Origin of the sequence: Longispora fulva (assembly GCF_015751905.1) — a bacterium.
Classification (GTDB): domain Bacteria; phylum Actinomycetota; class Actinomycetes; order Mycobacteriales; family Micromonosporaceae; genus Longispora; species Longispora fulva.
On record NZ_JADOUF010000001.1, the window covers coordinates 4,574,567 to 4,629,326 of the forward strand.

Consider the following 54,760-nt stretch of genomic DNA (forward strand, 5'->3'; position numbering starts at 1 on the left):
CCGAGGCCGCCACCCTGCGGCTGCAGGTCAGCCTGGCCGGGGCCCCGGTCGCCGACATCGGGCTCGGCCTGCTGTCGGCGACCGCCACCGCGCCCGGCGCCCAGGACGGCCAGCCGACGCCCGGCGGGCCGGGCGAGACCGGCTACCCGCACCCGACCGGCACGCCCACGTCCGGCCGGCCGTCGACCACCGGCCCGGCCGGCTCGCCGTCGCCGACGCCGGTGGTGCTGACGTCCGGCGGCGGGGGGCTGCCCGTGACCGGCGTGCGGATCCTCGGGTACGCCGCCGGGGGCCTCGCCCTCGCCGGTGGCGGGCTGCTGCTCCTGTGGCTCGCGCGGCGCCGGCGAGGGGGTTTCACGGCCTAGTACCCGGAAAAATCGGGTGAGGTCCGGCGGACATCGTGTCCGCCGGGCCACCTCGCGTCCCCCCTAGGGTTCTGCTCGACTGATCCGTTTTCGATAGGGGGAAGCCATGCCTGAGCTGCGCCCGGCAGGGCTCATAGGCTCGGTGGAACGGGCTCTCGGGGTTCTCGAGGCCATTGCGGAATGTGGAGACGGCGCCAACGCCAAGACCGTAGCCCGCAGGGCCGAACTGCCCTTACCCAGCGCGTACCGGATGCTCGGCACCCTGCACTACCACGGTTACCTGATCCGCAACGACGACGGCAGCTACGGGCTCGGCGAACAACTCGCGACCCTCTACGAACACTGGTACCGCAAGCTCGACCTCGACCCGGCCGTCCGGCTGATCCTCCGCGACGTGCACAAGCGGGCCGGCGCCCCCGCCTACTTCGGCCGGCTCCGCGACGGGGCCGTCACCGTGGTCGACGCCGTCGACAGCACCGAGACGCCCCGCGCACCCTTCACCACGGCCCGGCTGCGGTCCGTCGGCGAACGCAGCGCCCTCGGCCGGGCCCTGCTCAGCGCCGTCACCGACGAGGAACGCCGCGAGTTCCTCCGCGACCGCGCCCCGGACCCCCGGCTCGCGCACCTGCTGGCCACCGCGCGCCGGACCGGGGTGGCCTACGACGTCGGCGAGTTCCTGCCCCCGCACGCCGGCGTCGCCGTGCCCGTCCGGTCCCCCGACGGCCACCTGCACGGCGCTCTGGCGGTCACGGTCCCCGTCGCCGGGTACGCCGACCGGCGCGCCGACGTCGAACGCACCCTGCGGCACTGCGCCCTGACCCTCGTCAAACTTCTGGCCGTCGAGTAGGGACAGTCATTCACCAACTGAACATGACTTATCAGCACAACGTCAGATACCGGTAAAGTTTGAGAATGACCAACCCCGACCGCCTACGCGCGGCCCGTGAGGGGCTCGTCACCCGACTGGCCACGGTCGGTCCACTGTGGGTGCTCGACGACGTCGAGGCGGGCGTGGTGACCCTGCGCCAGTCCGCGGGCTCCGACCGGCAGGTGACGGTGCGGGCCCTCGGGGGGAGCGTGCGCGGGTTCTCCTACCAGGTGCGGCTCCTGGTCCGGCAGGCCGACGGGAGTTGGGCGGTGTCGGTCGGGCCGAAGTCGTTCACGTATCCCGGGCACGCGATCTGGTTCGCGACCACCCTGCTGAAAAGCTACGGGTGAACCTGGGCCGCGGCCGGGTCAGCGGCGGGTCCGGCGGCGCGGGCGGGTGAACGTCTGGGTGCGGACCAGCACCGGGAGGCCGAGGGCCACCAGGTCGTCGGCCAGCGCGCGTGGGTCGACCTCCAGCCGGGACCCGGACCGCTCCGGGCCGCGCCCGACGTCCACCTCCACCGAGACGCCGGCCGCGCGGGGCTCCCGGCCGTCCTGCACGTGCTCCACCAGCACGATGCCGTGCAGCCGGGCCACGGGCACCAGCTCCGACCGGCCGAGCCGGACCACCAGCACCTCGGTGGGCGCGGTCGGGGGCGTGAGTTCCAGGCGGCAGATCTGGCGGGCGCCGATCAGAGTGAGGATCAGAAAGTACCCGAAGAGGATCAGGCCCAGGACGAACAGGGCGTCGGCCGAACCACCCGGGTGGCCGGGGACCAGCCGGAACAGCGCGGCGATCGCGGCCACGGGCAGGGCGGCGCACACGCCGGCCGTCAGGGTGCCGACGAGGAGATGGCGGGCCAGGGCCCCGGACGTGCCGCCACCGGGGCGCAGCACGAGGTCCACGCCGTCAACCCGGTGTCGCAGGACCATCGCCCCACAGTAACGCGGCCACTACCCGCAATCTCTCAAGGGGACGGCGGCAGGTCGGCCCGGGAGGCCACGCCCAATTTGCGGATCGCCGCCGCCACGTGCTGCTCCACCGTGCGGGGCGACAGGAACAGCACGTCGGCGATCTCGCGGTTGGTCTGGCCGGCGGCGGCGAGGACGGCGACCTCGCGCTCCCGGGGGGACAGCAGGCGGCCGTAGCCGGGGCGGCCGCCGCGCTGGACGGGCACGACACCGTGCACCCGCAGCGTGTGCCGGCACCGTGCCGCGTCCCAGCCGGCCCCGAGCAGCGCGAACCGCTCGGCTGCCGCGCCCAGCTCCGCGAGCCCCTCCGCGAGGGTCGGAGCCGCCGACCCGGGCCGGATGACGGCCGGCGACCCAGGCTGGGTGGCGGCCCTCCGGTCGGGGTCGGTGCTGGCCGGGGTCCTGCGGGTGGCCTCCGTGACGCGGACCCGGGCGGCGGCCTCGGCGGACAGGGCGGCCTCGTAGGGGCGGGGCAGGGCCCCGTAGGCCTCCTCGGCGGCGGCGAAGTCCCCCCGGCAGTACGCGAGGGCCGCCCGGGCGATCGGGGCGTCGGCCCCCTCGATCCCGGCGGCGAACTCCGCCACGAGCCCGTCGGCCGGCCGGCCGGCCCTGGTCAACGCCGCCACCGCCCAGGGCACCAGCTCCGCGCCCCACGTCCAGATCCCCTTCGCCCGGATCCGGTCCACCGCCTCCTCGGCGAGCCGGGCCGCGCCGGCCACGTCGTCGGTGGCGTGCAGCAGGCGGATCCGGGCCCCGGCTGCGGCGGCCACGACGGGTACGAACGCCTCCGACGCCCAGCCCAGCCCCGACGCGTGCAGCCGGGCCTCCGCCTGGTGCCGGTCGCCCCTGGCCAGGGCGAGCAGGCCGAGGACCAGGTTGCCCTCCGAGGCCCACATGGGCTCCTCCGCCGCGTCCACGTACGCGCCGGCCCGGTCCGCGAGCCCCGGCCAGTGGCCCCTGGCCCAGTCCAGCCGGAACCTGGTCCCACCGGACGCCGTGTCGTACGGGCCGACGGCCAGCCGGCCGCCCTCGTGCAGGAAACTCTCGGCCGCCCGGTAGTGCCCGAGCCAGGTCGCCGCGTCCGCGAGGTTGCACAGGCCCCGGGACACCTGCTGCCGGCGGCCGGGCGCGTCCGCCAGCACCGCGAGGCGCTCGGCCGCCGGCCACGCCGCCGGATCGCCGACGGCCATCAGCAGGGTGGCCTGGTTGGCGAGGATCGCGGTCCGCACCGCCGGGTCCTCGTCCGCGCACCGGGCCGCCCGGTAGAGGTAGTCGCGGTGCGCCGCCAGGTCGCCGGGCGGCAGGTACGGGAACCCGAGCGCGGCGAGGGCCCGCGCCGTCAGCGGCGGCTCGCCGGGGGTCTCCTTGAGCGCCTGGTCTAGGACCCAGCGGCCCTCGCCCTCGTGGCCGGCCCGGTCGATGAGCACGGCCCCCAGGTCCGCGCCCAGCTCCACCCGGGCGCGGGCCGGCAGCCGGGGGTCGGCGACCATCCGGCGCAGCAGGTCCAGGTCCGCCCCGGAGCGCTCGGCCAGCAGGTCGCGGAGCAGCCCGACGGCCACCTCCAGGTCGCCGGCCGCCAGGCAGCCCTCGGCGGCCTCCTCGGCGTAGCGGAGCCAGTCGGCCGGGCGGCCGCCGAGGCGACTGTGCCGGGCGAGGGCGGCCGGCACCCCGCTGTCGCGCAGCGCCGCCACGGCACGCAGGTGCATCCGGCGCCGAACCGGGCCGGGGACCAGGGCGTAGCCGGCCTGGGCGGCGAGCGGGGACCGGTACCCGTAACGGTGGTGGGGGTGTTCGACCAGGATCCCGGCCCGCAGCGCCCCCAGCAGCCCGTCGGCGCCCGCGACGGCGGCCAGGGTCTCCTCGGGCACCGGGTCGTGCAGGACTGCCGCGGCGTGGGCCGTGGCGAGGGCCGGGCCGCGCGACCGGGCCAGCCGGGCCCCGACCAGCGCCGCCAGGGCGGGGGTCTCCCCGCACCGGAGCAGCTCGGCGATCACTCCGGCGACGCCGCCGCTGGCCGTGACCAGCACCGCGGCGTTCGGGTCCCAGCGGGCCACGTCGGCGGCGGTCAGCGGGGGTAGTCGGACCGTGGTCCTCGGCAGGGGGGTGGTCAGGGGACCCAGGGGCGCGCCGGGGACCGCGAGCTCCTCCGGGCGGTAGGTGACGACCAGGCGCAGCGGGTGGGGCGGCCGGGCCAGGACCCAGCGGAGCAGGTCGCGGGAGTCGGGGTCGAGCCACTGGGCGTCCTCGACCACGACGAGCCCGGCCAGCAGGGGCCGCAGCCGCCGCATCACGCCGAGCCGGCCCGGGGCGGTGCCGGACCCGGTGTGCCCACCGAGGCCCGCCGCGACGTCGTCGGACACCGTGGCGAACGGGGCCCACGGCACCGGGCGTTCCAGCGGCGGGCAGGTCAGGGTCAGATCCGGGGAGTCGCCGAGCCACTCGCGCAGCAGCCGGGACGTGCCGGCGCCCGCCTCGCCCTCGACGAACACGACCCAGGACTCAGCCGACGTCGCCGCCCGCAGAGTGGCGAGGACGCCGTCGCGGCCGACGAACGGAGTCGTAGTCATGGATGCGTCCACCTTGCCACAGAGGTTGTTCACGTGCCCCCTACGGATGGCCACCCGGATCACCGAACCGGGAGCATCTACCCAGGTAGGTGTCGCACACCCGCCTCGGGCGCCTCCCGCACCCGGCCCCGCGACGCGCTGGCGGCCGGAACCCTCGGCGAGTGGGCGAGCACGGTGCCCTCGCCGCACTCCGCGGCGGCGAGGGCATCCGTCGCGTTCGCGCGCGCCCCGTAACCGACCCCGCATTGACCGCCCGTTGAGGGACGCGCGCCATTCTCAGGGAGTCGCGAACAAGCACTTTTCGTCACTCGGACACGACGTACAGTGAAAGTGTCGTCCTGTGGGGACTGTGCGGAATCACGGCGCTACAGGCCCTCTGGCTTGCGAATATGCGTCTACCAGGAGACTTGTAGATCTTCGCGCGGCAGTGAAAGGATTTGTTCAAGAACGAATCAGGACGGGCGACGTGGTTGGTCGCCGGGACGCCCGTCCCGATTCTCACCAGAAGAACTGGAGCCACCCGTGGAGCAGCGTCCGTTCAACGCCTCCCCTGTCTATCACGGGGATTCACGCCCCGCCACGTGGCCGGTCGGCAAATGGCAGGTCGTCCGTACCCGGCTGCCGCGCGACGCCGCAGGGCGCGAGCTGGTGCTGGAGTGCACCGAGCTGCGGGACCGGGGGCAGGCGCTGGCCATGTTCGACCGGTGGCGGGACGACCCGGCCGTCGCGGCCGGCGAGCAGCGGATCAAGGTGGTCGAACTCGAGTCGTGAGCCGTTGGGGGCCCACGACCCGAGCGTCCGTCAGCCGAGCAGGAGCATCGGCCGTTCGACCCGGTCGGCGACGTAACGCAGGTAGCCGCCGGCCACCCCGCCGTCGCACACCCGGTGGTCGAAGGTGAGACCCATCTGGGTCACCTTGCGTACCGCGAGCTGGCCGTCCACCACCCACGGCTTGTCGATGATCCGGCCCACGCCGAGCATCGCCGCCTCCGGGTGGTTGATGATCGGCGTGGAGCCGTCGACGCCGTAGCCGCCGTAGTTGTTCAGCGTGAACGTGCCGCCGGTCATGTCCGCCAGGCCCAGCCGGCCGGCCCGGGCCAGCTCGACGAGGCGGACGATCTCGTCGGCCAGCTCCACCGTGGACAGCAGGTGCGCGTCCCGGATCACGGGCACGACGAGGCCGCGCTCGGTCTGGGCGGCGAAGCCCAGGTTCACGTACGGCAGCCGGACGATCTCGTCGCCGTCGACCTGGGCGTTGAGCTGCGGGTAGCGCAGCAGGCCGGCGACGGTGATCCGGGCGAGCAGGGCGAGGACGCCGACCCTGTGGTCCGGGTAGCCGGCCGCCAGCTCGTTCTTCGCGCTCATCAGGCCGGTGGCGTCCACGTCCACCCAGGTGGTGGCGTCGGGGATCTCGCGGCGGCTGCGGGACAGCCGGTCGGCCATCGCCTTGAGCTGGCCCTTGATGGGGACCCGCTCGTCGAGAAGACCGATCCGACGGGTACCGGCGGCCACGGCGCCGGCCGGCACGGCGACCCGGGGCACGGAGGTCGCGGCGACGGTCGCCGGAGTCCTGGCCGCCTCGATGGCCGACTCGACGTCCCGTCGGGTGACGATGCCGCCGAGGCCCGAGCCGGTGAGGGCTGCCACGTCGACGGCGTTGTCGGCGGCCAGCCGGCGGACGATGGGCGAGATGACGAGCGGGGCCCGCTTCTCGGCGACCTTCTCGGTAACGGCGGTGCCGGTTCCGGTTCCGTTGACTGTGGTGCCCGCGCCGAGGCGGCGGCGACGGCGGCCGGTCATCTCGGCGGTGCCGTAGCCGACGAGGACGTTGCCGGAGCCCTTGGACTCGGCCGGCGCCTTGGCCCCGGCCATTTCCTCGTCCCGATAGGTGTCCGGGGCAACGCGACCGTCGGGGGAGCCGATCGTGATCAGCGGCTTGCCCACGTCCACGACCGACCCGGCCGCGCCGTGCAGCTCCAGCACCGTCCCGGCGTAGGGGCACGGCACGTCCACGGCCGCCTTCGCCGTCTCGACCACGACCACGATCTGGTCGATCCCGACGGTGTCGCCGACCGCGACCCGCCATTCGAGGATCTCGGCCTCGGTCAGGCCCTCCCCCAGGTCGGGGAGATGGAAGACGGAAGTCATCGCGACCCCACAAACGGCACGTCGTCCCACTGCAACCGGGCGATGGTGTCCAGCACCCGGTCGACCCCGGGCAGGTGGTGGTGCTCCAGCTTCGGCGGCGGGTACGGGATGTCGTAGCCGGCGACCCGCAGCACCGGGGCCGCGAGGGCGTGGAAGCAGCGCTCCTGCACCCGGGCCGCCATCTCGGCCCCGACCCCGGCGAAGCCGGACGCCTCGGTGACCACGACGCACCGGCCGGTCTTGCGCACGGAGGCGTCGACGGTCGCGTCGTCGTACGGGTTGATGGTGCGCAGGTCCACCACCTCGACGCTCCAGCCGTCCTCGACGGCGGCGTCGGCGGCGGCGAGGGCGACCGGCATCGCGGGACCGTAGGCGAGCAGGGTCACGTCGGTGCCCTCGCGGCGCACGACGGCCTGGCCGAACGGGGCGGTCGCGACCGGCAGGGACACCTCGTCCTTGGACCAGTACAGCTTCTTCGGCTCGAGGAAGATGACCGGGTCGGGGTCGTTGATGGCCTCACGCAGCAGCGAGTACGCGTCGGCCACCGTGGACGGGGCGACGACCTTCAGGCCGGGGGTGTGCGCGTAGTACGCCTCGGAGGAGTCGCAATGGTGCTCGACGCCGCCGATGCCGCCCGCGTACGGGACCCGGATGACGAGCGGCAGGGTGATCGCGCCCCGCGTCCGGTTCCGCATCTTGGCCACGTGCGACAGGATCTGCTCGAACGCCGGGTACGCGAACGCGTCGAACTGCAGCTCCACCACCGGCCGGAACCCGGCCATGGCCATGCCGATCGCGAAGCCCATGATGCCGGCCTCGGCGAGCGGGGTGTCGAAGCAGCGGTCCTCGCCGAAGTCGCGGGTCAGCCCGTCGGTGATCCGGAAGACGCCGCCGAGCGCGCCGACGTCCTCGCCGAACACGACCACCCGGTCGTCGTCCTTGAGCGCGTCGCGCAGGGCGGTGTTGAGGGCCTGGGCCATGGTGGTCGGCGAGGCGGCCGGCGCGGCCACGGCGGAGGAGCTCATTCGGCGGCCAGTTCTTCGAGGAGCTGCGCGCGCTGGGCGACGAGCTGCGGGGTGGGCGTGGCGTAGACGTGCTCGAACAGGTCGGTCGGGGTGAGGGTCGGGTCGGCGTTCATCCGCTCGCGCAGGTTCGCGGCGTACACCTCGGCCTCGTTCTTGAACTGCTCTTCGAGGGTGTCGTCGAGCGCGCCGAGCGCGCGCAGGTGGGCGGCGAGCCGGGCGACCGGGTCCTTGGTGCGCCACTCCTCGACCTCGCCGGCCTCCCGGTAGCGGGTGGCGTCGTCGGCGTTGGTGTGCGCGTCGATCCGGTAGGTGTGGGCCTCGACCAGGAACGGACCGTTGCCGGACCGGCCGTGCTCGACGGCGGCGAGCATCACGGCGAGCACGGCGACCGGGTCGTTGCCGTCGACCCGCTCGGAGCGGATGCCGTAGCCGACGCCCTTGTAGGCCAGCGACGGGGCCTTGGTCTGCTTGGCGAGCGGGACGCTGATCGCGTAGCCGTTGTTCTGCACCAGGAAGACGACGGGCGCGGCGAACACGGCGGCGAAGTTGAGCGCCTCGTGGAAGTCGCCCTCGCTGGTCGCACCGTCGCCGATGAAGGCGAGCGCGACGTTGTCGGTGCCCTTGCGCTTCTCGCCGTAGGCGACGCCGGCCGCGTGGACGGTCTGGGTGGCAAGGGGGGTGCACTGCGGGGCGGTGCGCCAGGCGGCGGCGTCGTAGCCGCAGTGCCAGTCGCCGCGCAGCAGGGTCAGCGCCTCGACCGGGTCGATGCCCCGGGTCGCCAGGGCGACGGACTCGCGGTAGGTGGGGAACATCCAGTCGTCGGCGCGCAGGGCGAGCACGGCCCCGACCTGGCAGGCCTCCTGGCCGTGGCTGGACGGGTAGACGGCGAGCCGGCCCTGCTTGGTCAGCGCGGTGCACTGCTGGTCGAACCGACGACCGACAACCATCTTCCGGTACGCCTGCAGGAGCAGCTCCGGAGCCGGCTCGCTGTAGCCGTGGTGCTCGTCGACGCGGGCGCCGTGCTCGTCCAGGAAGCGGATGGGGCGCTCGGCGGGCAGGAGCGCGCTGGCGGCCTTGGCTTCGGGGCTGGTCTTGGCGACCGCCCTGGCTCCGGGCGACTTACCGCGTGTCGACGTCGTTGTCATACCTCGCATGGTGCCGCCTGGTGAGACACCTGATCAACCTGGTCCGCCAGGTCGCGACAATCGGCTAGGCTCGGAGGTTGTGAGCGACCAATCGTCTTTTTCCGTGCCGGACAAACCGGACTCGCCGAGAACTCTGGATGACCTGGATCACAAGATCCTCACGGAGCTGGCCATCGACGGCCGCCTCTCCATGCGCGCACTGGCGGAGAAGCTGCACATCTCCCGGGCCAACGCGTACGCCCGGGTGGACCGGCTCGTCGCCGACGGCGTGATCCTCGGCTTCGGGGCCCGACTGAACCCGGAGCGGGCCGGACTGGGCACGCCCGCCTACGTGATGGTGACGATCGAGCAGAACACGTGGCGGGAGGTGGTCGCCCGGCTGCGCGTCATCCGGTACGTGGACCACATCGCGCTCGTGGGCGGCGACTTCGACATCCTGGTGCTGGTCCGGGCGCCGGACAACGCGGCGTTGCGGCACCTGGTGCTGGAGAAGATCCAGGAGATTCCCGGGGTGAAGGGGACCAGGACGTGGCTGGTGTTCGACGAGGCGACCGGGGCGGGGCCGCACTAGATCTCGGGGACTCCGGTGGCTCCAACTGATGGGCCAGCCGGCGCGAGATGTCCTGGTGCGCCCTTCCGGGGGGCACGTGATGCTGGCAGGTATGAGCCTACGGTCAGCCTCGCTCGTAGCGGGCGCGTTGGCCCGTCTCGACGTAGCCGAGGGACTCGTAGAGGGCCGTCGCGCCCGGGTTGTTCGTCGCGACCATCAGCAGGACCGAGGTCGCGCCCTCCGCGCGCATGCGGTTCGCCGACTCCGTGAGCAGCGCCCGGCCGAGGCCCCGTCGGCGCCACGCCGGGACCACGCCGGCCTGACCGATCGCGTGGTCCGGGCTGGCGACGCAGAAGCCCGCCGGGGCGCCCTCCGCGTCCCGGGCCAGGAGCGCCCAGTCGGCCCGGAAGTCGTCCTCGTCGCCGCTGATCCAGTCGATCCACTCCCCGGACGACCAGCCGGGGAAGCCTGGGCGGTCGCGGAAGGAGGCGTCGTAGGCGGTGAAGAAGTCGGCCTCGTTGCCGGGTCGCCATTCCTCCAGGATGATGCCGTCGGGCAGCGGGGTGGCGGCCGGCGCCAGCGTGGCCCCGCCGGTCGTGAGGGGGCAGGTCATGACGAGTTCGCCGAAGGTGCGTTCGAGGCCGTAGCCGGTGAGGAGGCGGTCGACGGCCGGGGTCCAGGACTCGGTCTCGACCCGGGGGCGAGGCGCGCGGGCCAGGCCCCACTCGAGGAGATGCCGGCCGAGGCCGCGCCCCCGGTACGCGGGGGCGACCTGGGCGACGATGCCGGTGAGGCCGATGCCGGGCTGGCCGGGGCCCGGGGCCGGGCCGACCGGGCGGACGGCCACCGACGCGACCAGCTCGCCGGACTCGAAGGCTCCGAGCGCCTCGCCGCCGAGATAGCGGCCCCGGAGGAAGCCCTCGTCGGCGGACTGCGGCATGCCGCCGTCGGCGGCGAGGACCGACCGGGTGAGGGCCGCGAGGGCCGGCAGGTCGGATGCGGTGAGCGCGCGCCACTGGGTCATGGCCGCAATGTAGGACCCGTGGCAGTCGGCCGTCAGCTGGTTTTCGGGCCAGCCGTGGCGACACACGGTCGTCGGGCCGGCTTGGCGGCGGGCGGCGGGCGGCGGGCGGCGGGCGGCGGGCGGCCGCAAAGGATGCCTAATCGTGATGAAGGTAATGGGAACGTGATCGTCCGGCGTGGAGGGACGTGACCGGAGCGACCCTACGCTGCGGTCGGAGGTGTCCCCATGCTCCGGATCCACTTCACCCTGGCCGATGTGGCCAACACCAGCGTCGCCGGCGAGCCCGACGCAGACCTGGAACTGCGGTATGGCCTGCGGGTGCTCTTCGACGGCGCGCCGTCCCCGTTCACGGACTGGCGGCGCGGGCTGCGGGGCCTGCTGCCCCGGGCCCTGGCCGACCACACCGTCCACACCGACCCGACGGGCCCGGCCCGCCACGTCGACCCAATCTCGTCCGTCAGCCCCGCCGGTCCGACCGGCACAGGTCGGCCGGTGCGCGTCTCGGCCGCCGAGCGGTTCCGGGAGATCGCCGTCGCGCCGCACTGGGAGCAGATCCGTGCCCGGGTGGCCGCCGACCGCGCCGGACGCACCCGGGCCCTGTCCGACGGCGGGACCGGGCTGTTGCTGCGGACCCTGCACCCGGCCGTGCGGTGGGCCGCGCCCGTGCTGGAGCTGCCCGGACCCGACCGGGACGTGCGCCTCGACGGCTCCGGTCTGCTGCTGCAGCCGTCCGTGTTCTGCTGGCGGCGGCCGGAACTGCACGGGGACCGGATTCTGGTGTACCCGGCCGCCGCCGAGCCGGTACGGGAGCCCCGCGACCTGGGTGCCCTGATCGGGCGGGCGCGGGCGGCCATGTTGAGCGTGCTGGCGGCGGGTGGGGCGAGTACCACGGAACTCGCTCTGCGCACCGGGCTCTCCGCGGCGACGGCCAGCCAGCACGCGACGATCCTGCGGGCAGCCGGGGCGATCAGCACGCGCCGGGCGGGCCAGTCGGTGCTGCACTCGCTGACCCCGCTCGGCCAACGGATGCTCGAGACCCGCTGACCCGCACGCCGGACCGGAACCTGGCCTCGAACAAAGAGCGGCCCGGAGCGGGAGTGGAAACGCCCTGACCGCCGCCCCCGGGCCGGGACGGCGGTCAGGTCCGGCACCCCCCGGGGCCGGAGCGACAGCGTTACTGGACGAAGATGCCGGTCAGGTTGACCTGCGCGTACAGCGGGCTCATGAACGCCCCGCCCACCTTGGTGCCGTTGAGCTGGTACGCCCGCACGTAGTGCGTCGGCACCACCGGCGCGTACTCCCGCATGATCTTCTCGTCGAGTGCGCCGTAGAGCGGGGCGGCCTGCGCGCGGTCGCCCATCAGGGCCAGCTTCGCGAACTCGTCGTTGAGCGCCGGCACGTTGAGGTAGGACAGGTTCTGGTTACCCGTGGGCCGGATGCTGGTGCCGTCGAAGAGCACCTGCAGCGTGCTGGACCCGTCGGGGAAGTCCGCGGCCCAGCCGTTGGCGATCAGGTCGCAGGTGGTGTTGGACGCGCCGACCACGTTGGAGTACTCCTTCGACTCCACCGGGACCATTGCGACGTCGAACACGTTGTCGCGCTGGAAGGCGGCCTGCACGACGACGGCGTTCTTCTGGCCGTTGACGGTGTTCGGGAAGCAGTAGCCCAGCTTGCCGACCTTCTTGCCCTCGACCAGCTTCTTGGCCTTGGCGATGTCACCGGTCGGGCCGGCCTGGTACACGTCGTAGTCCTTGTAGCCGGGCACGGTCTGCGCCAGGATCGTGGTCGCCGGCCGGGCCACCTTCAGCCCGCCGAGGGCCTTGACGTAGGAGTCGCGGTCGAAGGCGTAGTTGAGTGCCTTGCGGACGTCGAGGTCCGTGACCCGCTGGGTGTTGATGTACACGAAGTTCGTGAACGGCGTCGCCGCCTCCATCGTGCGGCCCTTGAGGTTCGAGTCGCCGGCCACGGTCGCGATGTCCTGCTGGGCGACCGAGGCGGTCATCACGGCCGTCTGGTCTTCGCCCCGGCTGACCATGAGCCGCTGGGTCTGGCTGGCGCGGTTGACGGACCAGTCGAACTTGATGGTGTCGACGTACTGGTGCCGGGCCGGGTCGGTCTTCGCGTCCCAGTACGGGTTGCGCTCGAGGATCATGTACTGGTCCTTCTTCTGGACCTGGCGCTTGTAGGGGCCGGAGGCCACCCACTCGTCCTCGTACTTGTCCTTGCTGTCCTTGGCCTGCGGCACCGGCGCGACCGTCGGGTACGCGGCCAGGTACGGGAACTCCGCGTGCGGCTGCGCGAACGTGAACACGATCGTGTGGTCGTTCGGCGTGCTCACCCCCGGGACCTTCAGGTTGCCCTCGTAGGGACCCTTGTACTCGCGCTTGGGGTCCAGGGCGTTCTGGATGTACTGCATGCCCTGGTCGCCGTACCTGCTGAACGAGCGGGCCACGCCGTACGCGATGTCCTTCGAGGTGATCGGCGAGCCGTCCTCGAACTTGATCCCGTCCCGCAGGGTGTACGTCCAGGTCTTGTCCCCGTCGGAGGAGACGCCGGTGTTGGTGGCCAGGTCGCCGACCAGCCTCAGCGGCCCGCCGTTGGGGTCCTCCACGAAGGTGGTGAGCATCCGGAACATGACCTGGGTGCCGGCGTCCAGGGAGTCGGAGTAGTACATCTGCTGGGGGTCGAAGTGTTGGAACTCGCCGTCCTCCAGCCAGAGGATCTGGCCGCCCTTCTTCGCGCCCGGCACCTCCGGCGCCGGGGTCGGGGCCTTGCCGGCGTGGTCGATGATGATGTCCTGCTGGGCCGGCTTGTCGTCGGTCCCGCCCGCGTTCCGGGTGCTCTCGCACCCGGTCAGGGCAAGGCCGACGGCCAGCGCGCCCACGACGAGCTGCACTGCACTCCGCCGCATCACGGCCTCCTGTGAATCGATCGGATCTCCTTCTCCGACCGTAGGAAGCCGGGCCGCGGCGACGGTAGGCCTTTCGTTCCCAGCCGTACTGTCACGGGCTGGTCACACGGGTCAGCGGGCGATCTGCACGACCACCTCGGTGTCGGACACGTTCTGCACCGTGACCTTGAACCCGGCGACGTCCTTCTCCTGCGCCACCGGCATGGAGACCTCCTCGCCGGCCACCGACAGGGTCGCCTGCCCGTTGTTCACGCCGACGAACTTCACCTCGATGCCCAGGATGCTGGTCGTCGCCTCGACGCCCCGGTCGAAGGTGACCGTGCACGAGTTGAGGCTGCAGCTCGTCTTGGCCCCGTCGGAGCCGCACGCGGCGAGCGCTGGGACGGTCAGGAAGAGGGCCAGTAGGGCGGCGGCGACGTTTCCACGTGTCTTCACGCGCTCCAGAGTAGGTGACGACCGGTAGGTTACTGAGCGTGATGGGCCAAGGAGGCGGGAGCGCCCGATTCGGCCGGCCCGGCGGTGGCCGTCGCACCCGTAGGGCACGATGGGGCACATGACGCAGAGCGATCCCGTTGGCCTCGTGCTCGGTACGGTGGACGCCACTCCCCTGGCCTTCTGGGTCGCGGTGCGCCCGGGGGCGTACCTGCAGCTGGACGATGTGGTGGTGACCCGGCGCGAGGTGCCCGGCCGCGAACCGGTCGCGATCTCCGGCGTCGTCACCCAGGTCCGGGCCCGGCACGAGGGCGCGCAGTTCGAGTCGGACGTGTTCGCCATCTCCGCCGGCCAGCTGCCCGCCGAGGTGCAGGAGGCCGCCGAGGTGACCACCACCCGGGTCGAGCCGGAGGTGTACGTGCCGCCGCGCCCGGGCAGCGCCGTGATGCGGGCCACCGGCGACGAGCGGGCCTCCGCGCTGTACTTCGACCGGATGGAGCGCCGGATCCCGCTCGGCCTCGGGCGGGACGGGGCGGCGGTGTTCCTCAACGCGGACTTCCTCGACGGTACCCGGGGAGCGCACGTCTCCATCTCCGGCATCTCGGGCGTCGCGACCAAGACCAGCTTCGCAACCTGGCTGCTCTACTCGGTGTTCCACTCCGGCGTGCTGGGCGCGGAGGCGGCGAACACCAAGGCGCTGATCTTCAACGTGAAGGGCGAGGACCTGCTGCTCCTCGACCACCCGAACTCCAAGCTCGACGACGACACCCGGGCGAAGTACGCCGAGCTGGGCATGCCGGCCGGGCCGTTCCGGTCGGTGGCCGTGTTCGCTCCGCCGCGCGCCGGGTCCGCGGCCGGCACCCCGGACGTGGCGTGCCGGACCACGGGCGTGGACGCCTTCTACTGGACCCTCGCGGACTTCTGCGCGCTGCGGCTGCTGCCGTTCGTGTTCGCCGACGCCGACGACGAGCGCCAGCAGTACACGATGGTGGTGCACCAGGTCACGGCGCACCTGGCCAAGGTCGCCACCCCGGCCGACGGCGGCGTGGTCGTCGACGGCCAGCGGCTCAACACGTACGAGGACCTGGTCGACTACGTCACGGCACAGCTCGCCGACGAGGAGACCCGGGTCACATGGGGCGGGCAGGCCGTGGGCCTGGGCACCGTCAACGCGTTCAGCCGCCGGCTGATCGGCAGCAAGAAGGACCTCGGCCGGCTGATCCGGGGCGACCTGCCGCGCCGCCAGCACAGCATCGACACGTCCGAGGCGCAGGTCAGCGTCGTGGACCTGCACAACCTGCCCGACCGGGCGCAGCGGTTCGTGGTGGGCGTCACGCTGCGGACGGAGTTCGAGCGCAAGGAGAAGGCCGGCTCGGCGAAGCCGTTGCAGTTCGTGGTGCTCGACGAGCTGAACAAGTACGCGCCCCGGGACGGGACGAGCCCGATCAAGGAGATCCTGCTCGACATCGCCGAGCGCGGCCGGTCACTGGGCGTGATCCTGATCGGCGCGCAGCAGACCGCCAGCGAGGTCGAGCGCCGGATCGTCGGCAACTCGGCTGTGCGGGTGGTCGGCCGGCTGGACCCGGCGGAGGCGTCCCGGCCGGAGTACGGCTTCCTGCCGGCCTCGCAGCGCCAGCGGGTGCTGCTGGCCAAGCCGGGGACGATGTTCGTCGCCCAGCCGGAGATCCCGGTGCCGCTGGTCGTGGAGTTCCCGTTCCCGTCGTGGGCCACCCGGCCGAGCGAGGCCGGGGCGCTGCCGGTGGCCGCGCAACGCTCCGTGACCCAGGGCACCGACCCGTTCGCTCTCGCCGGGGACAGCCTGGACGACATCCCGTTCTAGGGATCAGTACACATCGAATGGATCGCTCACCGGCGTGCCTGCCCGTGATGATCAGTGCCGATGGGGCACGATGGCACACATGAGCGAACCGGAGGTGTGGACGTGAGGATCCTGCACACCTCCGACTGGCATGTCGGAAAGGTCCTGAAAGGCAACGCTCGAACCGACGAACACATCCGGGTACTGAACGAACTCGTCGAGCTGTGCGCGGCCGAACACCCCGACCTGGTCATCGTGGCCGGTGACCTCTACGACACCACCGCGCCGGGCGCCGAGTCCCAGAAGCTGGTCGTCCGGACGCTGTCCGCACTGCGACGCAACGCCGGGGCGGTCGTCGCCATCGCCGGCAACCACGACAACGGCGCGGCACTGGAGGCGCACCGCAGCTGGGCCGAGGCGGCCGGTATCTCCATGCGCGGGATCATCAGCCGGGACCTGGCGATCACGGGCATCACCGACGGCGGGGAACCGTGGCGGTGTGTCGCCCTGCCCTGGCTGTCGCAGCGGTACGCCATCCGGGCCACCGAGATGTTCGACCTGACCTCCGCCGAGGCCGACCAGCTGTACGCCGACCACGTCGCCCGCCTGGTCCGCGAGCTGACCAAGGACCAGACCGGCGACTCGGTGAACCTGCTCACCGCGCACCTGACCATGGTCGGCGGCCGGATGGGCGGCGGGGAGCGCGAGGCGCACACCGTGGCGCAGTACGCGGTGCCGACGGCCGTCTTCCCGACCAGCACGCACTACGTGGCGCTCGGCCACCTGCACCGCACCCAGCAGGTCGCCGGCCCGACCCGGGTGCACTACTCCGGCAGCCCCCTCGCGGTGGACTTCGGCGAGGCCGACAACCAGCCGTCCGCCATCCTCGTGGAGGTCTCCCCGGACACCCCGGCGAAGGTGCGCTCGGTGCCGATCAGGAGCGCCCGGGAGCTGCGCACGGTGCGGGGCACCCTGGAGGAGCTGCGCGCCCTGGACACCGGGGACGCCTGGCTGCGGGCCTATGTCAGCGAGAAGCCCCGGGCCGGGCTGCGCGAGGAGGCCCAGTCGTTCCTGCCGAACGCGCTGGAGATCCGGGTCGACCCGGCCATGCTCGCCGACGCGCGCCGGGCCGAGCGGGCCGTGCGGTCCGGGCGGAGTGCCAAGGAGCTGTTCTCCAGCTACCTCACCGAGGCCGGCCACGACGACCCGGCGGTCGCGGAGCTCTTCGACAAGATCTACACGGAGATGCACTGATGCGTCCGCTGCGCCTCGACATCGCCGGATTCACGGTGTTCCGGGAGCCCGCGACCCTCGACCTGACCGGCGCGGACCTGTTCGCCCTGGTCGGGCCCACCGGCTCGGGCAAGTCCACCCTGCTGGACGCGATCTGCTTCGCCCTGTACGGCACGGTGCCCCGCTCCGGCAAGCGCGGCGGGGTCGGCGGTGTGCTCGGCCCGTCAGCCGCCGAGGCCCGGGTGCGCCTGGTGTTCGAGTCCGGCGGCCAGCGCTACGTCGCCAGCCGGGTCGTGCGCCGGGTCGGCAAGGCCGGCGCCCCGCAGACCAAACACGCCGGCCTGGAGCGGTTGCACCCCGACTTCGACCTGTCCACCCTGGACTCGGGCCTCGACGCCGAGCAGCTCGGGGACGTGCTCGCCGGCTCGCCCAGCGAGATGGACGCCGCGGTGGAGAAGGCCGTCGGGCTGCCGTACGAGCAGTTCGTGACGTGCGTGATCCTGCCGCAGGGCGCGTTCGCCGAGTTCCTGCACGCGAGCCCGGCGAGCCGGCAGCAGATCCTGGTCAACCTGCTCGGCCTGGGCGTCTACGACGACGTCCGTGAACGCGCCGCGAAGGTCGCCTCCGACGCGACGGCCCGGCTCGAGGTGATCGACCAGCAGCTCACCCACGGGGTGCCGACCGACGAGGCGCTCGCCGAGCAGCAGGACCGGCTCGACCGGCTGTGCCGGCTCGCCGCCGAGGTGGACGCCGCGCTGCCGGCGCTGGCCCTGGCCGAGACCGCGGCCAGGGACTCGGCGGAGGCCCTGCGCGCCGCCGAGGACCAGCTCCGGACCATCGGCGCGGTCACGGCCCCGGCCGACACGGCCGCACATGGCGCACGGTCACGGGACGCCCTCGAGGCGGTCGCGCGCGTCGACGCGGAGGTGGCCGGGGCGGAGGCCGCAGAGCTGGCGCTGCTCCGCGAGCGGGACACCGCAGGCGACCCGGCGGGCCTGGCCAAACTCCTCGACGCGTACGAGCGGGCCGACGAGATCCCCGCCGAGATCGACCGGCACGCCGCGGCGCTCACGCTCGCCGTGGCCGCGCACGCCGCCGCCAGCTCCACCGTGGAGGAGTCCGCACGGGCGTTGGCGGGAGCGGAGGCGGCCCGGGACGCGGCCCGCACCGAGGAACTCGCCGCGGCCCTGCGCGGCCACCTGCGGGTCGGCGACGACTGCCCGGTGTGCCTGCGCGCGGTGGAGGAGGTGCCCGGCGTACCGGAGAATGTGCGGTTGACCGCCGCCGAGCGGGACGTGGCCACGGCCCGCGGCGGCCACGAGTCCGCCCTGCGCCGGCACCGCGACACCGACCGGGAGGAGGCGGCGGCCCGGACCACACTCGACGAGGCCCGCAGCCGCCTGGAGCGGGCCACGGCCTGGTTCGTCGGCAAACCCGACCGGGTGGAGGTCGCGGCGAGCCTGGCGGCGGCCCACGACCTGGCCAAGCGCCTCGACGCGGCCGGCACCGAGCTGCGCGCCCTGCGCAGGCACCGTCTGACCTGCGGCAACGAGCTCGACGCCGCGCGCACCGCCCTCCAACGCGCCTGGGCAGGCTACGACCGGGTCCGCGACGGGCTGTCCGTCCTCGGGCCGCCCGCCGCCGACCGCGAGGACCTGGCCGGCTCGTGGACCGCGCTCGCCGACTGGGCCGCCGACCGGGCCACGGCGCTGCGGGCCGCCCGCGACGAGGCCTCGGAGGCCGCCCGCGGTGCCGCCGGGGCGCTGACCGGGGCCCGGTCGGCGATCGACGCGTTGTTCGCCGCCGCCGACGCGCCGCGCACCGGCAACCCGGTCCGCGACGCCGCCGTCGCCGTCGAGCGGGCGTCCGCGGTCCTGGCGAACCTCACCGAGGCCCGCGAGCGTGCCGCCCGGCTGCGCGAACAGCGCGACGGCCACCAGCGCGACGCCACGGTCGCCAAGGCCCTGGCGCAGCACCTCAACGCGAACAACTTCAAGCGCTGGCTGCTCGCCGAGGCCCTCGACCAGCTCGTCGACGGCGCGTCGGCGCTGCTGATGGAGCTGTCCTCCGGCCAGTACGAGCTGGGCCACGACAAGGGCGAGTTCTACGTGGTCGACCACCACGACGCCGAACAGCAGCGCGCGGTGCGGACCCTGTCCGGCGGCGAGACGTTCCAGGCGTCGTTGGCCCTGGCCCTGGCGCTGTCCGACCGTCTCGCCGGGATGTCCAGCAACGCCACCACCCTGGGGTCGATCATCCTCGACGAGGGGTTCGGCACCCTCGACGGCGCTACCCTGGACATGGTCGCCGCGACGCTGGAGAACCTGGCGGCGCGCGGGGACCGCCTCGTCGGGGTCGTCACCCACGTGCCGGCGCTGGCGGAACGGATCCCGGTGCGCTACGAGGTGCGCAAGGACGCGCGGAGCGCCTATGTGGAGCGGGTGGCCTGACATGAGGATGCACGTCGACACCTGGGACCCCGGCTACGGGACCTCGCTGTCCGGGGACGACCGCTCCCCCAGCAAGACCGAGGTCGAAACGGATGTCGAGATGTCCGACTGGCGACCGGTCACCCCGGGCACGGTCGCCGAGGCCCGGCTGATCCGCCTGGTCGACGGGGTCCGGCGGATCGACGCCCGGGTCTGGCTCGACTCCGGCGAACCGGGCCCGCCGAGCCTCGGAGTCGCCGCGTCCTACGCCGCCGGGGTCGTCACGTGCGACCTCGCCGCCGGCAGCGCGACCCTGGACACCCCGCTCGTGGAGCGCGCCCTGTTCACCGCCGAACGGCTCGCGGCCGTGCCGGTGCGCGGCGCGACGTACATCTCGGTGCCGATCGGCAGCGACGACCCGGCCAAGCTCGACGCCGGCATCCAGGCCAAGCTCCGCGAGCTGGAGATCCGGGTCGCCCAGCAGGCCGGCGCCGACCACGACCTGCTGATCGTGGACGGTCCGTTGCAGGGCCGGTCCTCGCTGCCCCGGGTGCTGGGGTACATCAAGACCCACCGGGCGCAGTACCTGCCGCCCGCGCACACCTCCGTCGTCAACGTGCTCGAGTCCGGGCAGCGCACGCCGATCTTCCGGCTGGGCAGTCCGTTCCCCCGGCTGAGCTGGTATGTGCAGCTCCCGGGCGGGGACGGCGCGCCCTGGGCCGGCGTCGTGCGGGTCGAGTGCCCGGCGGAGCTGTCCGTGGCCGAGGCGGTGGCGCTGGCGGACCTGTCGGCGGTGACGCTGCCCCGGTTGGCGTCGAGTCCGTACAAGGATCCGCGCGCCCCGCAGAACCTGCTGCCGATCGGCGGCCTCGAACGGCGACTGCGGGCGCTGCTCGGCGACGCGCGACTGCTGCACCGGTCGTTGCGACTCGCCGTGGCGTAGTGCCACTTGTGCCCACACCCGTCACCTCCCTGGAGATGTTCTCGTTTTCCAATTTGGGAGGTCACATTCATGTACGCCTTTGTGCATCACGACAATCACGGCCATTTCCTTGATGTTCGAACGGACGGTCGCCGGTGGCAGGTGCCGCTCGACGCCGCCGAGTCCGACTGTCTCGCCCAGGTCCTCACCGGCGTGTACCCACCACCGCCCGGTGACCTGGCCGACCTGCGGCGACTCGTCCTCGACGTGACTGGCAGGGACCCGCTGCGCTGATACCGTTGCGGGGATGTCCACGGGGAAAAGAAGTATCGCTGTCCTGCTCGTCCTGACGGCGGCCCTCGCCGGCTGCACGGGCCCGAAGAGCCGGTGGACGCAACCCGCCCCCGCCGGCACGACCGCCGCCAGGGGGCTGGCCTGGTCGCCGTGCCGGGGGCTGCGGGTGTCCGCCAACACCGTCCTCGACTGCGCCACCCTGGCCGTGCCGCAGGACTGGGCCCGGCCCGCAGGGGCCACCCTGGACCTGGCGCTGGTCCGGGCCCGGCGCACCGGCCAGGAGAACCGGATCGGGTCGCTCGTGCTCAACCCAGGCGGCCCGGGCTCCTCCGGCATCGACTACGCGACCTACTTCGCCGGCGCGGTACCCGTCGAGCTGCTGAAGCGGTTCGACGTGGTCGGGTTCGACCCGCGCGGTGTGGGCCGTTCCACCCCGGTGGAGTGCATCCCGGACGCCGAGAAGGACGCGGCGATCGGGGCGGACCCCGACCCGGTGACCGACGCGCAGTTCGCCGAGGTGGCCGGGCAGTTCCGCCGGATCGGGGAGGTGTGCGGGGCGAAGTACGGCGCGACCCTCAGGGCGTTCTCGACGCAGCAGACCGCCCAGGACATCGAGGCCATCCGGCTGGCCGTCGGCGATCCGAAGCTCACCTACCTCGGCTACTCCTACGGCACCCTGCTCGGCGCGGTGTACGCGCACCGGTACCCCACGACGATCCGGGCCGCGGTGCTCGACGGGGCCGTGGACCCGGGCAAGGACCCGGTCGCCTCCGCCGAGGGCCAGGCCGCCGGCTTCGAGTTGGCCTTCACCAACTTCGCCGCGTGGTGCGCGACGGCGGGCGCCTCGACATGCCCGGTCGGTCCGGACGCCCGGGCGACGGCGGACCGGATCCTCGCCGCCGCGCGCGCCCGGCCGGCGACGAGCGGCACCCGGCAGGCCACCAGCGGCTGGATCTTCCTGGCGATCGTCGGCTCGCTGTACCAGCGCGACGAGTGGCCCCAACTGGCCGCAGCGCTGGCCGACGTGCGCGACGGCGACCCGGCCCGGGTGTTCCGGATCGCCGACGGGTACTACGGCCGCGACGCCCAGGGCCACTACTCCAACCTGCTGGACGCCAACACCGCGGTGAACTGCGCGGACTCCGCGAAGGACCCGACGGCCGAGCAGGTCCGGGTGTTGCAGGGCCAGTGGCGGGCGAAGTACCCGCTGTTCGGGGCGAACCTGGCCCTGGGGCTGCTGACCTGCACGTACTGGCCGGGCGGCCGGGATCCGTTCAGCGCCGGGCCGGCCACCGGGGCTCCGCCGCTGCTCGTGGTGGGGACCCGGGGCGACCCGGCGACCCCGTACGAGCAGACGGCGGCGCTGGCCACGCTGCTGGGCACCGGGCGGGTGCTGACCTGGGACGGGGACGGGCACACGGCGTACCCGAACACGCGGTGTGTCGTGGAGGCCGTCGACCGGTATCTGATCGATCTGGTGGTGCCGCCGGCGGGGACGGTATGCCCCGCCACCTGATCCTGCGGCTGCCCGCCGGTCCGGGGCACGCGCTGTGGTCGGGGCGGGACTTCCTGGGCGGCCCGGAGCGGGTGTACCTGTTCGCGTCGGGCGAGGACCTCGCGGCGCACCTGGCGACGGTCCCGGGTTTCGCCGCGCATCCTGTCGCGGCGGACGCTCCCCGCGCGGGTGGTTCGGCACCTGCAGCACGAGTTCCCGACGAAGGCCTTTCGACGCGCGGGACCGATGTTCCCGGAGCGGGCGTCGGGGCCGTGCGCGCCGTCGCTGCGGATGACTCCGAGGCGGAGACGTTCGACCTGGTGGGCATCGGCCGGATCCTCGCGGCGTCCCTGCCCACCGAGGCCCGCCCGCAGCACCGCACCCCCGCCGGCGACTGGGAGCCGCTGCCCGCCGACAGCACCGGATCCCTGCCGCCCGACGCGCTCGACGGGGCCGTGACCATGCTGCGCGCCCTGTTCGCGAGCCGGGCCTGGGCGAACCCCCTGCTGACCCCGCAACGGGCACTGGCCGCCACCAGCCTGGTCACGGAGGCCGCCGACCGGGCCGGCCGCCTCGACGCCGGAGCCCTCGGCGCGCTGGCCGCCGAGCACCGCTACCGGGCCGTGTCCTGGTGGTGGCAGGTCCTCGAGGCCACCGAAGCGATCATGGACCGTAGGATCGGCCCATGATCTTCCGCGACGCCACCCGGGACGACCTGCCCACCGTTCTCGCCCTGCTCGCCGACGACCCGCTCGGCGCGCGCAGGGAGACCGGCACGGTCGACGCCCGGCACGAGAAGGCGTTCGCCGACATCGACGCCGACCCGCGCAACCGGCTGATCGTCGTGGACGACGACGGCGAGGTGATCGGCTGCGCGCAGCTCACCTTCATCCCGGGGATCAGCCGGCAGGGCGCGGAACGCGCCCTGATCGAGGCGGTCCGGATCCGGTCCGACCGGCGGGGCGGCGGCCTCGGCAGGCGGCTGTTCACCTGGCTGATCGAGACGTCCCGGGAACACGGCTGCGCGCTGGTCCAGCTGACCACGGACAAGTCACGGACCGACGCGCAGCGGTTCTACACGGACCTCGGCTTCGTGGCCAGCCACGAGGGCATGAAGCTGTCGCTCAGCAGGCCGTGAAGTAGATGGTGCGGTAGCCGGACGTCGTGCCCCAGGAACCGGCCGGCCCGCAGCCGGCGGACCACACCTGGCCGACGAGCTGGGTCTTCGAGGAGTCGGAGAAGTAGGCCCAGACGACCATGGACGGGCCCACGGGGATGGCCTGGGCGGGGATGGCCGTGGCGGTCAGGCCTGCGACGACGAGCGCGCCCACGAGCATTGCACGACGGATCATGGCTGAGTCCTTTCTGGACGGAGAGTGCCGCCATCCTCGCGCCGGACGGACCCCACGTCAATGAGCAACATCGATTCCTGACGGGTACGGACCGGTATCGTCTCCGGCATGACATCTTCGTTCGTGCTCGGCGGCGAGCACACGGTCCACCGGCTCGCGTTCGGGGCCATGCAGATCACCGGCGCCGGCGTCTGGGGCCCTCCGGACGACCACGACGAGGCGGTCCGCGTGCTGCGCCGCGCCGTCGACCTCGGGGTGAATCTGATCGACACGGCCGACTCGTACGGGCCGGGGGTCTCCGAGGAGCTGATCGCCGAGGCACTGCACCCGTACCCGGACGGGCTGGTCATCGCGACCAAGGGCGGCTTCACCCGGCCGGCCCCGGGGCGCTGGGTTATGAACGGCCACGACCTGCGGCGCAAGGTCGAGGACAGCCTGCGCCGGCTGAGGCTGGAGCGGATCGACCTCTACCAGCTGCACAGGGTCGACCCGACCCGGCCGGCCGAGGACCAGTTCGGCGAGCTGGCCGACCTGCGCCAGGAGGGCAAGATCGGGCAGGTCGGGCTGTCGGAGGTCGACGTCGAGATGATCGAACGGGCCAGGGAGATCGTGCCGATCGTGAGCGTGCAGAACATGTACAACCTGGTCGAACGGGGCTGGGAGCCGGTCGTCGACCACTGCGAGAAGCACGGGATCGGCTTCTTCCCGTGGTTCCCGATCGCGACCGGGAACCTGGCCCGACCCGGTGGCCCGCTCGAGGAGATCGCGCGGAACCACGAGGCGACGCCGGTCCAGCTGGCTCTCGCGTGGCTGCTGCGCCGCTCGCCGGTGATGCTGCCCATCCCGGGGACGTCGAAGGTGGCGCACCTGGAGGAGAACATGGGCGCGGAGGCCGTGCGGCTCACCGACGAGGAGTACACGGCGATGGCTGCGCTCGCCGGCTGACGGCGGAGCGGGGTCGCCCGGCTAGCAGAACAGGCCGAGGTCGGTCGGCTTCGGGGTGTCCACCCGCGCGTCCAGGGGCCGCTTGCCCTCGGTCCGCCAGCCCTCGCGGACCCAGTACTCGTAGCCGCCGATCATCTCCTTCACCGGGCGGCCGAGCGCCGCGATCCGCATCGCCGCCCTGGTGCTGCCGTTGCAGGCCGGGCCCCAGCAGTACGTGACCAGGAGCTTGTCGGCCGGCAGCTCCGCGAGCCACGCGGCGGTGATCCCGCCCTCGGGGACGTTGACCGCGCCGGGGACGTGCGACTTCGTGTACGCGCCCTTGGCCCGGGTGTCGATCAGGACGAAGTCGGCGTCGCCGGCCTTCAGGGCGTACGCGACGTCGGCCGGGTCCGTCTCGAAGGAGAGCTTGCCGGCGAAGTGGGCGAAGGCGGTGGTCGGGTCGGCGGCGGGGATCTCGGTAACCGTTGTCATGCGTCCCAGCCTGCCCGGCGGGGGCCGGCCGAAATAGTGGCGCGGGTGCCTGGTACCGCTAAGATTCCGCCATGATGGTCGCGAAGCCGCACCGGGTCGCCGTCCTGGTCTACGAAGGCATGACGCCGTTCGAGTTCGGCGTCGTCGTGGAGGTGTTCGGGCTGCCCCGGCCGGAGCTGGACGTGCCCTGGTACACCCTCGACGTGTGCGCGGAGACCCCCGGCGTGCCGCTGCGCGCGGTCGGCGGCTTCGGCCTCGTCGCCGAGCACGGCCTCGACGTCCTGACCAGCGCCGACACCGTGATCATCCCCGGGGTGGCCTCGGTGCACGGCGACCCGTCCCCCGCGCTGGTCGCCGCACTGCGGGCCGTGCGGGGCCGGCTGGTGTCGATCTGTTCCGGGGCGTTCGCGCTGGCCGGCGCCGGGCTGCTCGACGGCCTGAGCGCCACCACCCACTGGCGGTACGCGGACCTGCTCGCCCGCCGCTATCCCCTGGTGGCCGTGGACCCCGACGTGCTCTACGTCGACGACGGCGGCGTGATCACCGGGGCGGGCAGCGCCGCCGGGCTGGACGTGTGCCTGCACCTGGTCCGCAGCGACCACGGCGCCCGGATCGCCAACACGGTCGCCCGCCGGCTGGTCATCCCGCCGCACCGGGACGGCGGGCAGGCCCAGTTCATCGAGGCGGCCGTCGCCGAGCCGGAGGTGGGCGACCCGATCGCCGAGTCGATGGCGTGGGCGCTGGGGCGGTTGGCGTCGCCGTTGACGCTGGCGGACCTGGCCCGGGCCGCGCACCTGGCGCCCCGGACGTACCAGCGGCGGTTCACCGCCCGGGTCGGGGTGCCGCCGATCCGGTGGCTGATCGGGCAGCGGATCGCGGCGAGCCTGCCGATGCTGGAGAGCCCGGACCTGCCGGTGGAGGAGATCGCGACGGCGGTGGGGTTCGAGTCGCCCGTCACCTATCGGCACCATTTCGCCAAGGCGCTGCGGACGTCGCCTTCGGGATACCGGCGGGCGTTCCGCGGCTAGGGTCCTCGCGACCCGCCCGGGGTCAGGGTTGTTCGGCCCGGACCCAGGCGCGCCGGGTCTCCCACAGGTTGCGCAGCGCGAAGATCTTCTGCTCGAACTCCGGATCCCGCGCGCACCCCCACCCGTCATAGGGCGCCCGCAGCCGCCAGGCAGCACCGGAGTCCCAATACACGACGGGTACCGTCGCCCCGCCGCGCCGCTCGGCCCGGATGTCCACGATCCGCCCCCACGGCACGTGCACCCGGCGCGGCCCGGTCGTCGGCCGCAGCCCCGCCTCGTCGGCCACCACCCCCAGCGACCTGTGCAGCACCAGGCCGGCGGCGAGCGCCACGACGGCCGCCACCGGAGCGAGGACCAGCAGCCAGCCGGGCGCGCCGAGGAGTACCAGGATCGCGAAGCCGGCCCCGCTGAGCGCGGTCCGGAACGCCGTGCGGCACAGGGTCTGCTTCCAACCGGGCCGATAGCTCACCAACACGTAAGGATTAACGATCGGGGATCGCATACGGTTGGTGTCATGACCGAGCACAGCGAACTGCCCACGACCGAGGCCGAGTGGCGCGAGCGCCTGACCCCGGCGGAGTACCGGGTGCTCCGCGAGGCCGGCACCGAGGCGCCCTGGGTCGGGGAGTACACGGACACGAAGACCATCGGGGTGTACCGGTGCCGCGCGTGCGGCACGGAGCTCTTCAGCAGCGACACGAAGTTCGACAGCCACTGCGGCTGGCCGAGCTACTTCTCGCCGCTCGCCGAGGACCGGGTGAAGCTGCTGGAGGACACCACGCTGGGGATGAAGCGGGTGGAGGTGCGCTGCGCGCACTGCGACTCGCACCTGGGGCACGTGTTCGAGGGCGAGGGGTACGACACCCCCACCGACCAGCGCTACTGCATCAACTCCATCAGCCTGACCCTGGAACCCGCAGAGTAGCCCTTCAGGTCAGGTGGGTGAGCCATCCCGGCAACGGCTCGGCGGCCGTCGTCCACGCGTCGGGGATCCCCGTCAGCCCCGTCCTGCCGGCGACGATCCCGCCGACGATGGCACAGGTCGTGTCGACGTCCCCACCGGCCGAAGCAGTCGCCCACAGTGCCTCGTGCAGGTCGTCCAGGTGCCGGGCCGCGCACCAGATGGCGAACGGCACCGTGTCGGGCGCGGAGATCTGCAGCCCGCATCCGAGTACCGCGGCGGCGTGCCGTGGGTCGACCACCGGCCGGATCCCGACCGCCCGGCGGAGTCGCGACGCCACCTCGCCGTCCTCCACGTGGGCGGCCACGGTCGCGATGAGCTGGTCCGAGGGCAGTCCGAGGACGGCCAGGGCCGCCGCGAGAGCGACCGCGACGGAGCCCGCCACCGCCTCCGGGTGGGCGTGCGTCACCCTCGCCTGCTCGGCGGCCTGTCGGGCTGCCTCGGCGAGGTCGTCGGCGAACCAGGCGCCCAGCGGCGCCACCCGCATGGCCGCGCCATTGCCCCACGAACCCTGCCCACCGAACTGACGGGACGTGACCGCCCGCCACGGCTCGCCCTCGCCGATCTCCCGCAGCACCCGGTGCATCGACGGACCGTATCCCCGGTCGCGATCCGCGTCGTAGGTGTTCGCGAACGCCAGCGCCAACCGGTCCTGGTCGACGGCGCCGTCCTCGTCGAGCATGCGCAGCAGCGGCAGGGCCATCGCGGTGTCATCCGTCCACGGCCACGGTCCCGGTGAGAGCCGACGCTCCCGGATCTCCCGCTCCACGCTGTCCACGGGCCGACGGAACCACGTCTCCCCGAACGCGTCCCCCAACGCGAGACCCCTCATCGAGTACCCGGCGGCCGCCCGTCTGCTGATCATCCGGACATGATCCCGCCCAACGTCTACCGGCCGCCACCGAAAAGTCCTGAACATACGGACAACCCGATCGCGAGTCGACCGGTACCACCGGGGCCACCTCGGCCGGCGGCGCTATCCGGGAGGTCGCACGAACCGGCGGTCGTGGTCAGAGAGGTCCTCTGACGGGCCGGCGGCGCGGAGGATCACGTCCAGGGCGCTGTCGACGTCGGCCTCGTAGCAGCCGGCGGCCCAGGCGGCGTTGGCCTCGATCACCGCCCACCCGGCCGGACCGCCCGACAGCGGCCGCACCGTGCCGACGTCCAGGACGATCGCGGACGGCAGCGCGGCGGCCTGGTCGGCGAGCAGGTCCGCGGCGAAGGCGCGCACCTCGGCCTCCCGGGGGTGGCCGGCCAGCGAGGCCATCCGCAGCACCCCGTCGTCGCCGTACTGGCTGCCCGTGCGCACCGCGCCGTCGAGCACGTGCAGCCGGAACTCCGCCACCACGTCGACCGGGTCGCTGACCAGCACGGGTGTGAACGGGTCGACGGCGTCGGAGCCTGGAAGGCGGGTGCCGTCGGAATACACCATCGCGGTGATGCTCTTGTCGTTCGGCGACTTGGCGAAGACCGGGCGGCGCAGTGTGTGCGCCTCACTGATCGGGATCAGGCGCACCTCGCGGCGCAGGAACTCCTGTGGCAGACCCGCGAGCCAACCCGGGGGCGCCTCCAGCGGGGCCACGTCCACCCCGGCGCGGACCGCGTCGGCGAATGTCGGGCCAGCGTGCAGATGCACGACGCGACCGAGCAGGTCGGCGGGCAGCCGCCAGTCGGGGCCGAGCTGGACCGGCGTGAGGCCCCGGTTCCCGGCCGCAACTCGGATCTGTTCCGCCGAGGCTGTCAGCCTCGGCGGGAAAACCATCGTGGTCGCCATGTGGCCGCCCTCCCGTGCGAGCCCCGATCATGGCAGCTGGCAGCGACCACGTCGCCGGAATTGCCCGGTCGGTCCAGGACCTCGGATCACGGCTCGCCCAGGAACGGCTGACGACCGGCCCGGTCAGACCGGGCGGCGGGCGGCGAAGCCGGCGTCCTGGCGGTGGTACCAGTAGATGTCCGGATCGCCCTCCAGCCAGCACCACAGCACCGGCCGGCCGTCGCGCTCGCCGAGGAAGTCCAACAACACCGGGGCGAAGCCCTTGACCTGGGCCCCGTGCGCCGCGAGGTGCTCGACGGTCGCGAACAACCGGGCCTCCAGGCTCTTGGCCTCCGCCAGGCCGCCGAGCGGGCTCGTGCCGTCGGCGGCGAGGTCGGCCTGGAGTTCGGCGAAGTCGGCGCGCAGCGCGATCAGGTTGTGGATGTGCGGCAGCAGGCCGGCCAGGATCCGGCGGGCCTCGCCCAGCGTCACCGGCCCCGGCTCCGGAACGCCTCCCGACGGGTCCAGGGGCCCGTCGTCGGACGGACCGCCGGACGGGTCGGTGGGGTCCCCGGTGGGCGGGTTCGTCACGGCATCTCCATGGTCTCGGCGCGGGCGATCTCGGCGAGGGACGCGGCGAGGTAACCGTGCAGCGGGCGGTCCGCGGCGGTGACCAGATCGGACACCAGGAGGGTCGCGTGCTGGGCGACGGCGAGCGGGGCGGGTGCCGCGATCTCGCCCTCCTCGGGGTGCACGCCGAGGGCGCCGGTCACGAGGACGATGAGGACGTTCACGTCGAGGTCCGGGAACCAGGCTATCGCCGAGCGGACACATCTGCCGAGCGCCGCCTGGACGTCGTCGCCGGTCAGGCCGTCGGCGTGCTGGTCCTCAAGGAGGGCGCGGACGACGGCGCCGAGTACCAGTCTGATCTGTTCGGGGTTGAACTCCGCCAGCCGGCCGGCCGCCGCCCCGAACGCCTCGGGGTCCCCCGCCCTGGCCGCCTCGACCCCCTCGGTCGCCGCCGTGGCTATCGCGCGGGCCCGCGGGGGCAGGTACTGCCAGGGCTTGTCCATCCGCCCAGGATCGCACGGGGCCCCGCGCGCCACCGCCGGCGGGCGGTGGCGCGCATCACACCGGGGCAATTCCGCCACCGGCGACCGAACGCGGATGATCCACGACACGTTCACCGTGACCAGGAACCCATCCGGCTGACCTGGGCGCATAGCGTAGACTGGGTCGTGGTCCGCCCGGTTCTGCCGCGGACCGATTCTCATGTCGCCCACCACGCGCCGCGACCTACGAGGTCTGCGCCGGGCAGGACGACCCTTCGACGTTCGGAGTTCCCATGGCGGCTAGCCGCCCCATCACCACCTCAACCGACGCCACCTTCACCGAGCTCGGCGTACCCGCGCCGCTCGTCAAGGTGCTCGAGGACAACGGCATCCTCTCGCCGTTCCCCATCCAGGTCGCCACGCTGCCCGACTCCCTCGCCGGGCGCGACGTGCTCGGCCGGGGCCGGACCGGCTCCGGCAAGACGTACGCGTTCGCGCTGCCCCTGATGGCCCGCCTGGCCGCCAGTGGCACACCGCGGCGCGCCGGCCGGCCGCGGGCGATGATCCTGGCGCCGACCCGCGAGCTCGCCACCCAGATCGACGCCACCCTCGCCCCGCTGGCGAAGGCGATGGGTCTGCGGACCCTCACCGTCTTCGGCGGCGTCGGCGCGGGCCCGCAGATCAAGGCGCTGAAGGCCGGGGTCGACATCGTCGTCGCCTGCCCGGGCCGGCTCGCCGACCACCTGCAGACCGGCAACGTGCACCTCGACGCCGTCGAGATCACGATCCTGGACGAGGCCGACCACATGGCCGAGCTGGGCTTCCTGCCCGTCGTCCGCCGGCTGATGGACGCCACCCCCCGGGTGGGTCAGCGGCTGCTGTTCTCCGCGACCCTCGACGGCGGCATCGACGTCCTGGTCAAGCGGTTCCTCAGCAACCCGATCACGCACAGCGTCGACTCGGCCCAGTCGCCGGTCGTCGACATGACGCACCACGTGCTGCACATCCGCAAGGAGGAGCGGCTGCCGATCCTCGCGGACCTGACCGCCGCCCCGGGCCGCACCATGGTGTTCACCCGGACCAAGCGCGGGGCGAAGACCCTGACGCGGCAGCTCAACGCCGCCGGCGTGCCGGCCGTCGAGCTGCACGGCAACCTGGGCCAGAACGCCCGGACCCGCAGCCTCGCGGCGTTCTCCGACGGTTCGGCGAAGACCCTGGTCGCCACCGACATCGCGGCGCGCGGCATCCACGTGGACGACGTCACCCTGGTGATCCACGCGGATCCGCCGGTGGAGCACAAGGCGTACCTGCACCGCTCCGGGCGGACCGCGCGGGCCGGCAACTCCGGCACCGTGATCACCCTGATGACGAACGAGCAGGTCAGCGATGTCCGCGACCTGACCCGCAAGGCCGGCATCACACCGACCACGACCCGGCTGAGCCCGGGTCACCCACTGTTGCAGGAACTGGCCCCGGGCGAGCGGGTGTTCGTCGAGCCGTCCGAGGCGGCCGTGGGGGTGGCGATGTCGGCGGAGGCCATCCGCGCCAACGGTGGCGGCGGTGGCGGCAACACCGGGCGCGGGGGTCGCTCCGGGGGCGCCGGCCGTGGTGGCCGTGGCGACGGTTCCGGGCGGGCCGCCGGGGGTTCCGGTCGTGGCGATGACGCCGGTCGCGCCGCTGGTCGGGGCGATGGCTCCGGCCGGGGTGCCGGCTCAGGGCGTGGGCGTGGCGGTGCCGGTCAGGGTGGTTCCGGTCCGGGTGGTTCCGGTCAGGGTGGTCAGGCCGGTTCTGGCCGGTCCGCCGGTTCCGGCCGGGGTGACGGTGCTCCTCGCGCCGAGGGCGCCGGTCGTTCGGCGGGTGCCGGGCGGGCCGCCGGTTCCGGTCGGGGCCGCGCCTCGGGTGCGGCCACCGGGAGTGTGCCGTCGCCGCGCCGGGGCGGTTCGCCGGCAGCCTCGCCGGCCCGCAACGCCGGGATCGTGGCGTTCTCGACGCAGTCCCGCGCGGGCGGCGGTCGGCGCGCCGGCAGCTGAGATTTCACCGGGCGCCGCCGGCGGGTCACTGACCTGCCGGCGGCGCTTTTTTTGACGGCTACGGTGGGGCCCGACCCGGCATCCGACGGCCACCCGGGGCCGCCCAATCACGCACGCCACCGTGGCGGTCAGGTCTTCTGGGGCTCGCCGGAGTCAGGGCGGACGGGTCAGCGTCCTCCGGAGACGCGCAGGACCGTGCCCGTCGTGTAGGAGGCGTCCGGGCCCAGCAGCCACGCGATGGCCGCCGCGATCTCCTCCGGCTGCCCGGACCTGCCCAGCGGGGTAGCCGCGCCGATCCGGTCCGCGCGCCCGGCGTCCCCGGCCGTCGCGTGCATGTCGGTGTAGACGGTGCCCGGGGCCACGGCGTTGACCCGGATGCCGGCCGGGCCGAGTTCCTTGGACAGCCCGATCGTCATCGTGTCGACGGCGGCCTTGGAGGCGGCGTAGTGCACATACTCCCCCGGGCTGCCCAGGGTGGCCGCCGCGGAGGACACGTTGACGATCGCGCCGCCCGGCCGCATTGTCCGGGCGGCGTACCGGCAGCACAGCAGGTATCCGACCACGTTGACGTCCACGACCCGGCGCAGGTTCTCCGCCGTCTGGTCGACGAGCGGACCGAGCGGGCCGGTGACGCCGGCGTTGTTGACGAGCCCGGTGACGGGGCCGAACGCCGCGGCCGCCGCGAACAGCCGCGCGACGTCCGCCTCGTCCACCGTGTCGCCGGCCACCGCCACGCACCTGCCCCCGCCGGCCCGGACCTCGGCCACGAGCGCGGACGCCGCCGCCTCGTCCGTGCGGTAGCCGAACACGACGGCGTGCCCCTCGCCCGCGAGCCTGCGGACGGTGGCCGCCCCGATCCCCCGGCTGCCACCGGTCACCACGGTCACAAGATCAGTCATGCTCCGACCGTACCGGGAAGTAGGAATCCGCTACATGATCGTCACAGGGGAACAGCACAGCCGTAACGGTTGGTGATCAGGCTGTGGCGCATGAAGACACTGTCGAAGGACCTGATCGAGCTTGCCGCCCTGTTCGCGGCGGTCGCCGTGGCCGACGTGTTCGCCGGAGCCCTGGGACACGGTCAGCACGGCTCCCTCATCCTCGTCGGACTCGCCGCCGCGCTCGTGGTGTGCTCGGCCGCGCACCGCTGGTGGGCGCACCGGCACGTCCGCGCGCCCCGGACCCCGGCGGCGACCGGGGACACCCTGTGGCGGATCCGGACCACCGTCGCCGACTCCCCGGGCCGGCTGGCCGCGCTGTGCACGGGGCTGGCGGAGTTGGACGTCAACATCCTCACCATCCAGGTGCATCCGTTGGGCGACAAGGTGATCGACGAGTTCCTGGTCGTCGCGCCGTTCGACGTCACCGGGGCGGTGCTGGTCGGGGCGATCACGGCGCGCGGCGGGTTGGGCACGCACGTCGAGCCGGCGTTGGCGGGGCTGTTCGACGAAGCGCCGGCACCAGCAAACCCGGCCTGAGCCCTCCCCCCGGTGATCAACTACACGGTCGTGCACTTTTCCGGGGCCCGAAGTCCGCAACAACGTGTAGTTGATCACCGGCTCGGGGTGGGGACGGGCTCCGGGGTGCGCCGGGGAAAGGGCGTGCGGAGCGCGCCCGTGGGGGCCTAGCCTGGGCGGATGGATCCGGTGGAGCTCGCGCGTGGCTGGGGGGTGTCCGTGCGGTCCGCGCACCGGCCCGAGCAGGGCACCAACAACACCGTGTGGATCCTGGACGACACGTACGTGCTGCGGGTCTACCAGAATCTCGGCCTCGACCGGGTGCTCGCCGAGCACCGGCTGCTCGCGGCGTTGGGGTCGGCGGGGCTGTCCTTCCGGGTGCCGACGCCGGTCGGGCCCGTGCTGGAGACGGCTGCGGGGCCGGCGGCGCTGTTCGAGTACCTGCCGGGGACGGCCGGCAGGCGCGGCGCTGCCGGGGAGGCGCTGGGGGCCGCGCTCGGCGAACTGGACGCCGTCCTGGGCACGCTGGACCCCACGCTGGCCCCGACCGACTGGCGGGTGCCGCTGGGGGCGATCCACCCGGCGGTGCCGGATGTCGAGGCCCTGGTCGGTGACCTGCGGGCCGCCTGCGGTCCGCATCCCGGGCTGGACGTGCTGGACCGGCGCGCGGCGGAGACGGACGCGGCGTACCTGAGAATGGATCTTCCGGTGCAGATCTGTCATCTGGATATCGCGCCGGGGAACGTGCTGTTCGACGGCGGCCGGGTCTCGGCGGTGCTGGACTTCGAGATCGCCGGGCTGGACCTGCGGGTCAACGATCTGGTCGCCGGCATGTCGCAGTGCGGGCCGGGCTTTCTCGAGGGGTACAGGTCCATCGTGGACCTCACGGACGGGGAGCTGGCGGTGGTGCCGGCGCTGACCCTGTTGCGGGCCATGAGCAGCGTGGTGTGGCGGGCCGGCCGGTGGCGACTGGATCAGTCCACTCTGGACGAGGTGGTCGACCGGTTGGACGAAATGGTTTTGCCGTCGGAGTTCTCGATCACCTAGGCTCTGCGACCATGGCAAAGCTGAACCAGATCATCGCCGTCGAGAAGGGCGTCAAGAGCAAGTCCTTCCACGAACTCACCGAGGCGCACCACGCTGTGCAGAAGCCGGCCCTGCTGTCCGGCATCTCGCGCAGCTACCAGCCGAAGGATGAGGAGGGCGAGCAGCTGCCGCCGGAGTCCACGAAGGTCCAGACCCGGGCCGAGGACGTGCTCCGCCAGGTCGGGGTCGGGCTCACCAAGCTGTTCGACGTGACAGCCTCGAAGGACGCCACGAACTGCGTGGCCCGCGCCGACGTCGTGGTGGATGAGCGGGTTCTCCTTTCGGACGTGCCGGTGACGTATCTGCTGTTCCTGGAGAAGCAGCTCACCGACCTGCACACGTTCGTGAAGAAGCTGCCGGTGCTCGACGCCGCGGAGTCCTGGGTGTTCAACGACTCGGCCGACTGCTGGTCCACCGAGCCGGTCCGCACCATCCGGACGAAGAAGGTGCCCCGCAACCACGTGAAGGCCGAGGCCACCGAGAAGCACCCGGCCCAGGTCGAGGTCTACTACGAGGACATCGCCATCGGCTACTGGACGACGGTCAAGTTCTCCGGCGCGCTGCCCGCCAAGCGGGTCGCCGAACTCCTCGAGCGGGTGGAGAAGCTCCAGCAGGCGGTCAAGTTCGCCCGCGAGGAGGCCAACAACACCGAGGTGACCGACCGCAGCACGGGCGACAAGGTTTTCGGCTACCTGTTCCGGTAGCCGAGGTCAGACACCTCCGGGGAGCCGTGGGTGCGCGGAAGCGCAAGCTGAAACTGAGACGTTCAGACTGATGGGGCAAGGTACAGGTGGAGGTTCGAGTCCTCCCTCCCGCACTCGCGCGGGAGTGGCCCAAATATGGCAGAGGCAGCCGCCCCGCAAACTCAGACTCTCGCTCCAGATTCAGTATTCGCCGCCGAACATCGGATCAACCGGTCACAGACTGACCGCAGTCGAGATACGAGTTCAACTCTCGTTGCCCGCTCTTCCTGCGGGCGTGGTCTAACGGCATGACGCGACTGCTTCAACGTGATCTGTGATCTTAAACGTGCCGGTGTGAGCAATTGGGCGGCAACGCGAGGCCCGGGGGTTGGATACACCCCCGGGCTTCACCATTCACCTGTTCAGGGCCGTGCACGGCCGCCAGCCGGCCGGCAGGGTCTCGAAGTCGATCCCGACGAATCCGGCGTCCGCAAGGAACATGACGAGGGTCTGCCCAACGGGCTGCCGACCCCGGGTGACCTCGAACGTCGTGTCCCGGCCGTTGCCAACGGTGACTTTGAGGGGCGCCGTGTCGCGGGATCCGGGGTGACCCTCCGTCGGTTCCGCCGTCCGCTGCGCCGTCGGTTCCGCTGTCGGTTCCGCCGCCGGCGGGTGCTGCTTGACCATCCACTGTCTCACCCGGCCGGCGGTGTACCCGCACGGCCCGATCTCCACGACCCGGGTCGGCATCCCGGCGGCGGCCATCTCCCGTTCGAACCGGGCGGTGTCGAACCGGCCGCCGGAGTGCCGCAGTGTCACGGTCACGGAGTCGCCGCGCACGTCGATCGCGTAGGCCGGGGTCACGGCCGACCCGTCAAGAAACGCGGGCCCCAGGGTGACCACGAGGCCGACGACGGCGGCGAGGGCGCCGGCCAGGGCGAATCTGCGGATCGACCGGCGGGGCGGCGGGCCGGCTTCGCGAAGTTCGTTCATCAGGTACTCCCGGAGAACGTCGTGCCGGCCCCCGGGCAGTTCGCGCTCGACTGGCATGTCCATCACTGCGTCAACTCCTCGGCGGGTCGGGCCGCGGTGTCGCGGTCACCTGTTACCTGTCCGGGGCCGGGCCCGGGTTCCCCGGTGGCGCCGAGGATGCTCCGCAGCTTCCGCCGGGCGCGCGACAGCCGGGACCGGACCGTGCCGACCGGCCAACCCAGGGCGAGCGCGGCGGCCGTGTAGTCCAGGCCAGCCCACACGCACAGCGCGAACACCTCCTGTTCGGCCCGGCGCAGGGTGCCCAGCGCGGCGCGGACCGCGGCGACCCGGTGGGCGTCGTCGATCCGGCCGACCAGGTCCTCGGCGAAGTCCGGTACCGCCCGGGACGGTGGTATCCGCGCGAGGGCGGCGTTGTGCCGGCGGGCGGCGCGGGAGGTGTTGCGGGCCACGTTCGTGGCGACGCCCAGCAGCCAGGGCAGCAGCGAGTCGCCCTCGGGCTCCACCCTGGACCGTAGCCGCCAGGCCTCCAGGAACGTCAGCGCCATGATGTCCTCGGCTGTCGACCAGTTGCCGGTCAGCCGGAACGCGTGGTTGTAGACACTTTTGGCATGGTCGTCGAAGAGCTGCCCGAACGCGGCCGGATCACCGGCCCGCACCCGGGCGCGCGTACTCATCTGCACACCGGTCACCTGTCCGCTGGCCGGTAGGCGGTTCCCACTACAGGACGATGGGCGTCTTCTTCTCGTCGAACCAGTAGTTGTCCTTCCACTCGTTGCCGTTGCCGGCCTCGTAGGACACCACCGGGCCGAACCGGCCGCACTTGGGGAACTCCCCGGTGCCGGTCTTGGCGAACGCGTTGCGGAAGAACTTGGTGTTCATGGCGAGCGGGAAGGGTTTGCTCTTCAGGCTGCCGGCGTACACGCAGTAGCCGCCGCCGCTGAAGTAGTTGTCCTCCACCAGGACGTTGGCGACCTGCTCGAAGTTGCCGTACAGCGACAGGGCCGCCGAGCAGCCGCTCACCGAGCACTCGACCCGGTTGTGCCGCAACACCATGCCCGAGCCGCCGTGGAAGCCGATCCCGGACAGGTGCCGGCCCTCCGACGAGCCGCCCTCGATCACCGTGTTGATGTAGGAGTCCTCGATCACGGTGTTGGACCGGGGGTGCGCGCCGCTGAAAGCGCCGTGCAGGTAGCACCGCCGGCAGGTGAAGCCGGTCCAGCCCAGGATGATGACCTTCAGGTCGTTGAGCCCGTCGATCTCCACGTCCTCGATGAGGATGTTCTTGTACGTGCCCTCCAGATCCGTCTTCACCCCGCAGCCCTTGGCGTTGATCTTGGACTTGCGGATGGTGACGTTGCTGGTCTTGATCTCGATGCAGCCGGTGACCTCGACGCCCTCGATCACGGTGCCGGACTTGGTCACCGAGATGTCGCCCGACGGCCGGAGCTTCGTGCCCGGGGGCACGCCGGTGGTGGCCTGTGACGGCCAGTAGCCGAGGCCGTCGGGTTTGACGGCCGGGCCGGAGGGCGACGGCAGCGGGGACGCCGACGGCTTCGCCGTGGAGATCACCCCCTGGTCGCCCGGGTCCTCCTCGTCGGCCCCGGCCTTCTTCGAGCCCTCCGCGATCGGGAAGCGGGTCGGCTTCTCCGTCCCCGTCGCGTACATCACCACGCCGGCCAGGACGCCCGCCGCCGTGAGGACGGCGAGCGTGATCAGGCCGATCCGGACGAACCGGTTCTTCCGCGCGTGGTGCGTCGGCGGTTCGACCGGCGGTTCCGGATCGATGGGCTGGTCGGCTTCCATGGTGCGTGACTCCTCAGGTGACCCCGATGTGGACGCGTCTCCGCGGCCGAGCCTACGACAGAAGTGCAAGCGACCACTACTCCTCCAGGTCACCCTCCGTGCGCAGGTACAGCTCCTGCAGCGCGGCCAGGGTCGCCGGGTCCGGGTGCTCCCACATCTTCCGGTTCGCGGCCTCCAGCAGCCTTTCGGTGATTCCGTGCAGGGCCCACGGGTTGGACTCGGCGAAGAACTTCTGGTTCTCCTCGTCCAGGGCGTACGTCGCGGCCAGCTTCTCGTACATCCAGTCGGCGACCACGCCGGCCGTCGCGTCGTACCCGAAGAGGTAGTCCACGGTCGCGGCCAGCTCGAACGCGCCCTTGTAGCCGTGCCGGCGCATCGCGGCCAGCCAGCGCGGGTTGACCACCCGGGCCCGGAAGATCCGCGCCGTCTCCTCCGACAGGGTGCGGGTCCGCACGGCGTCGGGCCGGGTGCTGTCGCCGATGTAGGCGGCCGGGGCCTTCCCTGTCAGCGCGCGCACGGCCGCGATCATGCCGCCGTGGTACTGGAAGTAGTCGTCGGAGTCCGCGATGTCGTGCTCGCGGGTGTCGATGTTCTTGGCGGCCACGGCGATCCTGCGGTACGCGGTCTCCATGTCGCCCCTGGCCGGCGCGCCGTCGAGGTCGCGGCCGTAGGCGTAGCCGCCCCAGACCGCGTACACCTCGGCGAGGTCGGCGTCGTCGCGCCAGTTGCGGCTGTCGATCAGCTGGAGGAGGCCCGCACCGTAGGCCCCGGGCTTGGAGCCGAAGATCCGGGTGGTGGCGCGGCGGGCATCGCCGTGCACACCCAGGTCGGCCTGGACGTGGGCCCGGACGTAGTTGTCCTCCGGGGCCTCGTCCAGGCCGGCGACGAGCTGCACGGCGTCGTCGAGCATGGCCACGACGTGCGGGAACGCGTCCCGGAAGAAACCGGAGATCCGGACCGTGACGTCGATCCGGGGCCGACCCAGCTCGGCCAGGTCCACCGGTTCGAGGCCGTTGACCCGGCGGGACGCCTCGTCCCAGGTGGGCCGGACGCCGAGCAGAGCGAGGATCTCGGCGATGTCGTCGCCGGAGGTGCGCATGGCGCTGGTGCCCCACACCGACAGGCCCACCGAGGAGGGCCACTCGCCGTGGTCGGTCTTGTAGCGGGTCAGCAGGGAGTCGGCCATCGCCTGGCCGGTCTCGTACGCGAGCCGGCTCGGGACGGCCTTCGGGTCGACGGAGTAGAAGTTGCGGCCGGTGGGGAGCACGTTGATCAGGCCGCGGAGCGGGGAGCCGGACGGGCCGGCGGGCACGTAACCGCCGTCGAGGGCGTGCAGGACCATCGCCATCTCGTCGGTGGTCTTGTCGAGCCGGGGCACGACCTCCTCGGCGGCGAACCGGAGCACGCTCTCGACCAGCTCGTCGGAGACGCCGAGCACCCCGGTCGCGACGTCGGTGGCCGAGGCCGGATCCCAGCCCTGGGCCTCCATGGCCGTGACCAGGGCCTTCGCGGTCTCCTCGACGTCGTCGACCTCCAGGCGACCGGCCGAGCCGTCTTCGGTCAGGCCCAGTGCCTCGCGCAGGCCCGGCAGCGCCGCCACCTGGCCGCCCCACATCTGCTTGGCCCGCAGCATCGCGAGCACCAGGTTGACCCGGGCCTCACCGACCGGGGCCTCGCCGAGGATGTGCAGGCCGTCGCGGATCTGCACGTCCTTGATCTCGCACAGCCAGCCGTCGACGTGCAGGATGAACTCGTCGAACTCCGCGTCGTGCGGCCGGTCCTCGAGGCCCAGGTCGTGGTCGAGCTTGGCGGCCTGGATCAGGGTCCAGATCTGGGCCCGGATCGCCGGCAGCTTCGCCGGGTCCAGGGTGGCGATGTTGGAGTGCTCGTCGAGGAGCTGTTCGAGCCGGGAGATGTCGCCGTAGGACTCGGCGCGGGCCATCGGCGGGACCAGGTGGTCGACCAGGGTGGCGTGCGCGCGGCGCTTGGCCTGGGTGCCCTCGCCCGGGTCGTTGACCAGGAACGGATAGATCAGCGGCAGGTCGCCCAGCGCCGCGTCCGGGCCGCAGGATGCGGACATGCCGACCGTTTTGCCGGGCAGCCACTCCAGGTTGCCGTGCTTGCCGACGTGCACGACGGCGTCGGCGCCGAAGGAGTCGGCCAGCCAGCGGTACGCGGCCAGGTAGTGGTGGCTCGGCGGCAGGTCCGGGTCGTGGTAGATCGCGACCGGGTTCTCGCCGAAGCCGCGCGGGGGCTGGACGATGACGACCACGTTCTCCGAGCGGAGCGCGGCGAGGACGATGTCGCCGTTGTCGACGTAGAGCGTGCCCGGGGCCGGACCCCACGCGCCCTCGACGCCCTCGCGCAGATCATCGGGGAGCTTTGCGAAAAACTTCTCATATTGTACGCCGGGGATGCGCACCGGGTTGCCGGCCAACTGCTCGGCGGTCAGCCAGTCGGGGTCCTGGCCACCGGCGGCGATCAGCGCGTGGATCAGCTTGTCGCCGTCCAGGTCGGCCACGCCGGGCAGGTCACCGACCTGGTAGCCGCGTTCCCCGAGGGCCTTGAGGAGCCGCACGACGCTGGCCGGGGTGTCCAGGCCGACGGCGTTGCCGATCCGGGAGTGCTTCGTCGGGTACGCCGACAGCATGATCGCGATCTTCTTGTCCGCGTTCGGGATGTGCCGCAGGACGGCGTGCCGGACGGCCGTGCCCGCGACTCGGGCCGCCCGCTCGGGGTCGGCCACGTAGACGGTCAGCCCGTCGGCGTCGATCTCCTTGAACGAGAACGGCACTGTGATGATCCGGCCGTCGAACTCGGGCACCGCGACCTGGGTGGCGGCGTCCAGCGGGGACAGCCCGTCGTCGTTGGCCTCCCAGTCGGCCCGCGAACTGGTCAGGCACAGTCCCTGCAGGATCGGCACGTCCAGGGCGGCCAGCTCGCTGACGTCCCACGCGCCGTCGTCCTCGCCGGCTCCGGCCGTGGCCGGCTTGGTGCCACCGGCGGCGAGGACCGTCACGACCAGGGCGTCGGCCTGCTTCAGGGTCTCCAGCAGGGCGGGCTCGGCGGCGCGCAGGGAGGCGCAGTACACCGGGAGGGCCCGGCCGCCGGCGTTCTCGATCGCGTCGCACAGGGTGTGCACGAAGGCGGTGTTCCCGGCCACGTGGTGCGCCCGGTAGTAGAGCACCGCGACGGTCGGCCCGGTGGCGGTGCGGGGCTCGCGGTCGAGAATCCCCCACGCCGGGGTGGCGGCGGGCGGCGCGAACCCGTGCCCGGTGAGCAGCACAGTGTCGGACAGGAACGTGTGCAACTCGGCGAGGTTCGCCGCCCCACCGTGCGCCAGATACGCGTGCGCCTCGGTCGCGACGCCCACCGGCACCGTCGACCACTTCATCAGCTCAGCGTCGGGAGCCTGCTCGCCGCCGAGCACCACGACCGGCAGCCCGCTGGCGAGTACGGCGTCGAGGCCCTCGTCGAAGTAGCGCTTACCGCCGAGGATCCGCACCACGACCAGGTCGACGCCGTCCAGCAGGGCTGGCAGGTCCTCGACGGAGGTTCGGGACGGATTCGCGAGCCGGTACTCCCCGGCGCTCGCCCGGGCGCTGAGCAGGTCGGTGTCCGACGTCGACAACAGCAGGATCATGGCGCATCTCCCCCTCGGGGTCCGCGCCCCGGGTAGTCGTTCGGCGACAGGAGTTCCTGGCTTCCCGGGACCCCTGGGCGGCGCACGGCGGCACCACCCACCCGGGTGACAGTGGCGGGACCGCGCCGGACTCGCACCGGCTTCCTCCACACGTCGCCCCATATGGCGTGCCCACTCTCCCGAGTGAGGCGAGGCCACGTCAAGTCACCCGCCGTAGGATCCGAGCCATGAACGACGCCCTCCGCGACCGGCCCGACATGTGCCCCGGCGCGATCCAGGTGCACCGGGCGGCCGATGGCGGGCTGGCCCGGGTCCGGTTGCCGGGCGGCCACGTGACCGTCGCCCAGTGGACGGCCGTCGCCGACGCCGCGGCGGAACTGGGCAACGCCCTGCTGGAGCTGACCTCCCGGGGCAACGTGCAGGTCAGGGGGTTGCCAGCCGGAGCGGAGGCCGAGCTGGGCACCCGACTGGCCGAGGCCGGACTGCTGCCGTCGACGAGCCACGAGCGGGTCCGCAACATCCTGGCGTCGCCGCTGTCCGGGCGGGACGGCCGGGGCCTGGTCGATGTCCGGCCGCTGGTCGCGGAGCTGGACCGGCGACTGTGCGCGACCCCGGCCCTCGCTGAATTGTCCGGAAGGTTCTTGTTCACCCTGGACGACGGCCGGGGCGACGTGGTCGGACTGCGCGGCGACGTCGGGGTGATCCCTGTCACCGCCGACCAGGTACTGCTGCCCCTCTCCGGGTCCGACCACAGCCTGTGCACGACCCTCGACGCGGCCGTGGACGGCATGCTCGCGGTCGCGGCGGCGTTCATGGCGGAACGTGCCGCGCAGGGCTCGACGGCGTGGCGGCTGGCGGACCTGACCGACGGCCCGCGCCGGATCCTGGCCCGCCTGACCCACCCGGCACTGCGCTGGACCGAACCGGCCGGCGAGATGTTCCCTGTGGCGACCGAGCACCCGATCGGGGTGATCCCGCAGGTCGGCGGCAGTGGCGATCCGCTGGCGAAGGCGGACGGCCGGCTGATGTCGGTGGCGGTGGTGGCACCGCTCGGACGGTTGACCCGAGCGCAGGCCGGGGCCCTGGCGGATGTCGCGCGGGGTGCGTTGATCGTCACCCCGTGGCGGGGCGTGGTCGTCCCGGACGTGCCCGGGGCCGAGGCGCACCGGGTGCTGGCCACGCTAAGCTCCCACGGCCTGATCGTCGACCCGGCCTCGCCGTGGCACGGCGTGACGGCGTGCACCGGCCTGCCGGGCTGCGCGAAGTCCCTGGCGGACGTGCGCGCGGACGCGACGGCCTGGCTCGGGCCACAACCGCGACCGGGCACCGGAGACGGCGCCGTGCCGGCCCGTGGCCGGAGCGGGGACGGCTCGACCGGCGACGCGTTCGCGCCAGCGGGCGCCACTGCCGCCCCGACGGGGCTGGGCGGGCTACCCGTGCACTGGGTCGGCTGCGGCCGGCGCTGCGGCACGCCCGGCGGCCCGCACGTGGAGGTACTGGCCACCGGTGACGGCTACCGGGTCACGGCCGGCGAGGACACCTGGTCCACCGTGGACCCGGGGAGTGTGATCGACGAGGCGCGGAGGACGGCGTGACGGAGTACGAGCGCGACGGTGCGGAGATCTACCGCCAGTCGTTCGCGACGATTCGCGCCGAGGCCGATCTGGCCGGCTTCCCCGAGGACGTGGCGACGGCCGCCGTCCGGATGATCCACGCGTGCGGGATGGTCGATCTGGCCGCGGACATCGCGTACTCCCCCGGCGTGGTCGCCGCCGGCCGCGCGGCCCTGGAGGCAGGCGCGCCGATCCTGTGCGACGCGCAGATGGTCGCCTCCGGGGTGACCCGCAAGCGGCTGCCCGCCGACAACGACGTGCTGTGCCTGCTGTCGGACCCGCGGGTGCCCGGGCTGGCGAAGGACCTGGGCACGACCCGCAGCGCCGCGGCCGTGGAGCTGTGGGCCGACCGGCTCGAGGGCTCGGTCGTCGCGATCGGCAACGCGCCCACCGCGCTGTTCCACCTGCTCGACCTGCTCGACCGGGGCGCGCCGAAGCCGGCGGCCATCCTGGGCATCCCGGTCGGGTTCATCGGGGCGGCGGAGTCGAAGGCGGCGCTCGCTGCGTACCCGGGAATCGAGTTTCTGATCGTCAAGGGCCGGCGGGGCGGCAGCGCGATCACGGCGGCGGCGATCAACGCCATCGCGCACGAGAAGGAGATCCAGGCGTGACCGGAAAGCTGTACGGCGTGGGCCTCGGCCCCGGCGACCCCGAACTGGTGACCGTCAAGGCCGCCCGGCTGATCGGGGCCGCGGACGTCATCGCCTACCACGCCGCCCGGCACGGCCGGAGCATCGCCCGCTCGGTCGCGGCCCCCTACCTGCGCGAGGGCCAGATCGAGGAGCTGCTGGTCTACCCGCTGACCACGGAGACCACCGACCACCCCGGCGGCTACCAGGGCGCGATGGACGAGTTCTACGCCGACGCGGCCGCCCGGCTGGCCGCGCACCTCGACGCCGGGCGCGACGTGGTCGTGCTCGCCGAGGGCGACCCGCTGTTCTACGGGTCCTACATGCACATGCACAAGAGACTGGCGCACAGGTTCCCCGCGGAAGTCGTGCCCGGGGTCACCTCGGTCAGCGGCGCGTCGGCCGCCCTCGGCCGGCCGCTCGTCGAGCGCGACGAGGTGCTGACCATCCTGCCTGGCACCCTGGACGCCGAGACCCTCGCGGCCCGGCTCGCGGGCACCGACGCGGCGGCCGTCATGAAGCTCGGCCGGACCTTCGCCAAGGTGCGCAACGCGTTCGACCGGGCCGGCAAGCTCGACGACGCGTGGTACGTCGAGCGAGCCAGCACCGGCGCGCAGCGGATCGCACCGTTGGCGGACGTGGACCCGACGACCGTGCCGTACTTCTCCCTGGCGCTGCTGCCGTCGCCGGCCACCCCGGCGGAGGACTGCGTGCTGCCCGGGACTGGCGCACCGGCGGCGGTCGGGCTGCCGTCCGTCGTGGGCGTTCCGGGGCCCCGGGGCGAGGTCGTCGTCGTCGGGCTCGGGCCCGCCGGCCGGGACTGGCTCACCCCCGAGGCGTCCGCCGCGCTCGCCGAGGCCGACGACCTGGTGGGATACACCCCCTACGTCGCCAAGGTTCCGGTCAACCCGCGGCAGCGCCGGCACTCCTCCGACAACCGGGTCGAGGCCGAGCGCGCCGAGTTCGCCCTGGATCTCGCGCTGTCCGGTCGCCGGGTCGCCGTGGTGTCCTCCGGGGACCCGGGCGTGTTCGCGATGGCCAGCGCCGTGCTGGAGGTGGCGACCGGGGAGCGGTGGCGCGACGTTCCCGTCAGAGTCCTGCCGGGTCTCACCGCGGCCCAGGCCGTGGCCAGCCGGGCCGGCGCGCCGCTCGGGCACGACTTCTGCGTGCTGTCCCTCTCCGACTACCTCAAGCCCTGGGAGGTCATCGCGGGCCGGCTGGAGGCCGCGGCCCGCGCCGACCTGGTGCTCGCGATCTACAACCCGGCGTCGAAGACCCGGACCTGGCAGGTCGAACGGGCCCGCGACCTGCTCCTGGAACACCGCTCGCCCGACACCCCTGTCGTGATCGGCCGCGACGTCGGCGGCGCGCAGGAGTCGATCCGGGTGGTGCGCCTGGCGGACCTCGACCCGACCACGATCGACATGCGCTGCCTTCTGATCATCGGCTCGTCCCAGACGAAGGTCCACGACGGCGTCGTCTTCACCCCGCGGCACTACCCGACCCTTTAGACGGTTACGGAGGGGACCGACCCGGCGCGCGTCGGTCCCAAGGGTCACCCGGCCGCGCCGGTCCCCCGGGACGCCTCCAGGTCGCCGCGGGTCAGCAGCGCGTGCAGCACGATCCCGGCGTCCGCGAGGGCACGGGCTCCGCCCTCCTGCCGGTCGATCACGCACAGCGCGTCGTCGACCGTCGCGCCCAGCGCCCGCAGTTGCCCCGTGGACAGCGCGATCTGCCCGCCGGACGTGACGACGTCCTCGACGACGAGCACCCGGCGGTCGGCCACCGAGGCGCCCTCCGCGAGCCGGGCCGTCCCGTACGGCTTGGCCTCCTTGCGGACGAATGCGCACGGCAGCCCGGCGTGCCGGCCGAGGGCGGTCACCACGGCGATGCCGCCCATCTCCAGGCCGGCGAGGACTTCGGTGCCGGCGGGGATCAGCGGGACCATGGCTGCGGCGAGGGCGTCGAGGAGCACCGGGTCGGCTTCGAACTGGTACTTGTCGAAATACTCGTCGGCGGACCTGCCCGACCGGAGGGTGAACTGGCCACGGAGCCGGCAGGTGGAGTCGACCTGGCGCGCGAGATCAAGAGTAGTCACAAAAGACTATCTTCTCATGTGTACTTTTACCCCTGAATCATTCCCCCACCGAACGATTCGACCCAGGTGACGGCCTCGGCGACGGTCGCGGCGACCGGGGTGTCCGGCACCGCCGGCCGGTCGACCACGACCACGGGAACTCCCAGCTCACGGGCCGCGGCGAGCTTCGCGACGGTCTGGTCGCCGCCGCTGTCCTTGGTGACGAGGACGTCGATCGCGTGCTCCCGGAGCAGGTCCAGCTCACCGGCGACGGTGAACGGCCCCCGGTCGAGGACGACGGTCAGCCGGGCCGGGGTCGGCGGCTCGGGCGGGTCGACGGAGCGGAGCAGGAACCAGTGCGGCAGGTCCGCGAAGGCTCCGACCTCCTTGCGGCCGGTGGTCAGGAAGACCCGGAGGGCCGGCGCCCCGGCGGGCCTGGTCGGGGTCCCGGGCCAGGTGGACAGGGCCTCGGCTGCGGCCGTCAGGGTCGGGACCCGGTGCCAGACGTCGCCGGGCCCCTCGGTCCAGCCCGGGCGGCGCAGGGCCAGGAGGGGAACGCCGACCTCGGCCGTCGCGGTCGCCGCCGACCAGCTCATCACCGCGGCGAACGGGTGCGTCGCGTCGACCACAGCGTCGATCCGCTCCGCGCGCAGCCAGTCCGCCAGCCCAGCGGCCCCGCCGAACCCGCCGACCCGGACCTCCCCCGGGGGCAGCAGTGGCTCGCGGACACGGCCGGCGAGGGACGACACGACGTGTACCCGGCCGACCAGCGCCTCCGCGAGGCGGCGGGCCTCACCGGTGCCGCCGAGGACGAGTACCCGCGTTGTCATGTCCGGAACTCCTGCTGGGATGCTGGGAAGCGATGAGCACCAGTCTGCGGTACGGCTGGACCACCGGCGCGTGTGCCACCGCCGGGACCACCGCCGCGTACACGGCCCTGTTGACCGGCGAGTTCCCCGACCCGGTGGAGATCACGCTGCCCAAGGGGCAGACGCCGTCGTTCGCGCTGGCCCGCGAGGAGCTCGGCCCCGACTTCGCCTCGGCCGGGATCGTCAAGGACGCCGGGGACGATCCGGACGTCACGCACGGGGCGCTGGTGTCGGCCACCGTCCGGCACGGGGCGACCGGCACCGGGGTCACCTTCCGGGCCGGTCCGGGGGTCGGCACCGTGACGAAGGCCGGGCTGCCCCTGGCCGTGGGCGAGCCGGCGATCAACCCGGTGCCCCGGAAGATGATGACCGAGCACGTCCTCGCGGTCGCGGCGGCGCACGGCGGCACCGGGGACGTCGTCGTGGAGATCTCCGTCGCCCACGGCGAGGAGCTGGCGAAGAAGACCTGGAACCCCCGGCTGGGGATCCTCGGCGGCCTGTCGATCCTCGGCACCACCGGCATCGTCGTGCCCTACTCCTGCTCCGCGTGGATCGACAGCATCCGGCGCGGCATCGACGTGGCCCGCGCCGCCGGCCGCGACCATGTCGCCGGGTGCACGGGCAGCACCTCGGAACGGGTCGCCGCCGAGGTGTACGACCTGCCGGAGGAGGCGCTGCTCGACATGGGGGACTTCGCGGGGGCCGTGCTGAAGTACCTCCGCCGGCACCCGGTGCCCCGGCTGACGATCTCCGGCGGGATCGGCAAGCTGTGCAAACTGGCCAACGGGCACCTGGACCTGCACTCGGGACGCTCCCAGGTGGACTTCGAGGTGCTGGCCGCGACCGTGCGCGCCGCGGGTGGCGCGCACGACCTGGTCGCGTCGGTACGCGGCGCGAACACGGCCCTGGAGGCGCTCCGGCTCTGCCAGGCGCAGGGGCTGCCCCTGGGGGACGTGATCGCCGCCCAGTCCCGCCAGGTGGCCCTGGACACCCTGCGCGGTGCCCCGGTCGAGGTGGACGTGATCGTCATCGACCGGGCCGGCGTGATCGTGGGCCGAGCCTGAGGGCCGCTCCCTGGTGATCAACTACACGTAGTTGCGGTTTCTGGGCCGGGAAAAACTGCAAGAACGTGTAGTTGATCATCGAGGTGGAGGGGGTCATGCCCGGCAGCGGGCCACCGAGTACAGGTGGCTGTCCGGGAACTCTCCCGCCGTCAGCACCCGCCCCACCACCACCACGGCCGTCCGGACGATCCCGGCTTCCTCGACCTGCCCGGCGATGTCGGACAACGTCCCCCGCACGATCAGCTCGTCCTCGCGCGAGGCACGCGCCACCACCGCCACCGGGCAGTCCGCCCCGTAGTTCGGCACCAGCTCGTCGACGAGCTCGCGCAGCCGCTGCACCGCGAGATGCAGCACCATGGTGGACGCCGACCGTCCCAGCGACGGCAGGTCCTCCCCCGGCGGCATCGGCGTGGCCCGCGCCGCCGTCCGGGTCAGGATGACGGTCTGCCCGACCCCGGGCACCGTGAACTCCCGTCCCAGCGCCGCCGCCGCGGCGGCGAACGCCGGCACCCCGGGCGTCACGTCGTAGGGCACCCCGGCGGCGTCGAGCCGGCGGAGCTGTTCGGCCATCGCGGAGAACACCGACGGGTCGCCGGAGTGCAGCCGGGCCACGTCGAGGCCGGCGGCGTGCGCGGTGACCAGTTCGTCGACGATCTGGTCCAGGTTCAGCTGAGCGGTGTCGACGAGGCGCGCGCCGGGCGGGCAGTGCGCCAGGAGTTCGACGGGCACGAGGCTGCCGGCGTACAGGCAGACCGGGGAGGCGGCGATCAGGTCCCGGCCGCGTACCGTGATCAGGTCCGCCGCGCCGGGGCCGGCCCCGATGAAGTGCACTGTCATTCCTTGACCACCGTCCACTGTGTGACGGGCATGGCGGGGCGCCAGCCCGTGAATCCGCCGACCGGCGCGGCCCTGGCCACCGCGATCCGGGTGAGGTCGCCGCCGAGGGTGCCGAAACGCGCCGCGACCACGGCCTCGGTCTCCAGGGTGACCGCGTTGGCGACGAGCCGGCCGCCGGGCCGCAGCGCGTCCCAGCACGCGTCGACGACCCCGGGGACCGTGAGCCCGCCGCCGACGAACACGGCGTCGGGGGCGTCGAGGCCGCCGAGCGCCTCGGGGGCCCGGCCGGCGACGATCCGGAGTCCGGGCACGCCCAGGGCTGCGGCGTTGGCCGCGATTCTGGCCAGCCGGTCCGGGTGCGACTCGATCGCGAGCGCCCGGCAGGTCACATGGCTGCGCATCCACTCGATGCCGATGCTGCCGTTGCCGGCGCCGACGTCCCAGAGGAGTTCGCCGGGGCGGGGCGCGAGCCGGGCCAGGGTGAGCGCCCGGATCTCGCGCTTGGTGAGCTGCCCGTCGTGGTCGTAGGACTCGTCGGGCAGGCCGGGGACCCGGGAGGCGGGCGGTTCGGGGCACTCGACGGCGATCACGTTCAGCGGATCAAGATCTTCGAAGGACCATGATTCCGCGGTACCCGTGAGCCGGCGCTCCACCGGCCCGCCCAGCTGTTCGAGGACGGTGAGCCGGCTGGCCCCGTACCCGTGTGCGGTCAGGAAGGACGCCACGGCGGCGGGTGAGCGGCCGTCTGCGCTGAGCACGAGGAAACGTCCGCCGGGGTGGATCGCCTCGACGGGCCGGCCGACGACGGAGTGGACCGGGGTGTCCTGCACGGCCCAGCCCAGCCGCGCGCAGGCCAGCGCCACCGAGGACGGGTGCGGCAGGACCCGGACGGCGTCGGGGCCGAGCAGCCGGATCAGGGTGGAGCCGATGCCGTAGAACAACGGATCGCCGCTGGCCAGGACGCACACGTCGCGGCCTTCGAGCCGGCCGAGGAGCGCCGGCAGGCCGGGGGCGAGCGGGGTCGGAAGCGTGATCCGTTCGGGCCCGACACGGCCGTTGTGTTCGGACGACGAGGCGTCGCCCCGGCGCCGGCCACCGGAGGCGACCGGATCGCCGCTCGGGACCAGGTCCAACTGGCGGGGGCTGCCGACCAGCACCTCCGCGGCGGCGATGGCGGCCCGCGATCCCGGGGCCAGCCCCGCCCAGCCGTCCGCGCCGATCCCCACCACCGTGATCATCGGACGTTCCCGAGGATCCGGGTCACCGTGATCTCCAGGACCACCCGCTCGGGATTCTCCCGGGGCTGCTTGTAGCGGGCGGAGTAGCGGGCCACCGCGTCGACCACCGACTCCGGGTCGTCGCGCAGTACCGCGATGCCCTCCAGGGTGGACCACCGCCGGCCGTCGACCTGGCACACCGCGACCCGGACCCCCTCGGCCCCGGCCGCCCGGACCCGGCGCGCCTTGAACGAGGTGCCCGAGGAGATCACCCGGGCGATGCCGGCGTCCGCGTCGAGGGTGACCCCGACCGGCGCGACGTGCGGGGTGCCGTCGCGGCGGATCGTGGTCAGCGTGCTCAGGTGCCGCTCGGTCCAGAACTCGCGAAAAGCGTCACTCACCTGCATAACAGCTTCTTCTGTACCTTTCCCATGGCGTTGCGCGGCAGGGCCCCGACGAGGACCACCCGCCGGGGGCGCTTGTGCACGGACAGCTCGCGGGCCACGAAGTCGATCAGGTCGCGGGCCGTCACCCCGGAGGCGACCACGAAGGCGACCACCTCCTGGCCCAGGTCCTCGTGCGGCATGCCGACGACGGCGGCCTCCCGGACTCCCGGGTGCGCGAGCAGGGCGTTCTCGACCTCGCCGGCCCCGATCCGGTACCCGCCGGACTTGATCAGGTCCGTGGACGCCCTGCCCACGATCCGGTACTGACCGTCGACCAGCTCCGCGATGTCCCCGGTCGCGAACCAGCCGTCCTCGGTGAACGGCGACGGCCGGTTCAGGTACCCGTCGAACAGGGTCGTGCCCCTGACCTGCAGTTCGCCGTCCTCGCCGGCCAGCCGGGCTTCGACCCCGGCGAGGGGCGTGCCGACATGTCCGGGGCGGCGTTCGCCGTCGGCGCGGGAGCTGATGGTGATCAGGGTCTCCGTCATGCCGTACCGCTCGACCGGCCGGTGACCGGTCAGTTCCTCGAGACGTGCGAACACCGGCACCGGCAGGGCGGCGCTGCCGGAGACCAGCAGCCGGGCCGCGCGCAGCTCCCGGGCAGCGTCGGGCTCGGCGACGATCCGGGACCAGACGGTCGGGACGCCGAAGTAGAGGGTGCCCCTTGCTGAAGCATAGGTAGCCGGCGCGGGGCGGCCGGTGTGCACGAGCCGGGAGCCGGTCCGCAGCGCGCCGAGCAGGCCGAGGACCAGGCCGTGCACGTGGAACAGCGGCAGGCCGTGCACGAGGGTGTCGTCGGGGGTCCACGCCCAGGCCTCGGCGAGCGCGTCGAGGTCGGCGGCGAGCGCGGCGGCGGACAGTTGCACGCCCTTGGGGGCTCCCGTGGTGCCGCTGGTGTAGAGGATCAGCGCTGCGTCGCCGGCGATCCGGGGGCCGTCGCCGGGCAGGTCCGCCACGGCCACCGCGCCCGAGTCCGACAGCACGTGGTCGCGTTCCAGAGGACCCGCGTCCGGCGCCATCGGCACCACCGGCACCCCGGCGAGCAGCCCGGCGACCACGGCCACGACCGTGTCCAGCGAGGCCGTCGCGTGCACCGCCAGGGCCGGCGCGCCCGTGGCCCGGTCCGCCAGTCGCTGGGCCCGGTCGCGCAGGTTCTCCCAGCTCGTGGCCTCGCCGTCGACCACCACGGCGTCGGGCCGGTCACCGAACGCCCCACTCAGGGCGGGCAGCAGATCGGTCACGGTTCCTCCTCGCAAGTTCGTGGGTCGTGCCCCCGCCGCCAGACTAGGCTGCGGCCATGATCCTCAGAACGGCCGGCTTCGCCGAGATCACGACCACCATCCTGTACTCGCTGCTGCGGCTGCGCTCCGAGGTCTTCGTCGTCGAGCAGAACTGCGTGTACCCGGATCTCGACGGTCGCGACCTCGAACCCGGCACCCTGCACGTCTGGCTGGCCGAGGGCGAGCAGGTCACGGCGTGCCTGCGGGTCCTCGACGAGCCGGACGGCGCGGCCCGGATCGGCCGGGTGGTGGTGGCCCCGGCCTGGCGCGGCAAGGGACTGGGCGACCAGCTGGTGGCCGGCGCGCTGACCGCGATCGGGGACCGGCCGGTCCGGCTGGAGTCGCAGAGCGGCGTGACCGCGCTGTACGCCCGGCACGGCTTCACGGTCAGCGGCCCCGACTACGTCGAGGACGGCATCCCGCACACGCCGATGTTCCGCCCGGCCCCGTCGAGCCAGCCCCCGCCCGCCGGCGGCTAGCCCAGGGCCTCGACGGCGACCGGCCCGGCCGCGCGGCGTGCGACCGGGCAGGCGACCGGCGGCTACGGAAGGGCCGCGAGGATCTCGCTCAGCTCGCGCCGGCGCCCCGTGTAGAACGGGACCTCCTCGCGCACGTGCCGGCGGGCGTCGGAGGCGCGCAGGTGCCGCATCAGGTCGACGATCCGGTACAGCTCGTCGGCCTCGAACGCCAGCATCCACTCGTAGTCGCCGAGCGCGAAGCTGGCCACGGTGTTGGTCCGCACGTCCGGGTACTCCCGGGCCATCTTCCCGTGCGCGGCGAGCATGGCCCGCCGCTCCTCCTCCGGCAGCAGGTACCACTCGTAGGAGCGCACGAACGGGTACACACAGACGTACTTGAGCGGTGCCTGCCCGGCCAGGAACGCCGGGATGTGGCTCCGGTTGAACTCGGCCGGCCGGTGCAGCGCGAACTGCGACCACACCGGCTCCAGCACCCGGCCGAGCTTGGTGTGCCGCAGCGCGGACCAGGCGTCCTGGAGGACGTCGCTGTCGGGGGCGTGCCACCAGATCATCAGGTCGGCGTCGGCGCGCAGGCCCGACACCTCGTACGTACCGCGCACGACCAGGTCCTTCGCCCCGAACTGGGCGAAGACGTCCTCGACCTCGGCGGCGATGTCACCGCGCATGGAGGGCAGCTTCTCGGTCGCCCGGAACACCGACCACGCGGTGTACCGGATGGTGTCGTTGAGTTCGTTGATCCGGGACGCGTTCGGGTTGCTCATGCCCCCATCTTGCCCGTCCGGCGACCGCCCGGCCCCTGGGGGTCAGGCGGTCGCCGGACAGGGTCAGGCGCGCAGCGCCGCCACCAGCCAGGCGAAGCCGTGCATCCGGCTCGGCCAGACAGGCCAGCCGTTGATGGTGCCGATCAGCTGCCAGTAGCGCTCGACCCGGGCGTCGGAGCCGACCTCGACCTGCTCGATGAGCCAGGTCCGGAACTCGGGGGTGTCCGGTCCGCCGTGCCCGGCGACGAACAGCCCGACCAGCTCGTCGATGATGGCCCGGCCCTCGGCCGACGTCGGGTCCACCCCGGCATCGGCGGCGGCGACCCCGCGCTCGCTGAACTCCATCCCGGCCTGTTCCCAGCCCTCGTAGGACCGGGCGTGGTCCTGCGATTCCCGGTCGGCCGCGTGCAGTTCGGCCATCCGGCGGGTCCGGGTCCGGAAGTCCGGGTCCCCGACCAGCTCGGCCAGCTCGATCCACGCCTCGACCTGGGTCGGGGTCGGATCGTCGGGCAACTCCGGCATCGTGGTCCGCAGCTTTGCGGCGAACTCCGGGTTGACGTCCAGGTCCGCGAACACCTCGTCGTGGAAGTCGGTCAGCATCTGCCGGCGTTCGGCGTCGGACAGCCGGGCGAGTTTGTGCATGAGGCTCATCTCCTTCGGGTCAGAGCCCCGTTTGGCCACGGCGCGCAGTACGGCCCTGCGCAGGCGCAACGTGGCGATCTGCGCGTCCAGGGCTTCGACGTGCATCGTCGCGACCTCGGCGATCCCCAGCTCCCGGTCGAGGACCCGCCGGATGGTGGCGAGGTCCACGCCCAGGTCGCGCAGGGTGCGCACCAGGTCGAGGCGGGCGAGCGCGTCGAGGTCGTACAGCCGGTAGCCGACGGGGCTGCGGTCGGTCGGCGGCACCAGCCCGGCGTCGGAGTAGTACCGGATCGTCTTGACCGACAGGCCGGTCCGCCGGGCCAGGTCACCGATGCCGTAGAGCGGGTGTTCGCCTTCCATGCCGCTAACCCTCGGGTCTCCCGTCAGTGGAGAGTCAAGTGCTCTGCGGCGGCCGTCCCGGACCGCACGCACGCCGGGATGCCGACCCCGTCGTAGCCGGCTCCGGCCAGACTGATCGTCGGGTCGCCGTCGAGTGCCGCCCGCGCGCGCCGCACCCTGTCCAGGTGCCCCGGGGTGTACTGCGGCAGCGCCCCGCCCCACCGGCGCACGTACGCGTCGACGGGTACCGGCAGCTCCCGGCCCAGCAGGTCGGCCAGCTCGCCGCGGACGAGGTCGACCAGCTCGCCGTCGGGGCGTTGCAGGACCCGCTCGTCGCCGTAGCGCCCGAGGGACGCGCGGACCAGGCTCAGGTCCGGGGCGGCCAGGTGCGGCCACTTGCGGTCGATGAAGGTGACGGCCTTGGTGGCGTACCCCTCGGAGGCCGGCACCAGGAAACCCGACATCTCGGGCATCTGTATGCCGGGGAACGCCAGCGAGACCAGGGCCACACTCGCGTAGTCCAGGACGCCGATCTCGTCGGCCGCCGCCGGGCAGTACTCGTGCAGCAGCCGGGCGGCCGGGCGGGCCGGCAGTGCGAGGACCACGCCGTCGGCCTCGATCACCTCCGGCGAACGGGTCGACCCGATCACCAGCCGCCACCCGGTCGGCGTCCGGGCCAGCTCCCGGACCGGCAGCCCGAGCCGCAGCTCCGCGCCAGACGCCTCGGCCAGGGCCTGGACCAGGGCGGTCATCCCCCCGACGATCGTCCCGAACACCGGCCGGGCGGCCGCCGTCGGGGAGCCGGCCCCGGCGGCGAGGCCCGTCGCCGGGCCGGTCGGGGTGCCCAGCGCGAGGCGGACGGCGCCGACCAGCGTGTCGCACCGGCGGGCCGCCGCGGCCAGAGTGGGCAGGGTCACGGCGAGGGAGAGCTGGTCGGCGCGCCCGGCGTACACGCCGCCGAGCATCGGATCCACGAGCCGGTCGACCACCTCCCCTCCGAACCGGGCCCGGACCAGCTCGCCGACCGAGATGTCGGCCCCGGGGGCCAGCAG

The 54,760-nt window shown here is 73.1% G+C and carries 55 protein-coding genes and 1 riboswitch (2 of these 56 cut by a window edge); of the genes, 26 read left to right on the plus strand and 29 right to left on the minus strand.

Annotated features, from left to right (window positions below; all coding sequences use genetic code 11):
- The 3 genes from IW245_RS20270 to IW245_RS20280 all read left to right on the plus strand — a co-directional run.
- A protein-coding gene (locus IW245_RS20270) for a hypothetical protein (RefSeq protein ID WP_197004748.1) crosses the window boundary here: on the plus strand, window positions 1-365 show its 3' portion. Its footprint begins 982 nt before the window's first position; 365 of the gene's 1,347 nt are visible here — the last part of the coding sequence; its start codon lies beyond the left edge, outside the window; it ends in the stop codon at window positions 363-365.
- Between the two features lie 106 nt (window positions 366-471).
- Window positions 472-1,212 carry an IclR family transcriptional regulator gene (locus IW245_RS20275; RefSeq protein WP_197004749.1) on the plus strand — a complete coding sequence of 247 codons (741 nt, stop codon included), beginning with the start codon at window positions 472-474 and terminating at the stop codon, window positions 1,210-1,212.
- Between the two features lie 65 nt (window positions 1,213-1,277).
- The gene (locus IW245_RS20280) at window positions 1,278-1,583 is read left to right on the plus strand and encodes a hypothetical protein (protein ID WP_197004750.1); all 306 of its coding nucleotides are present in this window, start codon (window positions 1,278-1,280) and stop codon (window positions 1,581-1,583) included.
- Between the two features lie 18 nt (window positions 1,584-1,601).
- Here the strand turns inward: IW245_RS20280 and IW245_RS20285 are convergent, their stop codons facing one another.
- Both IW245_RS20285 and IW245_RS20290 read right to left on the minus strand, forming a co-directional pair.
- The gene (locus IW245_RS20285; RefSeq protein ID WP_197004751.1) at window positions 1,602-2,165 is read right to left on the minus strand and encodes a hypothetical protein; all 564 of its coding nucleotides are present in this window, start codon (window positions 2,163-2,165) and stop codon (window positions 1,602-1,604) included.
- Window positions 2,166-2,200: 35 nt separating this feature from the next.
- The gene (locus IW245_RS20290) at window positions 2,201-4,771 is read right to left on the minus strand and encodes a helix-turn-helix transcriptional regulator (protein ID WP_197004752.1); all 2,571 of its coding nucleotides are present in this window, start codon (window positions 4,769-4,771) and stop codon (window positions 2,201-2,203) included.
- A gap of 522 nt (window positions 4,772-5,293) precedes the next feature.
- On the opposite strand from IW245_RS20290, the gene IW245_RS20295 reads away from it, so the two are divergent.
- Window positions 5,294-5,542, plus strand: coding sequence for a hypothetical protein (locus tag IW245_RS20295; protein ID WP_197004753.1), 249 nt, complete (start codon window positions 5,294-5,296; stop codon window positions 5,540-5,542).
- A 30-nt stretch (window positions 5,543-5,572) separates the two neighbouring features.
- On the opposite strand, the gene IW245_RS20300 is transcribed toward IW245_RS20295, so the two are convergent.
- The 3 genes from IW245_RS20300 to pdhA are packed head-to-tail and all read right to left on the minus strand — an operon-like array spanning window position 5,573 to window position 9,089.
- Entirely contained in the window at window positions 5,573-6,919 is a 1,347-nt protein-coding gene (locus IW245_RS20300) for a dihydrolipoamide acetyltransferase family protein (RefSeq protein ID WP_197004754.1), read from the minus strand.
- Window positions 6,916-7,944 carry an alpha-ketoacid dehydrogenase subunit beta gene (locus IW245_RS20305; protein WP_197004755.1) on the minus strand — a complete coding sequence of 343 codons (1,029 nt, stop codon included), beginning with the start codon at window positions 7,942-7,944 and terminating at the stop codon, window positions 6,916-6,918. Before IW245_RS20305 ends, IW245_RS20300 begins: the two co-directional genes overlap by 4 nt.
- Entirely contained in the window at window positions 7,941-9,089 is a 1,149-nt protein-coding gene (gene pdhA, locus IW245_RS20310; protein WP_197004756.1) for a pyruvate dehydrogenase (acetyl-transferring) E1 component subunit alpha, read from the minus strand. The genes IW245_RS20305 and pdhA overlap by 4 nt, the downstream gene beginning before the upstream one ends.
- 103 nt (window positions 9,090-9,192) lie before the next feature.
- Between pdhA and IW245_RS20315 the strand changes: the two genes are divergently transcribed.
- On the plus strand, window positions 9,193-9,660 hold the full coding sequence (locus IW245_RS20315) for an Lrp/AsnC family transcriptional regulator (RefSeq protein ID WP_372445198.1): 468 nt from the start codon (window positions 9,193-9,195) through the stop codon (window positions 9,658-9,660).
- Between the two features lie 103 nt (window positions 9,661-9,763).
- Here IW245_RS20315 and IW245_RS20320 read toward each other — a convergent pair whose 3' ends face one another.
- Complete coding sequence (locus IW245_RS20320) at window positions 9,764-10,663, minus strand: GNAT family N-acetyltransferase (RefSeq protein ID WP_197004758.1); 900 nt, start codon at window positions 10,661-10,663, stop codon at window positions 9,764-9,766.
- Between the two features lie 225 nt (window positions 10,664-10,888).
- Here IW245_RS20320 and IW245_RS20325 point away from each other — a divergent pair, with 225 nt between their 5' ends.
- The gene (locus IW245_RS20325; protein WP_197004759.1) at window positions 10,889-11,707 is read left to right on the plus strand and encodes an ArsR/SmtB family transcription factor; all 819 of its coding nucleotides are present in this window, start codon (window positions 10,889-10,891) and stop codon (window positions 11,705-11,707) included.
- Window positions 11,708-11,837: 130 nt separating this feature from the next.
- Here IW245_RS20325 and IW245_RS20330 read toward each other — a convergent pair whose 3' ends face one another.
- Together IW245_RS20330 and IW245_RS20335 are read right to left on the minus strand one after the other, a co-directional pair.
- Entirely contained in the window at window positions 11,838-13,574 is a 1,737-nt protein-coding gene (locus tag IW245_RS20330; RefSeq protein ID WP_197004760.1) for an ABC transporter substrate-binding protein, read from the minus strand.
- A gap of 111 nt (window positions 13,575-13,685) precedes the next feature.
- Window positions 13,686-14,009 (minus strand): hypothetical protein, encoded by a 324-nt coding sequence (locus IW245_RS20335; protein WP_233473031.1) that lies wholly within the window; start codon window positions 14,007-14,009, stop codon window positions 13,686-13,688.
- Window positions 14,010-14,127: 118 nt separating this feature from the next.
- On the opposite strand from IW245_RS20335, the gene IW245_RS20340 reads away from it, so the two are divergent.
- The 8 genes from IW245_RS20340 (at window position 14,128) to IW245_RS20375 (ending at window position 23,336) form a co-directional block, all read left to right on the plus strand.
- On the plus strand, window positions 14,128-15,846 hold the full coding sequence (locus IW245_RS20340; RefSeq protein ID WP_197004761.1) for an ATP-binding protein: 1,719 nt from the start codon (window positions 14,128-14,130) through the stop codon (window positions 15,844-15,846).
- Window positions 15,847-15,948: 102 nt separating this feature from the next.
- Window positions 15,949-17,079 (plus strand): exonuclease SbcCD subunit D, encoded by a 1,131-nt coding sequence (locus IW245_RS20345; protein ID WP_197004762.1) that lies wholly within the window; start codon window positions 15,949-15,951, stop codon window positions 17,077-17,079.
- The gene (locus tag IW245_RS20350) at window positions 17,079-19,508 is read left to right on the plus strand and encodes an AAA family ATPase (RefSeq protein ID WP_197004763.1); all 2,430 of its coding nucleotides are present in this window, start codon (window positions 17,079-17,081) and stop codon (window positions 19,506-19,508) included. Before IW245_RS20345 ends, IW245_RS20350 begins: the two co-directional genes overlap by 1 nt.
- Window position 19,509: 1 nt before the next feature.
- Window positions 19,510-20,430, plus strand: a complete 921-nt coding sequence (locus IW245_RS20355; RefSeq protein ID WP_307788900.1) for a DNA double-strand break repair nuclease NurA — start codon at window positions 19,510-19,512, stop codon at window positions 20,428-20,430.
- A 69-nt stretch (window positions 20,431-20,499) separates the two neighbouring features.
- Window positions 20,500-20,703 carry a hypothetical protein gene (locus tag IW245_RS20360; RefSeq protein ID WP_197004764.1) on the plus strand — a complete coding sequence of 68 codons (204 nt, stop codon included), beginning with the start codon at window positions 20,500-20,502 and terminating at the stop codon, window positions 20,701-20,703.
- Between the two features lie 13 nt (window positions 20,704-20,716).
- Window positions 20,717-22,219 (plus strand): alpha/beta hydrolase, encoded by a 1,503-nt coding sequence (locus IW245_RS20365; protein WP_197004765.1) that lies wholly within the window; start codon window positions 20,717-20,719, stop codon window positions 22,217-22,219.
- Complete coding sequence (locus tag IW245_RS20370) at window positions 22,204-22,887, plus strand: hypothetical protein (RefSeq protein ID WP_197004766.1); 684 nt, start codon at window positions 22,204-22,206, stop codon at window positions 22,885-22,887. The genes IW245_RS20365 and IW245_RS20370 overlap by 16 nt, the downstream gene beginning before the upstream one ends.
- Window positions 22,884-23,336 carry a GNAT family N-acetyltransferase gene (locus tag IW245_RS20375; RefSeq protein WP_197004767.1) on the plus strand — a complete coding sequence of 151 codons (453 nt, stop codon included), beginning with the start codon at window positions 22,884-22,886 and terminating at the stop codon, window positions 23,334-23,336. The genes IW245_RS20370 and IW245_RS20375 overlap by 4 nt, the downstream gene beginning before the upstream one ends.
- On the opposite strand, the gene IW245_RS20380 is transcribed toward IW245_RS20375, so the two are convergent.
- Window positions 23,323-23,550, minus strand: coding sequence for a DUF6289 family protein (locus IW245_RS20380; RefSeq protein ID WP_197004768.1), 228 nt, complete (start codon window positions 23,548-23,550; stop codon window positions 23,323-23,325). The two genes, IW245_RS20375 and IW245_RS20380, sit on opposite strands and share 14 nt — an antisense overlap.
- A 108-nt stretch (window positions 23,551-23,658) precedes the next feature.
- On the opposite strand from IW245_RS20380, the gene IW245_RS20385 reads away from it, so the two are divergent.
- A complete protein-coding gene (locus IW245_RS20385; RefSeq protein ID WP_197004769.1) occupies window positions 23,659-24,495 on the plus strand; it encodes an aldo/keto reductase in 837 nt (278 codons plus the stop codon).
- Between the two features lie 21 nt (window positions 24,496-24,516).
- On the opposite strand, the gene IW245_RS20390 is transcribed toward IW245_RS20385, so the two are convergent.
- A complete protein-coding gene (locus tag IW245_RS20390) occupies window positions 24,517-24,966 on the minus strand; it encodes a rhodanese-like domain-containing protein (RefSeq protein ID WP_197004770.1) in 450 nt (149 codons plus the stop codon).
- Window positions 24,967-25,037: 71 nt separating this feature from the next.
- Here IW245_RS20390 and IW245_RS20395 point away from each other — a divergent pair, with 71 nt between their 5' ends.
- On the plus strand, window positions 25,038-25,994 hold the full coding sequence (locus IW245_RS20395; protein ID WP_197004771.1) for a helix-turn-helix domain-containing protein: 957 nt from the start codon (window positions 25,038-25,040) through the stop codon (window positions 25,992-25,994).
- A gap of 22 nt (window positions 25,995-26,016) precedes the next feature.
- Here the strand turns inward: IW245_RS20395 and IW245_RS20400 are convergent, their stop codons facing one another.
- Window positions 26,017-26,469, minus strand: a complete 453-nt coding sequence (locus IW245_RS20400; protein ID WP_197004772.1) for a hypothetical protein — start codon at window positions 26,467-26,469, stop codon at window positions 26,017-26,019.
- Window positions 26,470-26,508: 39 nt separating this feature from the next.
- Here IW245_RS20400 and msrB point away from each other — a divergent pair, with 39 nt between their 5' ends.
- Entirely contained in the window at window positions 26,509-26,919 is a 411-nt protein-coding gene (gene msrB / locus IW245_RS20405; RefSeq protein ID WP_197004773.1) for a peptide-methionine (R)-S-oxide reductase MsrB, read from the plus strand.
- 4 nt (window positions 26,920-26,923) lie between these two features.
- On the opposite strand, the gene IW245_RS20410 is transcribed toward msrB, so the two are convergent.
- The 4 genes from IW245_RS20410 to IW245_RS20425 all read right to left on the minus strand — a co-directional run bounded on the left by IW245_RS20410 (window position 26,924) and on the right by IW245_RS20425 (window position 29,781).
- Window positions 26,924-27,820, minus strand: a complete 897-nt coding sequence (locus tag IW245_RS20410) for an ADP-ribosylglycohydrolase family protein (RefSeq protein WP_197004774.1) — start codon at window positions 27,818-27,820, stop codon at window positions 26,924-26,926.
- A 111-nt stretch (window positions 27,821-27,931) separates the two neighbouring features.
- Window positions 27,932-28,729, minus strand: coding sequence for an ATP-grasp domain-containing protein (locus IW245_RS20415; RefSeq protein WP_231398878.1), 798 nt, complete (start codon window positions 28,727-28,729; stop codon window positions 27,932-27,934).
- 123 nt (window positions 28,730-28,852) lie between these two features.
- Window positions 28,853-29,299 (minus strand): DUF2203 domain-containing protein, encoded by a 447-nt coding sequence (locus IW245_RS20420; protein ID WP_267920067.1) that lies wholly within the window; start codon window positions 29,297-29,299, stop codon window positions 28,853-28,855.
- Complete coding sequence (locus tag IW245_RS20425) at window positions 29,296-29,781, minus strand: hypothetical protein (RefSeq protein ID WP_197004775.1); 486 nt, start codon at window positions 29,779-29,781, stop codon at window positions 29,296-29,298. The genes IW245_RS20420 and IW245_RS20425 overlap by 4 nt, the downstream gene beginning before the upstream one ends.
- Before the next feature lie 272 nt (window positions 29,782-30,053).
- Between IW245_RS20425 and IW245_RS20430 the strand changes: the two genes are divergently transcribed.
- On the plus strand, window positions 30,054-31,790 hold the full coding sequence (locus tag IW245_RS20430) for a DEAD/DEAH box helicase (RefSeq protein WP_197004776.1): 1,737 nt from the start codon (window positions 30,054-30,056) through the stop codon (window positions 31,788-31,790).
- A 167-nt stretch (window positions 31,791-31,957) separates the two neighbouring features.
- On the opposite strand, the gene IW245_RS20435 is transcribed toward IW245_RS20430, so the two are convergent.
- Window positions 31,958-32,689 (minus strand): SDR family oxidoreductase, encoded by a 732-nt coding sequence (locus tag IW245_RS20435; protein ID WP_197004777.1) that lies wholly within the window; start codon window positions 32,687-32,689, stop codon window positions 31,958-31,960.
- 90 nt (window positions 32,690-32,779) lie between these two features.
- Between IW245_RS20435 and IW245_RS20440 the strand changes: the two genes are divergently transcribed.
- From IW245_RS20440 to IW245_RS20450, 3 genes are all read left to right on the plus strand, one after another.
- Window positions 32,780-33,268 carry an ACT domain-containing protein gene (locus IW245_RS20440; protein ID WP_197004778.1) on the plus strand — a complete coding sequence of 163 codons (489 nt, stop codon included), beginning with the start codon at window positions 32,780-32,782 and terminating at the stop codon, window positions 33,266-33,268.
- 159 nt (window positions 33,269-33,427) lie between these two features.
- On the plus strand, window positions 33,428-34,294 hold the full coding sequence (locus tag IW245_RS20445) for a phosphotransferase enzyme family protein (RefSeq protein ID WP_197004779.1): 867 nt from the start codon (window positions 33,428-33,430) through the stop codon (window positions 34,292-34,294).
- 11 nt (window positions 34,295-34,305) lie between these two features.
- A complete protein-coding gene (locus IW245_RS20450) occupies window positions 34,306-35,037 on the plus strand; it encodes a DUF7873 family protein (protein WP_197004780.1) in 732 nt (243 codons plus the stop codon).
- Window positions 35,038-35,430: 393 nt separating this feature from the next.
- Here IW245_RS20450 and IW245_RS20455 read toward each other — a convergent pair whose 3' ends face one another.
- The 4 genes from IW245_RS20455 to cobN form a co-directional block, all read right to left on the minus strand.
- A complete protein-coding gene (locus IW245_RS20455) occupies window positions 35,431-36,072 on the minus strand; it encodes a hypothetical protein (RefSeq protein ID WP_197004781.1) in 642 nt (213 codons plus the stop codon).
- The gene (locus IW245_RS20460; protein ID WP_197004782.1) at window positions 36,072-36,683 is read right to left on the minus strand and encodes an RNA polymerase sigma factor; all 612 of its coding nucleotides are present in this window, start codon (window positions 36,681-36,683) and stop codon (window positions 36,072-36,074) included. The genes IW245_RS20455 and IW245_RS20460 overlap by 1 nt, the downstream gene beginning before the upstream one ends.
- Before the next feature lie 43 nt (window positions 36,684-36,726).
- On the minus strand, window positions 36,727-37,812 hold the full coding sequence (locus IW245_RS20465; RefSeq protein ID WP_197004783.1) for a right-handed parallel beta-helix repeat-containing protein: 1,086 nt from the start codon (window positions 37,810-37,812) through the stop codon (window positions 36,727-36,729).
- Between the two features lie 76 nt (window positions 37,813-37,888).
- Complete coding sequence (cobN, locus tag IW245_RS20470) at window positions 37,889-41,455, minus strand: cobaltochelatase subunit CobN (protein WP_197004784.1); 3,567 nt, start codon at window positions 41,453-41,455, stop codon at window positions 37,889-37,891.
- Between the two features lie 51 nt (window positions 41,456-41,506).
- Window positions 41,507-41,601, minus strand: a riboswitch (cobalamin riboswitch).
- An 81-nt stretch (window positions 41,602-41,682) separates the two neighbouring features.
- On the opposite strand from cobN, the gene IW245_RS20475 reads away from it, so the two are divergent.
- The 3 genes from IW245_RS20475 to IW245_RS20485 are packed head-to-tail and all read left to right on the plus strand — an operon-like array spanning window position 41,683 to window position 45,208.
- A complete protein-coding gene (locus IW245_RS20475; protein ID WP_197004785.1) occupies window positions 41,683-43,050 on the plus strand; it encodes a ferredoxin-like domain-containing protein in 1,368 nt (455 codons plus the stop codon).
- Window positions 43,047-43,679: a precorrin-8X methylmutase gene (locus IW245_RS20480; RefSeq protein WP_197004786.1), complete on the plus strand. Its 633-nt coding sequence runs from the start codon at window positions 43,047-43,049 to the stop codon at window positions 43,677-43,679. Before IW245_RS20475 ends, IW245_RS20480 begins: the two co-directional genes overlap by 4 nt.
- Complete coding sequence (locus tag IW245_RS20485; RefSeq protein ID WP_197004787.1) at window positions 43,676-45,208, plus strand: precorrin-2 C(20)-methyltransferase; 1,533 nt, start codon at window positions 43,676-43,678, stop codon at window positions 45,206-45,208. Before IW245_RS20480 ends, IW245_RS20485 begins: the two co-directional genes overlap by 4 nt.
- A 44-nt stretch (window positions 45,209-45,252) precedes the next feature.
- On the opposite strand, the gene IW245_RS20490 is transcribed toward IW245_RS20485, so the two are convergent.
- Window positions 45,253-45,795, minus strand: coding sequence for an orotate phosphoribosyltransferase (locus tag IW245_RS20490; protein ID WP_197004788.1), 543 nt, complete (start codon window positions 45,793-45,795; stop codon window positions 45,253-45,255).
- Between the two features lie 26 nt (window positions 45,796-45,821).
- Window positions 45,822-46,604, minus strand: coding sequence for a cobalt-precorrin-6A reductase (locus IW245_RS20495; protein ID WP_197004789.1), 783 nt, complete (start codon window positions 46,602-46,604; stop codon window positions 45,822-45,824).
- 32 nt (window positions 46,605-46,636) lie between these two features.
- Here IW245_RS20495 and IW245_RS20500 point away from each other — a divergent pair, with 32 nt between their 5' ends.
- The gene (locus tag IW245_RS20500; protein ID WP_197004790.1) at window positions 46,637-47,707 is read left to right on the plus strand and encodes a cobalt-precorrin-5B (C(1))-methyltransferase; all 1,071 of its coding nucleotides are present in this window, start codon (window positions 46,637-46,639) and stop codon (window positions 47,705-47,707) included.
- Window positions 47,708-47,800: 93 nt separating this feature from the next.
- On the opposite strand, the gene cobM is transcribed toward IW245_RS20500, so the two are convergent.
- The 4 genes from cobM to IW245_RS20520 are packed head-to-tail and all read right to left on the minus strand — an operon-like array spanning window position 47,801 to window position 51,448.
- Window positions 47,801-48,544 carry a precorrin-4 C(11)-methyltransferase gene (gene cobM, locus IW245_RS20505; protein WP_197004791.1) on the minus strand — a complete coding sequence of 248 codons (744 nt, stop codon included), beginning with the start codon at window positions 48,542-48,544 and terminating at the stop codon, window positions 47,801-47,803.
- Complete coding sequence (gene cbiE, locus IW245_RS20510) at window positions 48,541-49,782, minus strand: precorrin-6y C5,15-methyltransferase (decarboxylating) subunit CbiE (RefSeq protein WP_197004792.1); 1,242 nt, start codon at window positions 49,780-49,782, stop codon at window positions 48,541-48,543. Before cbiE ends, cobM begins: the two co-directional genes overlap by 4 nt.
- Window positions 49,779-50,162 carry a TIGR03618 family F420-dependent PPOX class oxidoreductase gene (locus IW245_RS20515; RefSeq protein WP_233473032.1) on the minus strand — a complete coding sequence of 128 codons (384 nt, stop codon included), beginning with the start codon at window positions 50,160-50,162 and terminating at the stop codon, window positions 49,779-49,781. The genes cbiE and IW245_RS20515 overlap by 4 nt, the downstream gene beginning before the upstream one ends.
- Window positions 50,159-51,448, minus strand: coding sequence for an AMP-binding protein (locus IW245_RS20520; RefSeq protein ID WP_233473033.1), 1,290 nt, complete (start codon window positions 51,446-51,448; stop codon window positions 50,159-50,161). The genes IW245_RS20515 and IW245_RS20520 overlap by 4 nt, the downstream gene beginning before the upstream one ends.
- 56 nt (window positions 51,449-51,504) lie before the next feature.
- Here IW245_RS20520 and IW245_RS20525 point away from each other — a divergent pair, with 56 nt between their 5' ends.
- Window positions 51,505-51,966 (plus strand): GNAT family N-acetyltransferase, encoded by a 462-nt coding sequence (locus IW245_RS20525; protein WP_197004794.1) that lies wholly within the window; start codon window positions 51,505-51,507, stop codon window positions 51,964-51,966.
- 62 nt (window positions 51,967-52,028) lie between these two features.
- Here the strand turns inward: IW245_RS20525 and hemQ are convergent, their stop codons facing one another.
- The 3 genes from hemQ to hemG all read right to left on the minus strand — a co-directional run.
- The gene (hemQ, locus tag IW245_RS20530) at window positions 52,029-52,727 is read right to left on the minus strand and encodes a hydrogen peroxide-dependent heme synthase (RefSeq protein ID WP_197004795.1); all 699 of its coding nucleotides are present in this window, start codon (window positions 52,725-52,727) and stop codon (window positions 52,029-52,031) included.
- A gap of 63 nt (window positions 52,728-52,790) precedes the next feature.
- Window positions 52,791-53,729, minus strand: a complete 939-nt coding sequence (locus IW245_RS20535; protein ID WP_197004796.1) for a MerR family transcriptional regulator — start codon at window positions 53,727-53,729, stop codon at window positions 52,791-52,793.
- Window positions 53,730-53,752: 23 nt separating this feature from the next.
- A protein-coding gene (gene hemG / locus IW245_RS20540; protein ID WP_197004797.1) for a protoporphyrinogen oxidase crosses the window boundary here: on the minus strand, window positions 53,753-54,760 show its 3' portion. It continues 378 nt past the right edge of the window; 1,008 of the gene's 1,386 nt are visible here — the last part of the coding sequence; its start codon lies beyond the right edge, outside the window — the gene reads right to left on this strand; the stop codon is at window positions 53,753-53,755.

Excerpts from the sequence above, each read along its gene's own strand:
- IW245_RS20370 (WP_197004766.1), top strand. The coding sequence starts at position 22,204 with ATGCCCCGCCACCTGATCCTGCGGCTGCCCGCCGGTCCGGGGCACGCG.
- IW245_RS20285 (WP_197004751.1), bottom strand. The coding sequence starts at position 2,165 with ATGGTCCTGCGACACCGGGTTGACGGCGTGGACCTCGTGCTGCGCCCC.
- IW245_RS20495 (WP_197004789.1), bottom strand. The coding sequence starts at position 46,604 with ATGACAACGCGGGTACTCGTCCTCGGCGGCACCGGTGAGGCCCGCCGC.
- IW245_RS20440 (WP_197004778.1), top strand. The coding sequence starts at position 32,780 with ATGAAGACACTGTCGAAGGACCTGATCGAGCTTGCCGCCCTGTTCGCG.
- IW245_RS20460 (WP_197004782.1), bottom strand. The coding sequence starts at position 36,683 with ATGAGTACGCGCGCCCGGGTGCGGGCCGGTGATCCGGCCGCGTTCGGG.
- IW245_RS20445 (WP_197004779.1), top strand. The coding sequence starts at position 33,428 with ATGGATCCGGTGGAGCTCGCGCGTGGCTGGGGGGTGTCCGTGCGGTCC.
- hemQ (WP_197004795.1), bottom strand. The coding sequence starts at position 52,727 with ATGAGCAACCCGAACGCGTCCCGGATCAACGAACTCAACGACACCATC.
- cobN (WP_197004784.1), bottom strand. The coding sequence starts at position 41,455 with ATGATCCTGCTGTTGTCGACGTCGGACACCGACCTGCTCAGCGCCCGG.
- IW245_RS20415 (WP_231398878.1), bottom strand. The coding sequence starts at position 28,729 with ATGGCGACCACGATGGTTTTCCCGCCGAGGCTGACAGCCTCGGCGGAA.
- IW245_RS20425 (WP_197004775.1), bottom strand. The coding sequence starts at position 29,781 with ATGGACAAGCCCTGGCAGTACCTGCCCCCGCGGGCCCGCGCGATAGCC.
- IW245_RS20380 (WP_197004768.1), bottom strand. The coding sequence starts at position 23,550 with ATGATCCGTCGTGCAATGCTCGTGGGCGCGCTCGTCGTCGCAGGCCTG.
- IW245_RS20280 (WP_197004750.1), top strand. The coding sequence starts at position 1,278 with ATGACCAACCCCGACCGCCTACGCGCGGCCCGTGAGGGGCTCGTCACC.
- IW245_RS20435 (WP_197004777.1), bottom strand. The coding sequence starts at position 32,689 with ATGACTGATCTTGTGACCGTGGTGACCGGTGGCAGCCGGGGGATCGGG.
- IW245_RS20385 (WP_197004769.1), top strand. The coding sequence starts at position 23,659 with ATGACATCTTCGTTCGTGCTCGGCGGCGAGCACACGGTCCACCGGCTC.
- cbiE (WP_197004792.1), bottom strand. The coding sequence starts at position 49,782 with ATGATCACGGTGGTGGGGATCGGCGCGGACGGCTGGGCGGGGCTGGCC.
- IW245_RS20450 (WP_197004780.1), top strand. The coding sequence starts at position 34,306 with ATGGCAAAGCTGAACCAGATCATCGCCGTCGAGAAGGGCGTCAAGAGC.
- IW245_RS20330 (WP_197004760.1), bottom strand. The coding sequence starts at position 13,574 with ATGCGGCGGAGTGCAGTGCAGCTCGTCGTGGGCGCGCTGGCCGTCGGC.
- IW245_RS20355 (WP_307788900.1), top strand. The coding sequence starts at position 19,510 with ATGAGGATGCACGTCGACACCTGGGACCCCGGCTACGGGACCTCGCTG.
- msrB (WP_197004773.1), top strand. The coding sequence starts at position 26,509 with ATGACCGAGCACAGCGAACTGCCCACGACCGAGGCCGAGTGGCGCGAG.
- pdhA (WP_197004756.1), bottom strand. The coding sequence starts at position 9,089 with ATGACAACGACGTCGACACGCGGTAAGTCGCCCGGAGCCAGGGCGGTC.
- IW245_RS20300 (WP_197004754.1), bottom strand. The coding sequence starts at position 6,919 with ATGACTTCCGTCTTCCATCTCCCCGACCTGGGGGAGGGCCTGACCGAG.
- IW245_RS20395 (WP_197004771.1), top strand. The coding sequence starts at position 25,038 with ATGATGGTCGCGAAGCCGCACCGGGTCGCCGTCCTGGTCTACGAAGGC.
- IW245_RS20475 (WP_197004785.1), top strand. The coding sequence starts at position 41,683 with ATGAACGACGCCCTCCGCGACCGGCCCGACATGTGCCCCGGCGCGATC.
- IW245_RS20410 (WP_197004774.1), bottom strand. The coding sequence starts at position 27,820 with ATGATCAGCAGACGGGCGGCCGCCGGGTACTCGATGAGGGGTCTCGCG.
- IW245_RS20535 (WP_197004796.1), bottom strand. The coding sequence starts at position 53,729 with ATGGAAGGCGAACACCCGCTCTACGGCATCGGTGACCTGGCCCGGCGG.
- IW245_RS20525 (WP_197004794.1), top strand. The coding sequence starts at position 51,505 with ATGATCCTCAGAACGGCCGGCTTCGCCGAGATCACGACCACCATCCTG.
- IW245_RS20305 (WP_197004755.1), bottom strand. The coding sequence starts at position 7,944 with ATGAGCTCCTCCGCCGTGGCCGCGCCGGCCGCCTCGCCGACCACCATG.
- IW245_RS20360 (WP_197004764.1), top strand. The coding sequence starts at position 20,500 with ATGTACGCCTTTGTGCATCACGACAATCACGGCCATTTCCTTGATGTT.
- IW245_RS20390 (WP_197004770.1), bottom strand. The coding sequence starts at position 24,966 with ATGACAACGGTTACCGAGATCCCCGCCGCCGACCCGACCACCGCCTTC.
- IW245_RS20365 (WP_197004765.1), top strand. The coding sequence starts at position 20,717 with ATGTCCACGGGGAAAAGAAGTATCGCTGTCCTGCTCGTCCTGACGGCG.
- IW245_RS20430 (WP_197004776.1), top strand. The coding sequence starts at position 30,054 with ATGGCGGCTAGCCGCCCCATCACCACCTCAACCGACGCCACCTTCACC.
- IW245_RS20340 (WP_197004761.1), top strand. The coding sequence starts at position 14,128 with ATGACGCAGAGCGATCCCGTTGGCCTCGTGCTCGGTACGGTGGACGCC.
- IW245_RS20465 (WP_197004783.1), bottom strand. The coding sequence starts at position 37,812 with ATGGAAGCCGACCAGCCCATCGATCCGGAACCGCCGGTCGAACCGCCG.
- IW245_RS20320 (WP_197004758.1), bottom strand. The coding sequence starts at position 10,663 with ATGACCCAGTGGCGCGCGCTCACCGCATCCGACCTGCCGGCCCTCGCG.
- cobM (WP_197004791.1), bottom strand. The coding sequence starts at position 48,544 with ATGACAGTGCACTTCATCGGGGCCGGCCCCGGCGCGGCGGACCTGATC.
- IW245_RS20325 (WP_197004759.1), top strand. The coding sequence starts at position 10,889 with ATGCTCCGGATCCACTTCACCCTGGCCGATGTGGCCAACACCAGCGTC.
- IW245_RS20500 (WP_197004790.1), top strand. The coding sequence starts at position 46,637 with ATGAGCACCAGTCTGCGGTACGGCTGGACCACCGGCGCGTGTGCCACC.
- IW245_RS20375 (WP_197004767.1), top strand. The coding sequence starts at position 22,884 with ATGATCTTCCGCGACGCCACCCGGGACGACCTGCCCACCGTTCTCGCC.
- IW245_RS20350 (WP_197004763.1), top strand. The coding sequence starts at position 17,079 with ATGCGTCCGCTGCGCCTCGACATCGCCGGATTCACGGTGTTCCGGGAG.
- IW245_RS20290 (WP_197004752.1), bottom strand. The coding sequence starts at position 4,771 with ATGACTACGACTCCGTTCGTCGGCCGCGACGGCGTCCTCGCCACTCTG.
- IW245_RS20455 (WP_197004781.1), bottom strand. The coding sequence starts at position 36,072 with ATGGACATGCCAGTCGAGCGCGAACTGCCCGGGGGCCGGCACGACGTT.
- IW245_RS20275 (WP_197004749.1), top strand. The coding sequence starts at position 472 with ATGCCTGAGCTGCGCCCGGCAGGGCTCATAGGCTCGGTGGAACGGGCT.